Consider the following 55,709-nt stretch of genomic DNA (forward strand, 5'->3'; position numbering starts at 1 on the left):
AGACGATGTCGCGGATATCCAGCGCGCCGGCCGGGTCGCCGCCATCCTGCGCTTCGGCCCATACCAGGGTGGCGGGTGCATCGACCCGCCAGCTGACGTCGCGCACGCCGGCGGAGACGGCGTCATTACCGGGTGGCAAGCCCTCCTCCAGCGGCTTGCGCGCCACCACGTGCAGCGCCTTGCCCGCCAGGTCGCGCACCTCGATCGTGTGGCCGAAGTCGCGCGCCGGCACGATGTAGGAATACGGCCGCACGATGCTGGTCGTCAGCAGGTGCTTGCCATCGGGCGAAGCCGAGACGCGCGAAAACTGGCCGGGCTGCCCCACCAGGCGCTGCTTGCCCGCCACATCGAGCAAAGCCAGCTGCACGGTGGTGTAGTGTTCGAACAGCTGGGCGTCCTGCTCGTTCTTCAGCAGGTCGGGATAGGTGCGCAGCTGCTTGACGGCACCGCCGGGCAGGCTGTCCTGGATGGACGGGCCCGTCGGGATACCGTTCGGCACGGGCGCCGCCCCCAGCTTGGCCGGTTTCAGCTGCACCAGCAGCGTCTTACTGTCCGGCATCCAGGAAAAGCCGCGGCCATACACGGTCGACAGGGGGGAGCTGGCCAGCTTGCGCGCCGCTTTGGTCTGCACGTCGAGCAGCCACAGTTCCACGCCCGATTCCTTCACGCCCTTGGCGGCATCGGCATAGGCGATGTGGCTGAACGCCAGGTAGCGCTGGTCGGGCGACCAGGCCAGGTCGGCGATGCGCGGCGATGCGGGCAAGCCGCTGACCTTGATCTCCTTTTGCGTATCGATATCGAGCAAGCCCAGGCCCGTGTGAAAACTGAAACGGCTGGCCGAATACGTGCGCGGATTGATGCGCAAGCCTGCCAGCTTCAGTTCCGGCTGCGCCACTTCGCTGATGCTGGGCAAGGATGGCGTCGCTAGCACGGCGGCCAGGTTGCGTTTCGGGCTCAGGTTCAGGGTCGGTGCGCGCGGCGCATCGACGATGGCTTGCAGGGGTGCCGGCGGCTGTTGATAAGCGCCATCTTGTGCCATGGCCAGCGAGGACGAGGCCATCAAGCCGACAGTGATGGGCAGCAGGGGAAAACGAGTAGACATGACACTCCAGGGACGTGGATAAGAAACAGTGACTGAGCGCAGCGTGCCGCTCGTGGCGGCACGGCATGACAGGGCATAGTGCTTTCATGCCATGTAAATGTCAATAAGCAACTCTTGCCTGCCGCCCCGCTTCGCCTTCGCCCCCATCTGGCTTACAATCGCTGTTTTCTCCGCCCCGAATGCATACATGGAAACCACCACCCTCGCCCTGCTGCTCCTGGTCCCGCTGCTGGTCTGGCGCATCTATTCGCGCCTGAAGAAACTGGTGGCGCGCCAGAAATCGCAGCTGTGGCGCCATTGGACGGTGGCGATCGCCTTCCCCGCGCTGCTGCTGTTCCTGGCGACGACGACGAAATTCGAGCTCTTGCCCCTGTCCAGCCTGGGCGCGGCGGCGCTGGCCGGCGGCTGGCTCGGCGTGCTGGGCTTGAAGCTGACGCGCTTCGAGCACGTCGGCAAGGACTTCTTCTTCACCCAGCACCGCTATCTGGGCCTGGCCATCACGATGCTGTTCATCGCCCGTCTGCTGTACCGCGGCATGGAAATCTACCTGAACACGCGCCTCGACGTGCCCGTGCCGCCGCCGCCGTTCGGCCAGAGCCCGCTGACCATGGCCGCCTATGGCCTCGTCATCGGCTACTACGCCGTGTACGCGTGGGGCCTGGTGCGCTGGCGCCAGCGCAACAAGCCCTTGCAAGCCGCGGAATGACTCAGTAGTACTGGCACAAGCCGTCACAGCTGGTCACGGCCAGCGCCTGGCGTATCGTCGCCAGCGATGGCGCCAGCGCGGGATCGAGCTCCTGGTCCACCCCGTCCAGGCTGGCCAGCAAGCGCTCGCGCAGCGGCGGCGGCATCAGTCCCACATGCACAGCCGCGTGCTGCGCGGCCGCTTCCAGCATCACTTTCTTTTGCGCCACGCTCCAGAATGGCGCCAGCACGAACTGCACCACGCCCGTGTAAGCGGTGGCCGATCCCTTGCTGAACGCGCGGGCGCGCAGGCGCTCGGTCCCGCTCACCTCCTGCGCCGGCTGGGCGCTGAACTCCTGCGCCATCAAGCCGATCAGGTGCGCATGGCAGTGCACGCCAAAGGCGAACATGGTGCTCATTTCATCGCCATACTCGGCCAGGTTCTGCGTCACCTGGTCCTTGCGCGCCTGCTGCAGCTCAGCGCCGGACAGCGGCAGCGGCCGCTCAAGGCCAAACGCGTAATAGGCCTTGCCCAGGTTGGTTGCCCGCTCGCACAGGGCCACGCTCTGGTTCATGTCCTGCAGCGCGCTAACGGGCGCCTGGAACAGGCGCGGACCGTCGGCGACGTGGGCAAACAGCTGCGCCACGGCAGGGTCGCGCAGGCGCGGCAAGCCGCTTTGCACGGTGGACGCGGCCATCATGGCTTGCAGGCGCGTGCTGGCTTGCTGGAAATCGGTATAACTGTCGGCCCAGGCGGCGGGCGCGGCAAGCAGCGCGCCCAGGAACAGGATACGCAGGCGGCGGTGGAGAACAGTAGTGGGCAAGGTACGGTCTTTCTATTGCATTAACAAGTAATTGGCACGCAGCGCAGGCGCCTCGCCCGTATTCTCGCTGCCATCCTCGACATTGCCGAAGTAGACGTTCAGATCCTGCTGCGGGCGGAAATTGCGCAGCTTGACTTGCAAGGTGGTGGGATTGATCTTGGTGAAGGTGCCGGGGAAGCACAGGCTGATCAGCTCATCCGGCTTGCCCTTGACCAGGTTCAAGGTAAAGTCTTCGATGCCGTTCTTCCAGGTGTTGCCGGTCTTCAAGATGTACGAGACCCACTTGGCATTGACGAAACCGCTCTCGCCCTGCTTTTTCGCCAGCCGGTTCCAGCTCGCGTAAAAGGCCTTGTCGCCGCAATATTTCTGTTCAAATTCCTTGCCTTCCCCCAAGTAGGAGGCACCAGGGCCGGCCGCCACGAAGGGGGCATACTGATGGCGCACGCGCACCGTTTTGCCAGCCGGAAATTTCTGCCGCCATTGGTAGACCACCGTCACGGACCAGGCCGGCACCCATGTTTCGTCTTCGGACAGCTTGGCCAGCAAGCCGTCAGCGATCATGGCCTTTTTCTGCACGGCGTTCAAGGGCGCGACCTTTTTTTCGAACGGGCTGAACGACGGGAAATAAGCGACTTGTGCATCCGACAGGCCCAGCTGCGCCAGGCGCGCCGTCACGTCAAGGCCGTCGAGCTTGGCGACCAGCACGGTCTGGTAATCCTTGCGCCTGCCGTCGACCTCGATCGAGAACTGCCGCGGCTGGCCATAGTACGTGGGCGACTGGTGGTAGCCTGCCTGGTAGGCGGGCAGCGGGAAGATGATGGTCTCTTCCACGTCGCTTTTCGATTCGTTGAGAAACTCGTACTCGACCTTGATCAAGTCCGTGCTGACAGTCAGCACTTCCTTTTTCATGGCCACGGCGTCGGTCTTGCCGACGATAATGCCGCCGGCACTGACCGAGCCGATGCCGTCATTGGCCATGGCTGGCGCCGAGCATGCCAGTGCCAGCGCGGCCGGAAGCAGCCAGCGGCGCATCACGCCGCCTTGCCCGGCACGGGATCGACCCGGCGCTGCAGCACGAAAATCGGCTGCGCCCATTGCGTATCCTTTTTCTTCTTGCTCGTGATCAAAGTGAGCTCCGAAGGATCGTAGACATCCGTGTTGTGCGTCAACGGCGTCGTCATCAGGTATTGCGCTTCCGTGTTTTTCAGGAACTCGCCGACCAGCTGGATGTTGCGGATATCGAGGTGGGCAAACGGTTCGTCGATGAAGACGAAGCCGCCGGAACCATCTTCCGATTTCAGCAGGCCGATCAGCAGCACCAGCGACTTCATCACCTGCTGGCCGCCCGACGCTTCGCCATCGTTCATGCCGATGACGCCCTTGCCGTCGAACTTGAAACGCACGTGCAAGCCCGCCTGCGACAGCTGCACGTCGTCGTTTTCCAGGCGCACGGGGTCGGCATGCACTTCGATGCCGGCCAGTTCGCCCAGCTCCTTGATGTTCTTGCTGTAGGTCTTGATGGTGTAGCGCAAGCGTTCCATGTAGGCGCCACGGGCATTGCCCGTCGCTTCGATGGCGCGGTTGTTCTGGTAGCGGCGCTCGTCCGTTTCCGACTGGCGGCCATGCAGCTGGTCCGACAGGCGGTGGTGCTGGTCGATGACGGTGGCGTCGAGTTCCCAGTCGTCGCGCGCCAGGCTGCTTTGCAGGCTGGCCACGCGCAAGTCGACCTGGTGCGCATTCTGGTGCTCGGCCACGAGGGCCGCGCGGCGCGCGGGCCGGCGCCAGCTTTTCGGCAGGTGGCGCCAGGCGTGGCGCAAGGCCAGCAAGGCGCGCGCATGCTCGGCGCGCTGCTCGATCTGTTTCTTGTAGCCGAGGCGCGAACCGGCTTCCGCTTCCGACAGCGCCAGGCGCGCGTTTTGCCACACGGTATCGGCGCGCGTGCGCGCCACGGTGGCGTTCTTCGTCAGATTGCCCAGCTCGCCCAGGCGTCCGCCCACTTCCAGGCGCTCGTCCTTCAGCGGCTTCGAATTGCGCAGCGCTTCGGCGAACTCTTCCTGGCGCGCGCTGAGCTCCTTGGCCGCATCGACGCCGGCGATGCGCGCTTTCAAGGCGCCCACTTCGGCCGCCAGTTTCGAGATCGCCAGGGTCAGCGTATCTTCCTGGCCTTCCAGGCCTGGCAGCGAGCGCAGCAGTGCTTCCAGGCGGCCGCTGCGGCCAGCCTGGCCGAAGCGGTAGCGCGACGCTTCGACGAACAGCGAGCGCCCGCCGCGGCGTTCGCGGTGATACGCCTCGGGCGTGATCCACTCTTCGTGGCTGCCCAGCTTGAAACCGGCCTCGACGGAATCGACGCGGGAGATGCGCGACAATTGCTCGATCAGCCAGCTTGGCACGGGCGCGGAAAATTTCACCACGGCCAGCAGGCTTTCGTCTTTCGCGACCGGCGCCGTGACCAGGTCGGGCACGATGAAGTGGCGGTAGCGTTCCTTCTCGGCCAGGCGATAGGCGGCCGCCGCATCCTTGGCCTTGTCCAGCAAGACCACGGAGGCGTAGCCGCCCAGCACGCCTTCGACGGCGCCCTGCCAGCGGCTGTCCGTCACTTCGACGATGTCCGACAGCATGGCGTGGGAAATCCCCGCATCGCGCAGCGCGCGGCGCATGCCGCGCACATTGTCCGGCTCCGGCATGGCCGTCTTGCCTTGCAGCGCGGCAATGGTTGCCTGTTCGCCCGCGATGCGCGCCGACAGCGCGTCGCGCTGCTGGCGCTGGCGCAGCAGATCCGCTTCCTTCTGTTCCAGCTGGGCCGCCACTTCGGCGATGTCGCTGCCCGAATCGGCCGCCAGCTTGTGCAAACGCTCCTTCTGTTCCAGCAGGCTGTCCAGCGGTTTCAGCTTCGCGTTGATCAGGGACAAACGGCTCTGCAAGCCGATCGACTCTTGCTCCAGCAAGGTTTCATTCATCTGCGCGTCGGACAGCGCCTTCGCCTGCGCCGCCAGCGCATTGCGTTTATCGGTCAGCTGCTGGTCCGCCTGCGCCATCGGTTTGCGCGCATCGCGCAATTGCCGGCTGGCCGCGGCCGCCTTTTCGCGCGCCTCGTGGTACTGCAGGCTGGGCAGCACTTCCTCGAGCAGGTTGCGGCGTTCCTTGTGCAAGCCTTCCCACTGATGGTAATTGGCCACGCGCAGGCGCAAGCCTTCCAGGTTGGTCTTTGACGCCTCGAGTTCCGTTTCGAAGCGTTTCAGCTCCACTTCCGTGTCGCGCTGGTGGCGCTTGGCTTCATCGTAGGCGTCCAGCACTTCCTTGTCGCCGAACACCTGGAACACGAGGTCGAGCAGCTGGCGCGGCGCGTATTCGCACAGCTTGTCCGTCTCGCCCTGCTCCAGCGCCAGCACCTTCGACATGGCCGGCGACAGGCCCGCATTGGCCAGGCGCTTGCGGTAGTTTTCCACGCCCAGCCAATCGTTGGCGTCCGTGATGTCCTCGATCTGCACATTGCCCGGACGCATCAGATACTGGCGCTTCCAGTCGCCGCCGTTCTTCTGGATCTGGCAAAACAGGGTCACTTCATCGTCGCTGAAGAAGCCGGAACTGCGGAACGGCCGGTTCGACAGCTGCTTTCCCACGTTCTTGTTGTCGACCACGGCGCGCAGCCAGGCCGTCTGCTGGCCCGAGTGGCGCGCATAGTGCTTGTACGTGCGGCCCATCGAACAGTCGAGGCCGAACAGGGTGCGCAAGGCGTCGAGCAAAGTGGTCTTGCCCGAGCCGTTCTGCCCCGCGATGGTGATGATCTTCGCGTCGAGCGGAATATTCTTGATGCGCTGCCAGTAATCCCAGTGCACCAGTTCAAGTGATTTGATATGAAACATGGCCGCTTTCAGTGAGGGAGGTCGGACGACGGCGTATCACCCGCGTCGCTGATGTCGGTGGACACATCGGCATCCACGTCGGCGTCGAGCTCGGCGTCCGCCAGCGCATCGCCGCCCACGACGACCAGGCGCGCCGGCGCCCGCTTGAACACGTCGGCCAGGGCGCCGTTGATGATGCGCTCCTTCAAGACGTCCGTGTCCATCATCAGGTCCAGCAGCGGGCCTTCGAGGATAAAGTCGCCGCGCCGCTCGATGAAGCCCAGCTTGGCCAGCGTGCCCAGGTTCATGTCCATGCGCGTCTTCTTGCCCAGCTTGTCGCCGAAGTCCGACAGCAGCGCCTTGTAGGAAATGCCGATCGACGCGTCTTCCGCGCGCGGCAGCGGCTTTTCCGTGCCGAACATGTCATTCTGGTCGTCATCGGCGTGCTGGTGCGTTTCCTGGCGTTCGCGCTTGGGCAGGATGATCTGCGCCCACAGCACTACCAGCAAGGCCACGCCATCGCGCGCCAGGCCGAAATTATTGTTTTGCCACACGTCGCGCGCGCCGAAGATCTTCGGCTCGATGGTGCGCGTCAGGGCCAGCGTGACATGGTCGGCATACACGTTGTCGAGCAATTTCAGGCCGCAGGCCAGCAGTCGCGCATCGATCTCGGCGCGGAACAGTTCGTCCGACAGCACGCGCTTGACCAGCTTGTCGTCGCGGCGCAGGGTTTGATGCGTGAGCAGGCGCGCAATCAGGATTTGGGAATCGTCATTCATCGGCGGTGCCGCTATCTAAATCAAGTGAAACATTCAGTGAAAGCGAGGCGATCGACATGGCCGCCACGTGGGGGTCGGTCAGTTGGACCATCTCGTCGGTCGGTGTAAAGGTGATCGGCAAACGGGCCAGTTCGGCCGTCGAACCCTGCAGGCTTGCTTCGGAGACATCACCGAGCAGCGGCAGCATGGAGGCGCGGTACGAGGCCACGGCAAAGCTGGCCGGCAGCAGGGAATCCTGCACGGGCACGCTCTTCGGCCCCTCTTCGCCGATGCTGGGGAAATTGCCCAGGCTGGCGAAGTTCGACAGGCGGTCCAGCAAATCGTCGAGTTCAAGCTGCATGGCGGGTCCGTCGCTGATGGTGGTGGGCGCGTCCTCGCCGCTGGGCAGGCCCGTGTTGATGACGCCCGCCGCCCGTTCGGACAGCAGCTCTGTTTCGGCCACGTCGATCATCTCGGCCGGCGTGGCGAACAGGGGCACGACGGGCTGGTCGATGGCGCCCTCGGCCAGGCTGGCCAGGTCCTCATGCAGCAGCAGCCAGCGCTTGATGTCGGTCGTCGACAGGCCCGACTGGCCCAGGTGCACCCGCTGGCGCTCGATCTGGTTCAGCGCGCGCGAAAACATGCCTTGCATGTTCAGCAACTTGCTCTGCGCGCGGCCGATCGCCTGCGCCGCCTTGTGCGTGGCGCTGTCCGCGTTTTCATCGGAAGTAATCGCCACGAGGATTTCCGAGCCTTTTTCCACCCAGTCGCAGGCCATGTTCCACTTCGCCTGCGCCGTGCGCAAACGGAATTCGGAACCGGAGGCGATGGCGTCGGAGAATTCCTCCGTCAAGTCCACCAGGCGTCCCAGCAGATGTTGCAGTTGCTCCACCGACACACCGCCCACGGCTTGCGCGCCCGCCACCTGCGACAGCAAAAAGCCCATCTCGGCTTCGTCTTCCGTCTGGCCCAGGCCCAGCAGGCTGTCGATGGCCGACAGCACGTTGCGCGCCATCGGCGTGACGCGGTACACGCCCTGCTGCGCATCCCAGGCCAGCAGCTGGTTCGAACGCAGGCGCAGCAAGACCGTTTCCAGGCTTTCCGGCAACAGATAGGCGAGCCGGGTATTGATGTCGGCACGCGTGTAGGCGGACGTGGCCGCATCGGCGGCCAGCTCGCGCAACACGAGCAGGCGCACCAGCACGCCATCGAAACCGCCGTGGAACAGGGCCGTAAACACTTGCAGCAAGGGTTGCGCCCGCTTCAAATGGAATACCTGCTCGATCTCGTCAGCCGAAATATTGGGCTGAAAATGCGCCTGCAAGGAATCGTGATGCTCTTGCTCTGTCTGATTTGCATCCGTAGCCACGGCTGCACTTGCCATTATATCAATCATTCTATTCCGGATGAGTGTTCAGCGGGCGGCGCTGCGGGCTAACGCTGCGCTGCGGGGCGGGGGCGTCAGTATATCAGTTCTGACATGCAATTCGACACGTGGCGGGGGGCACTGCGGACAGGGCGCAACACGCAGGCGGCACCAGCGCACGCGGCGCCAGCCAGATGGCGGGGGAGATCCGGCAGATCAGCCCCCGCAACAACAGTGAACGCTTACTTTTTAATGATCTTCTGCAAAGTCTGCTCGACATAATCGCCGTCTTCATCGGCAAATGTCACCTTCACGGGATACCATTCCAGCGACGGCGCCAGCCACAGGTCCACCTGCTGGCCCTGCTTGTTCGACGGCGGCGCCTTGACCAGGTGAATGGCGGCGACTTCGCCCAGGCCCGTGGCCACCTTGTCTTCCTTGACGACCTTGAAAGTCCACGGTTCGGCGTCGCGGCGGCCGGCGACGAAGAACGTCCATTCCGAGCCGGCGACGAATTTCTCGGGCGCGGCGCGCGCCACGCTGGCCAGTTGCCAGACAGTGCTGTTGCGGTCCTGCTCGCCGCCTTTCAGCGGATAACTGTCATCGCCTTCGCTGAAGACGATGGTCTTGCTGTCGCGCTTGAACGTGGTCGTGGCCGCCTCCTTGCGGAAGCGTTTTTCCACGAACTGCGCGGGCGCCAGGCCGTAATCGTCGACCGTGCCTTCGCTGCGCTGCTCGAGGATCTTGCCAAACAGGGCAGCCTTGGTTTCGGCCAGCAGCGAATACTTGCCGTCGCCCGCGCGCCAGTTGCTGACGGACTCGCCGGCCAGCGAAATGCCGCGCTGCCGGGCCTTGATGGAATAGACGAGGTCTGCCGATGGCGCCAGCTTGTACGGGCGCTTGATGACGGGATGCTCCACGGGCTCGTCCACCGCCATGGCGGGAGACAGGGTGGCGGCCAGCAAGCCGGCGGCCAGTACATGTTTCAAGGTGGTCAAAGAATTCATTTATTTTCCTGTGATGTCGGTGCTGCGTTGACGCTGATCTTGGTCACGGTTTGCGTGGTCAGCGCCCCGTTCGCTTCAGTATTGCGTATTTGTACCGGATACCATTGCATGGACGGCGCCAGCCAGATATCGAGTTGCGACGAATAGGTGCCGGGTTTCGGCGGCCGGCGCAGATGCCAGGTCACCAGGCGCCCCATCTTCGTGTCGAGCTCTTCCTCGCCCACCAGCTGGAAGCGGAACACGGTCGCTTCCTTTTCTTCGCCGACGAGAATGTCGATATTGCCCACCAGCTGGTTGACGTCGGCGCGGCCGATGGCGGCCAGCTGGAATGGCACGGTGGCCTTGTCCTGCACGCCCTCCTGCCACGGCGCCGTGACCGTGCTGGCCGAGAACGTGATGGTCTTGGCATCGCGGTTGAAATGCGTGGCCGTCTGCGCGCGGCCCTTGCGTTTTTCCGTGGCCGTGACGGGCACGACGCCGCTGGCATCGATCATGCCTTCGCTCGTCAAGACCAGCAGGTTGATGCGCGTGATCAACATGCTCAAGCCCACTTCCAGCTTCAACTGGTAGCTGTCGCCGTGGTTTTGCCACGCCATGGATGCGACGCCCTGCCATTTGGTGCCATCGGCATCGCGCCGGTCCACGTGCAGGTCGAACTGGGCCGACGCCGGCACATTCGCCTTGTAACGCCGCGCCTGCTCGACCGCAGGCGGCGGCGCGGCGGCCGGCGCCGGTGGCGCCGCTTCGGCTGGCGCGGGCGCCGTGATGGCCGGCGCGCCCGCCGCCGCGGGAGCGGGCGTGGCGGGGCCTTCCGGCACGTCGCTGGGCGGCGCCGTCAGCTGGGGCGTCTCGCTCGACGGCAACTCGGTCGGCGGCGGCGGCGGTGGCGGCCGCGGCTTGGGCACGGGCTTGGGTTTGGGTTTCGGCGGCGGTGGCGTCACCGGCAAGGGCTTGGGCGGCTCGGCAATCAATGCCATGCTGACCACATGCGCCTTGTCTAGCCTCGCAGGCACCGTACCGGCATGCGATGTGAGCCACTCCAGCGCCACGTAATGCAGTGCGCCGATGATCGCGACAAAGACGACGGTGCGGCGACGCGGCGGTGAAAAGAAGGAAGCTGGCATCATAAGCCGTAGTGTAACGCTTTCGCCCCGCCGCTGCCCCTTGCCCGTGCTCAACTCCTGATGTTTTATGTAAGAAAATGTTCGCGACTTTGCGTCAGTTGCAAGCTGATATCTGCTACGCTAGGACTATCCATCCAACAGGAGATTTCGCATGGCAAACCCGCAAATGCCCCAGATTCCGGGCGCAGCAGTTGTGACCGATACGCTCGACTTCGTCAAAAACCTGTGGGGCAGCATGAGCGTGCCTGGCATGGGCGTGCCTGGCATCACGGCACCGACCATGTCGGTGGAAGAACTGGACAAGAAAATCAACGACTTGAAAGCCGTCGAAGCCTGGCTGAACCTGAACACCAGCATGCTGCGCGGCAGTATTCAGGCGCTGGAAGTGCAGCGCGGCACCATCGCCACCCTGAAGTCGATGGGCGCCTCGCTGGCCGCCGCCATCACCCAGCCTGGCGCCAGCGACACCTCGCTGTTCGAATCCGTACCGTACGCGTCCGCATTTTTCCAGCAGCCGACGCCCGCAGCGGCGGCGCCGAAAGCGCCCGCACCGGCCCCCGCTCCAGCGCCTGAGCCGGCACCCGCACCAGCGGCCAGTGCGCCCAGCGAGGCGAATGCCCATGCGGCAGCCCAGCTGGCCAATCCGAGTGCTTGGTGGAATTTGTTACAAGATCAGTTCAAACAGGCGGTATCGACGGCCATGTCGCCCGATACGGCCAGTGCGGCGGCCAGTGCAGGCGGCGCGGCCAAGGCCAGGCCGGCAGCGGGCAAGCCGGCCAAGCCTGCCGAGACCGGCGCGGTAGCCAAGGCCAAGGCGGCGCCACGCAAGGCGCCGGCGAAACGCGCGGCGCCCAAGGCCAAAGCGCCAGGCAAGTCCTAGCGCTTCACGACCTCAAGCAGCGATATGATCAGGCGATACGATGAATGCGGATCGCCTCGATCATATTGTCGGCCTGGCGTTTTACGTCACCGATCGTGATCAGGCCTTCGTCCGCCAGCGCCTTGGCGTGCTCGTACGAAGACTGGAATGTTTCCAGCGTGTCTCCCTTGGCGGCGACCGGGCGTACCCAGGCAATGCTGCCGACTTTCATTTTTTTGTACACTTCATTGACCACATCACGCATAGTTTCTTCCTTATTGTTGTAAAGCAACTCAAGCACGGGCAAGCCCACGCTGGCCCCTAGTTTATCATCCGGCGCGCTCGCGCACGGATTTTCCGGGATTTTCGGCTGCCGGCGGCGCTTTTTCCAGCGCCACGAGTTCCGCTTCCGGCGCGGGCGGCGGCGTCAGCTGCACCAGTTGCTCCATCAATTGCGCGAAACGCTGCTGCCCTGGTGCAATTTTGTCTACATACAACAACACCTCCATGGCCTCGGCCGCCAGCTCCGCCTGGTAGCCGCGCTGCTGCAGGAAAGAGACGATGATTTGCGCCGAATTGAACAGGATGCGCAGATTGTTCGGCAGCTTTTCGCGCGCCGCGCGCATCCAGCTGACCGCTTCGTTGAGCTTGTCCGTCTTCCACAGCAGCACGCCCTTGTTCATCAAGTCCGACGCTTCCTTGCGCGACGCGATGATCATGCTCGTGCCTTCGTCGCCCATCTTCGCCTTGTCGAAGATTTTCTGCACCTCGTCCTGTACCACCTGGTTGTCGTGGTTGTTTTTCACCACGTAGCACAGCAGGCCGGCCGGCGCATCCTTGACGCCGACGGCGAACAGCAGGGTCGCCAGCTCCATGCAGATGCTTTTCTCGGGCCGCGCCGGATCCTCGGCCAGCATGGCTTCGAGCTCGTCGCCGCACTTGCGCGCACGCCGGTAGTCGCCCGTCTCGTGGTGCACCATGCCTTCCGTGATCTTGGCGCGCAAGCCGATCTGCTCGGGCGAAAATTCGCGCTGCGCCAGCAGCAGCCACTGCAGCGCCTCCTTGGCATCCTTTTTGAGGCCGCACACGCGCGCCAGGCCCAGGTAGGCATCCGGCGTCTTCATGACGGAAAACTCGCCGATGGAAATGCACTTGCGGAAGGCCTTTTCCGCCATGCCGACATTGCCGATTTTTAGCGCCGCCATTCCCAGGTTGCGCTGGCGCGGCACGGAATTGGGCGACAGGCGCGCCGCTTTTTCCAGCACGCCGCACGCTTCCTCGTGCTGGCCCATCAGCTGGTAGGCGACGGCCATCTGGTCGTAGGCGTCGATGTAGTACTTGTTTTCGACGATCACGCCCTGGAAGATCTGCCGCGCCGCCTCGTGTTCGCCGTTATTCATGCGGATCTTGCCCAGTCCCGCCCTGGCCCAGCTGTAATCGCGGTCGGCCAGCACTTTTTCATACACGGCGCGGGCTTTTTCCGGTTCGCCGCTTTTCAGCAGCAGGGTGGCCTTCATGCGCAACAGTTCCAGCTCGTGCAGCTTGTTGACCTCGATCTGCGCATCGCACAATTTGGCTGCGCGCAGATAATCCTTTTCCATGCACGCCTGGTCGATTTCGCGGAATACCTGCTTCTTGTGCCAGACGCGGTTCAGGCGCGTCAGCAGCACGCCTTCCGTGATGGGCTTGATCAGGTAGGCGTCGGGCTGGTGTTCGGCCGCGCCCATCACCGATTCCACGCTTTTCTCGGCCGACACCATCAGCCACACGCTCGACGGCGCCGTCAGGTTGCGCACGCGCGTCTCTTCCAGCACCTGCTGGCCGTTCTTGCCTTCACCGAGGTTGTAATCGCACAGCACCACGTCGTAGCGCGTCTTGGCCAGCAGTTTCATGGCTTCGCCGCCGCTGGCCGCCTGGTCGATATGGCGCGCGCCCAGGTTGCGCAGCGATTCGCGCAGCAGGATGCGGATGCCGATGAAGTCGTCGACCAGCAGATAATGCTTGTCGGCCCAGTCGGTGCTGCCCGCTTCGGCGGCGGTGGCGTGGCTGTCTGTCGTCATGGCGTCCTCGTTCAGGGCAGGCGCAGGATGAAACAGCCGCCGCCCAGGGCGCCGCCATTTTCCAGCGCGATGCTGCCGCTGCTGCCCCGGTGCTTGTGCATCTTCGCCACTTCGCTGGAAAAATACAGGCCCAGGCCCGTGCTGTTGGTGGAGAAATTCACGCCGGCCGCCATGCCGTCCATGGCCGCGCTGCCCGCCTCGAGCAGCGCCTGCGAGTAGCCATCGCCATTGTCTTCCACGCGCAATTCCAGCAAATCGCCGTGCTCCCGCACGGACAGGCGGATCGTGTCCCGCGTGTAGCGGATGGCGTTGTTGATCGCATGCGCGAGCACGCCGATGACGAGGTCTTCATCGAGTGTCCAGATCAGCTCCGGCGGGCATTGCGTCTCCAGGCGGATGCCCTTCGACAGCAGCAGGATCTTTTCCTGGTCCACCACCTGGTCGATGACCTGGCTGACCAGCTGCGGCTGCACGTCGAACGGGTAGCCGGGCTTGCCCACTTCCTTGTACAGGGCCAGCAGCTGGATCAGGTTGTCGTTCAGGCGCTTGGTCTGGTACAGCATCTGCGCCATCTGCAGGTAGGCGGGGTCGGCCTGCGGGACCTCTTTCGCCTGCTCGGCCGCCAGCAGCGATTCCAGGGTGCCGCTGACCACGCTGATCGAGTTTTTCATGTCGTGCACGGTCGACGCCAGGAACAGGAAAAGCTCGGGCGAGCTGTGTTGATCTTCCACCGGATATCTCCTTGGGCGCCAGCGGCACCGCGCCGCGGCTCAAATGTTGCCACAAGCAAATTATACCGTTCGTGCCGGGCAGCGCTCCAGCATAGCGCAGAAGTCTGTGATCTGACGCAACAAAGCCGCCCCGCGTGGCGCACGGGGCGGCTTTCAGCCAGCAGCAGGGCTGTCTCAGCGGCGCGCGCCCGCCAGCCGGCGCACCACCGCGATCATGCGGTCGATCTCCTCGTACGTGTTGTAGAACGCGAACGAAGGCCGCACGGTCGCTTCCACGCCGAAGCGGCGCAGGATCGGCTGGGCGCAGTGGTGGCCCGAACGCACGGCGATGCCCTCGTCGTTCAGGGCGCGCCCCACTTCGGCCGGCTCGTAGCCGGCCAGCACGAACGAGGCCACGCTGGCCTTGTCCAGCGCCGTGCCGATCAGGCGCACGCCGGCGATCGCCTGCAAGCGATGCGTCGCGTAGTCGAGCAGCGCGTGCTCGTAGGCGGCGATGTTTTCCAGGCCGATGCGCTGCACGTAATCGATGGCCGCGCCCAGGCCCACGGCGTCGGCGATATTGCCCGTGCCCGCCTCGAAACGGTTCGGCACGCCCTGGTAGACGGTGCGCTCGAACGTGACGTCGGCGATCATGTTGCCGCCGCCCTGCCATGGCGGCAGCTGCTCGAGCAAATCGGCCTTGCCATACACGGCGCCGATGCCCGTCGGACCAAACACCTTGTGCCCCGAAAACACATAGAAATCGGCGCCCAGCGCCTGCACGTCCACGCGCAGGTGCGACACGGCCTGCGCGCCGTCGACCAGCACGCGCACGCCGGCCGCATGCGCCAGCGCGATGATCTGCGCCACGGGCGTCACCGTCCCCAGCGCATTCGACACCTGCGTCACGGACACCAGTTTGGTGCGCCCGTTGAGCAGCTTGCGGAATTCATCGAGGATGATCTGCCCGCTGTCGTCGACGGGAATCACGCGCAATGTCGCGCCCTTCTCGGCCGCCAGCTGCTGCCACGGCACGATGTTGGCGTGGTGCTCGAGCTGCGAAACGATGATCTCGTCGCCACTGCCGATGTACTTGCGGCCAAAGGTATTGGCGACCAGGTTGATGCCTTCCGTGGCACCGCGCACGAAGATGATTTCATTGGCCGAGGCGGCGCCGAGAAAATTCGCCACCTTGGCGCGCGCCGCCTCGTACGCATCGCTGGCGCGCGCCGCCAGCGCGTGCGCGGCGCGGTGGATGTTCGAGTTCTCGTGCGCATAGAAGTACGCGATGCGGTCGATCACCGACTGCGGCTTGTGCGTGGTGGCCGCATTGTCGAACCAGGCCAGCGGCTTGCCGTTGACCCGTTCGGCCAGCACGGGAAAGTCGCGCCGCACGGCATGCACGTCGAACGGCGCCGGCGCCTGGTGTTCACCCGGTGTCGCCCCCGCCGGCTGCGCGGGCAGCACGGTCTGGAAATAGAACTCGGGCTGGCTGTTTGACGACGGGACAGGCAGCTGGCGCGCAGGTGCGCGCTGCGGCGTGGCAAACAGGCCACGCAAGTCGTCCGCATCGTGCTGTCCCCGTCCCTGCCGCGCCAGGCCGTCGAGACCATGGCCCGACGCGGGATAGCCGTGCGCGCCACCGATGAAATAATACGGCGATGGCGCGCCGGGCGCGTTGATCGCCGACAGGCGCGGCGTCGGCACGGAGGCCGGCGCCGGCGCAATCGGCGACTCCAGCGGAGGCGTCACGGGCGGCACCTGCGCCGTCGCCACGCCGGGCGCGATGGCGGCGAACGCAGGACCGGGTTGCGGCGGCGGACGGTTCGCATAGCGGGGCGCCGCATCGAGTACGCTGCCGGAACCGCCGAGACTGGGCGATTTGTCCACTGCAGGCGCGAGCCCCGGCAGGCGCGCGAAAAACTCGCCCGCCAGGCGGTTCAGCGTTGCTTCGTCGGGTAACAGCGATGCAGGCGGCGAAGACGGCGCCAGGGCCGCCGCACCATCACTTGTAGGTGTCTGGGTAGTCATGGTATTTACCGATCTCCACGTCTTCCAGCACGGCCAGCGCATCGTCCGTCAATACGGCCAGCGAGCAATACAGCGAAATCAGGTAGGACGAAATCGCATGGCGGTTGATGCCCATGAAGCGCACGGACAGGCCCGGGCTTTGCTCGCCCGCCAGGCCGGGCTGGAACAGACCGATCACGCCCTGGCGCTGCTCGCCCGCGCGCAGCAAGATAATCTTGGTCTTACCGTCTTCGATCGGCAGTTTGTCGGACGGCACCAGCGGCACGCCGCGCCACGTGAGGAACTGCGAGCCGAACAGGCTGACGGTCGGCGGCGGCACGCCGCGGCGCGTGCATTCGCGGCCGAAGGCGGCAATCGCCAGCGGATGCGCGAGGAAGAAGCCGGGCTCCTTCCACACTTTCGTCAGCAGTTCATCGAGGTCGTCCGGCGTGGGCGCGCCCGTCAGGGTAAAGATGCGCTGGTCATCGTGCACGCTGGCCAGCAGGCCGTAATCGGGATTGTTGATCAATTCGCTTTCCTGGCGCTCCTTGATCGTTTCGATGGTCAGGCGCAGCTGCTCCTTGATCTGGTCGTGCGGGCTGCTGTACAGGTCCGACACGCGCGTGTGCACGTCGAGCACCGTGCTGACGGCATTGAGGAAATACTCGCGCGGCTGGTCATCGTAGTCGACGAAGGTTTGCGGCAGTTCCGACTCGTCGCGCTGCGAACACGCCACGCGCACGTCCTTCGGATTTTTCACGCGGTTCAGGCGGTAGATACCCGCTTCCACGGGCAGCCATTGCAGCAGGTGCACGAGCCAGCGCGGCGTGATGGTGGACAGCTGGGGGACGCTCTTGCTGGCATTGGCCAGCTGGCGCGCGGCGTTGTCGCCCAGCGCAAACTGGCTATCGGGGGTTGCTTCGGCCATCAACTACTCCTAATGAGAAAAGTGAATATGCTTATCTGAAAAACAAATAAAGTATCGGACGCCCCTCTCGTTTACTCAACATGCTATCGCCACCAATGCGGCGCTTAATCGACCCGCCTTAATCGACCAATTCCGGTTCGCAGCGCGCCATCAAGCCCGCCAGGCCGATGCCCAGCGCGCCGGCCAGCTTTTCCACCGTCAGCAGCGACGGCGTGGCCGCGCCCCGTTCGATTTCGCCGATGAAGGAACGGTTCAAGTCGGCCGCTTCGGCCAGCCGCTCCTGCGACCAGCCATGCCCTTCGCGCAACTGGCGCACGGCCAGTCCAAACTGTTTGATCAACATGCTGTCCTCATGGGTGGTGGGCAAAGGCGGAGTGCGGTGCAAGTGCGGCGGCGGGCAGCGATACCTCGCCCGCTTCCTGCTGGTTGTGGGCTTGCGTGACGTTGCTGCCGGGCGCCACGTTACGGGTCAGCCAGACATTGCCGCCGATGACAGAACCCTGGCCGATGGTCACCCGCCCGAGTATCGTGGCGCCGGCGTAAATGACCACGTCGTCCTGCACGATGGGGTGGCGCGCCAGTCCCTTTTTCAGCACGCCGTCGGCGCCGGCGGGAAAGCGCTTGGCGCCCAGGGTGACGGCCTGGTAGATGCGCACGCGTTCGCCGATGATGGCCGTCTCGCCGATCACCACGCCCGTGCCATGGTCGATGAAAAAGCTGCTGCCGATGACGGCGCCCGGATGGATGTCGATGCCCGTCTGCGAATGGGCCACCTCGGCGATGATGCGCGCCACCAGCGGCGCGCCCAGCGCATACAGGGTGTGCGCCAGCCGGTAATGGATGATGGCCAGGATGCCCGGATAGCACAGCAGCACTTCATCGACGCTGTGCGCGGCCGGGTCGCCATGGAAGGCGGCCGCCACGTCCGTGTCGAGCTGGGCGCGGATGCGCGGCAGCGCGCGGGCGAAGCGCTGCACGATGGCCAGCGCCTGCTGTTCGATGGGCACCGTCTGCTGCAAGCCATGCTGGCGCGCGTGGTAACTGAGTTCGCGCCGCACCTGTTCGTGCAAGCCGGTCAGGGTCGTGTCGAGCGTGTGGCCGACAAAGAAATCCTCGCTCTCCTGCTGCAGGTCGAGTGGCCCCAGGCGCATGGGGAACAGCGCCGCGCACAGGGCATCAACGATGTCGCGCAAATGCTGGCGCGACGGGAATTCGCGCGCGCCGCACTCCTGGTGGCGCAACAGCCCTTCGCGCCACTGCTCGCGCACGGCGCGTAATTCATCGACGATCTGGCGCAGCTCCCATTGCGGCTGCGCGGCGAGGGGGACGGGAGGCAAGGCACGCTGGTTCATGGTGGTCCTGAGAGGTGAATTAGTCCTGGATCCAGGGCAGGGAGTGCCAGCGCCAGCCACCACTGTGGCCGCGCTGCAGTTGTCCGTCGAGGTCACCCTCGAAACCTTGCGCGATATTGAACACGTGCGTGAAACCGGCCTTCGCGGCCGCTTCGGCGGCAAGGGCCGAACGCTTGCCGCTGCGGCACAGCAGCAGCACCACGGCGTCCTTGCCGCCCGCCTTCGCTTCCAGTTCGCGCGTGAAGCGGGGGTTGCGGTTCATGGCCGTGCCGGTGGCCCATGCCACGTGCAGCGAGTCGGGCACGTAGCCGACGAAGGTGCGCTCTTCATTCGTGCGCACGTCGACCAGCACGGCCTTGCCGGCCTGCACCAGCTGCCACGCATCCTGCGCGCTGACGATGCCCGCATACGGCAAGCCTTGCGCCTGCGCCTGGGTGCGCGCGAGATTGAGCACTTCGTCGAACGCCGCCTCGCCGTGCGCGGCGCGGGGGTCGAATACCAGTTCTGTCGCTGCCATCTGTCCACCTCTTTATTCCGTCGTCAAAAAACAAGCACGAGTCCACTGTAGCGAACTTATGTTGTTCGGAAAACAAATTAAAAAGAGTTTGGAAAGATGAAAAACGTATATGGGGTCACGTGCATGGGGGCAGCCCCTCACACGCGTTGGCGCCATCTCTTGACGGCGTATCCAAGAGCAGGCACCGGGGTCGCCCCCTGAGGTTCCGCCCCCGGAACTCGCTTCCGGGGGAGCAATCAGGAAGCCCGGCGACGCTCGCGCAGCAGGAAACGGGCGGGATCGAGCGCCTCGGCCAGCTGGCGCTCCAGCGGCAGCGGCTCGCCCTCCAGCTGGCAGGCCAGCAGTTCGGCCGCCAGCGGCGCCCAGATCAGGCCGCGCGAGGCATAGCCGAGCAAGCCAAACAGGTCGGGCCAGCGCGGCACGTCGCGCAGGCGCTCGCAGCGGCCCGGCACGCCGGGGTCGGGCAAGGCGCCCGCCAGCGGCAGGCGGTCCGGCGCCACGCAGCGAAAACCCGTGCGTCCGGCCAGCGGCGCGTCGAACGGAGGGACGCCGAGGATATCGGCGCCCTTGTGGATGTTCTCGTGCTGGCTCGATGCGCGCACGCTGGCGTCGGCATCCGCGTCGTAACTGGCGCCCACGCAGACGATGCCGCCATGCGCCGGCGTCATGTAGGCTTCGCGGCAGACGACGAATGGCGGCACGGGCAAGCTGCCTTCGGCCAGGTGCGTGACCTGGCCGCGCACGGCGTCGAGCGGCAGGCCGGCCGCCTGCTCGAACTGCAGCGCGCCCGTGCCGGCGGCCAGGATGACGGTGGACGCCGCCGCGATCAAGCCACCCTGCGCATCGCGCACCAGCCACTCGCCGTCCTGGCGTTCCAGGCGCAGCACACTGCTGGCAAAGCGCCGCGTCAGCAAAGTGCCACAGGCGTCGAGCATGGCCGCGCAGACGGAGGCTGGGCGCGCCCAGCCTCCTTGCGCGAACCACCAGGCGCCATCGGGCGCGGGGCAACCCAGCATGGCTGTCGCCTCGGGCGCTTCCAGCCAGCGGGCAAAATCGGGCGGATACAGGCCGCTGGCGGCGATCTGCCGCTGCACCTGCGCATGCGCGCCGTCGCGCGCCAGTTGCAGCACGCCGCACTGCGCGCCATCGAAGGCGGCGCCGATGCCGCCCAGGCGCTGCCAATGGCGCAGCGAATACAGATACGCGGCGCGCACCAGGCGCGTGGCGATATTGTCGTCCTTCGACAGTTGCGGCATGAAGATGCCGGCCAGGTTGCCGGATGCCTCGCTGGCCGGCTGCGCGTGGCGTTCGACCAGCGTCACCTTCCAGCCGCGCGCGGCCAGCCGTTCGCAGGCGGCGGCGCCCGCCACGCCCGCGCCGATGACGATGGCGCGCCGTTCCGGCGCCACGCGCGCCTCGCTGTCGCCGCGCCGGGCATAGAACACGGCGCGCAAGCGGCTCTCGTCGAAGACAAAGCCATTTTTTTGCAGCGCCGCGCGCTGCGCCTCGTCGAGGTGCACGGCGTGCAGGCGGGCGCCGTCGACCATCAGGCGCGCCAGCACGGCGGTCGCCGGCGGCACCCACGCCAGATGCACTTCATCGACGCGCGCCGACAGCTGCGCCAGGCAAGCGTCAAGCTCGCCGATCAGCACATCGAGCGTGACCAGGCCATCGCGCGACACCATGCGGTGCAGGCCGGGCACGCAGGGCGGCCATTGCGCGCGCCACTCCTGCGGCAAATGGCTGGCATCGATGGGACGGGGCGCCAGCGCGATGTAGTGCAGGCGGCGTCCGCCATGCCGGGTGCAGGCGGCGCGCAGGCGCGCGCCGTCGAAATCCGTGTCGAGCAGGACCAGCGCGTGGCGCATCAGCGCCCCGCGCGGCAAAAGCAGGCGGGCGCATGGTCGTTGACCATGCCGATGCCCTGCATGTAGGCGTAGATGATGGTCGAGCCGACGAACTTGAAGCCCCGTTTGAGCAAGTCTTTCGACAACCTGTCCGACAGGGCCGTCTTGGCGGGAAACTCGCCCGGCTGCCAGCTGTTGACGATGGGCTGGCCATCGACATACGCCCACAGGAAGCTGTCGAGCGTCTGCCCTTCCGCGCGCAGGCGCAGGTAGGCTTGCGCATTCGTGATGGCGGCCGCCACCTTCAGGCGGTTGCGCACGATGCCGGGGTCCAGCAGCAGCTGCGCCACCTTGTCCGGGCCATACGCGGCGATCTTTTCCGCGTCCCAGTTGTCGAAGGCGGCACGGTAGGTGTCCCGCTTGTTCAGGATGGTTTCCCAGCTCAGGCCCGCCTGCGCCCCTTCCAGGTTCAGCATCTCGAACAGGCGGCGCTCATCGTGGCAGGGCACGCCCCATTCCGTGTCGTGGTACGCGACGTAGCGGGGGTTGGCCGGATTGGCCCAGGAGCAGCGGATGAGATTCATGGTCGTGTTCTTCGTGTGCGGGTAACTGCCAGTATAGATTATCGGCCGCGCAGGATGCGCCCCAGTTCAAGCAGGCCGTGCTGAATTTCGGCCGGCGGAATGGCGGCAAAGCCCAGCAGCAGCCCGGGCGGCACGGCGCAGGCAGGACTGGCGTCAGGGTCCGCATAATGGCCCAGCGGGCGCAGTTCGATGCCCCGCTCGACGCCCGCGCGCGATACGACCTCTTCATCGTGCGCGGGCGCCTGGCGAAAGTAGGCGCACAGTTCCAGGCCGCTGTCGGCCGGGCCGCACGCGAGCTGGTCGTCGAGTTCGCGCGCGATGCCGCGCAACAGCAGGTCGCGCCGCTCGGCATTGCTGTCGCGCGTGCGGCGGATATGCCGGCCGAAATGCCCCTCGGCGATGAAGTCGGCCAGCGCCATCTGCGGCACGATGGCCGTGTGGCGATCCATCACGGCCTTGGCCTGCACCAGCGCCTCGGCCAGCGCCGGCGGCGCCACCATGTAGCCCAGGCGCAGCCCGGGGAACAGCACTTTCGACAGGGTGCCCACGTACACCACGCAGCCGGCCCGGTCCAGGCTTTGCAGCGACGCCAGCGGCGCGCCCGTGTAGCGGTACTCGCTGTCGTAATCGTCCTCCACCAGCCACGCCTTGTGCTGCGCGGCCCAGGCCAGCAAGGCCAGGCGGCGGGGCAAACTCATGCTCACGCCCAGCGGCATCTGGTGCGACGGCGTCACGTACGCCAGCTTCGCCTGCGGACAGTGCGCCACGCCATACGCCACGTCCAGCCCCTGCGCATCGACGGGAACGGGAAACACGCGCGCACCGGCCGCGCGCAGCGGGCCGCTGGCGCCGCGGTAGCCGGGCGACTCCATCCAGGCAGCATCGCCCGGCGCCAGCAGGATGGTCGACAGCAAGAACAGCGCCTGCTGCGAGCCCGAGGTGATGACGATCTGCTGCGGCGTGCAGTGGACGCCGCGCGCCGCCTTCAGGTACACGCACAGCAGCTCGCGCAACGGCAGGAAGCCGGCCGGATCGCTGTAGCCGAACTGGTGGTCGGGACGGCGCCAGCGCCGCGCTTCCAGGCGGTTCCACACGTCGAAGGGAAAGTGGTCGATGCGCGGCATGCCGACGCGAAAGGCGCGCAACGGCCCCCGGTGTATCGCCACCTGGCGCATGGCCGCCACCACGCCCTGGCCGCGCGCGGACAGCGGCCGCAGCAGGCCGGGCGTGCTGGTCGCCGGTACCGGCAGTGGCACGTCGCCGCTGACAAAGGTGCCGCGCCCCACGGCGCCATCGAGGTAGCCTTCGGCCGTCAGCAGCGCGTAAGCATTGAGCACGGTCTGGCGCGACACGGCCAGCAGGCGGCAAAACTCGCGCGTGGGCGGCAGCTGCATGCCGGGACTCATGCCGCCATCGAGGATGGCCGCCTTGATGGCCGCATACAGCTGGCGGAACAGCGGCTCCGGCGCGCCGCGCCGCAGCGGCAAGGCCGCGATGATCTGGTTCAGGTGGGAGGCTGGCATGCTGGGATGGCGGTTGAATTGGTAGCTTCAAGATAGCACTTATTGGCTGTTTTAAATAGCCAAAACTGGCGCTAAGATGACGGCATTCCCTTTCACTCTCGCGGAGCATCCATGCATCAGTTTTTCGCCACCGTGGCCTGGCAGCGCGACGGCCAGGATTTCGCCGGCCAGCGCTACAGCCGTGGCCATGAATGGCAATTCGACGGCGGCCTGACCGTGCCCGCCTCGTCGTCGCCCCTGTCCGTGCCGCTGCCCATGTCGGTGGCGGCGAATGTCGATCCGGAAGAGGCGCTGGTGGCCGCCACGTCGAGCTGCCACATGCTGTTCTTCCTGTCGCTGGCGGCGCAGCGCGGTTTCACCGTCGACGCCTACCGCGACGCCGCCGTCGGCGAGCTGGGCAAGAATGCCGCCGGGAGGCTGGCCATGACGCGCATCGTGCTGCGCCCGCGCATCGCCTTCGCGGGCGCAGCGCCTTCGCCCGAGGCGCTGGCCGCCCTGCACCACGACGCGCACGAGCGCTGCTACATCGCCAATTCCCTGACGGCCGACGTCGTCGTCGAAGGCGGTGCCTAGATGTACACGCCATCCAGCTTTCGCGAAGAGCGCCTCGAGGTGCTGCACGGCCTGATCCAGGCGCATCCGCTGGGCGCGCTGGTGCGCCACGGCGCCGATGGCCTGAGCGCCGACCACCTGCCGTTCGAGATCGCCGCGCCGACGCCTGACGCGCCATTCGGCATCCTGCGCGCCCACGTGGCGCGCGCCAACCCGCTGTGGCGCGCGGCAGGCGGAGACGCTGCATGCATGGCGATCTTCCAGGGGCCGCACGCCTACATCACGCCCGCCTGGTATGCGGAAAAGCAGCGCAGCGGCAAGGAAGTGCCCACCTTCAATTATGCGGTCGTGCATGCGCACGGCCCCCTGCGCGCCATCGACGACGCGGCATGGCTGCTGGGATTGGTGGAGCGGCTGACGGCGCGCCACGAGACAGGTCAAGCCACGCCGTGGCGGGTGAGCGATGCGCCGGCCGCCTACATCGACAAGCTGTTGAAAGCCATCGTCGGCATCGAAATCCCCCTCACGCGCCTGACGGGAAAATGGAAGCTGGGTCAGAACCGCAGCATGCAGGACCAGGCCAGCATGGCGCACGGCCTGGCGGCCGACAGCCAGCCCGGCGCGGCCCGGGCGCTCGGTGCGCTGATCGCCGCCAACGTCACGCCAGCCAGCTGACGGCCGCCGAAAACGTCAGGAACGACAGCGCCGTCGACACCAGGATGATGCGGGCGATGCGCGCCGTGTTTGCGCCGAAACGCTCCGACAGCAGGGTGACGTTGCTGGCGCTGGGCAGGCAGGCCACGAGCACCATGCAGGTCAGCGAAAAAGGATCGAGCGGCGCACCGAGCGCCATGGCCGCGTGGCCGATGCCCCATACCAGCAGCGGATGCAGCAGCAGCTTTTTCAGCGCCACCGGCACGTACTCTTTCATCGGCGCCGGATCGCTGGTGCTCATCTGCGAACGGGCCAGCACGGCGCCGATGGTAAACAGGGCCACGGGCGAGGCGGCGTCGGCCAGCAAGCCCACCGTCTGCATCAATGGCTTGGGCAAGGCCAGTTCCAGCCACGACGACAGGGCCCCCAGCACGATCGCCCACGGCATCGGGTTGCCGGCCATGCCCTTCATGGCATTGACGATGGCCGCGCGGCTGCCGTGCGCGCCGCCGCTGCCGATGCGCGACAGGGCGATGCACAGCGAGCTGGTAATGAGCATGTCGACGACGATGGTGACGATGACGGGGCCCGACGAACGGGGACCCAGCAAGGTCAGCAGCAAGGGCACGCCCATGAAGCCCGTATTCGGGAAGGCCGCCACCAGCGCGCCGAAGGCGGCGTTGTTCCAGTCGATGCGGTGGCTCAGGGTCATGGCCATGGTGACGCCGACCATGATCAGCGCGCACAGCAGGTACACGCCGAACACGCTGCCATCGAGCAGCTGTGCGATGGGCGTGGCGGCGCCGAAGCGGTACAGCATGCACGGCAGCGCGAAGTACAGGACAAAACTGTTCAAGCCGCCGATGGCGGCCAGCGGCAGCAGGGTGCGCCGCACGGCCAGGTAGCCGCACAGCACCAGGGCGAAGAAGGGGAAGGTGATGGCGAGGATGGTCAGCATGGAGAGCCATTGTAACGGCGCCCTCGTCCGCCGTCAGCGCGGCGCAAAAAAAGGGCCGCTCGCGCGGCCCCAAGGAGGTTCTGGGGAGAAACCGGATTGGGTGCAGGCCAGGGCCTTACTTCGGCTTGAGCTGGGCGCGGATCTCGCCGCCCGGGTAGCTGGCGCTGTGCACATTCACATACAGGTTGCCGGCCTGGTAGCTCGCGTACTGGGGCGGCGTCAGCGTGGTATTCGGCGGCACGGCAAACATGCCTTCGGCCGTTTTCACCAGCGGGACGATGACGGGGCCATTCGCGCCCACGGGCGCTTCGTGGATATGCGCCACGGTGGCCACCATGCCCGTATAGCGCACGCCGCCGCTGACGCCGCGGTCGGGGCTCACGCGGATATCGCTACTGCCGCTGGCCGTGCTGGTATTGGCCGGCACTTCCTGCGCGCCCGACAGGGTGACGCCATGGCCGCCAGGGTGGTGCGGTCCATGGGAACAGGCGCCCAACAGGGCCGCCAGCGCCAGCGCCGCGGCAGTGCGGCCGGCGTGTTGATGCAATGTGCTCATCGCAATACTCCTAGAACGGACATCGGATCGCGGATGGCGCCCGCCCCGGATCGCCGGGCGCACGCCGCACTGGTGCTGCACGTATGTCGCGCAAAAAAATCTTGCCGTAGTGCGACAGTAACGCCATGCGGCATTGCCCGTTTTGCTTTTTGCCAAACTTAGGCTGGTTTTCCGTGCCACGGCGACACGTCAGGCCAGATGCCCTTCCGCCACCCAGCCGCGGTTGGCCGCCGGCGCCTTCGGTTTCGGCGCGATGCCGCTGCTTTTTTCCGCGTCGAGGATGATGCTGCGCATGCTGTCGCTGGCGGCCGGCCCTGGCGCGAACGCGTAGTACTCGTCATTGATGGGCAAGCCCGTCATGGCGTCGACCAGCACCGGATCGGCGGCCAGGCCCGTGTCGCGGCTGGCGATCACCAGGCTGGCGCCTTCCGGCGCGAAATTCTCGTTACCCCAGGCAATAAAGGCCAGCAGGACGGGCTTGAACGCGCGTCCCGACTTGGTCAGCACATAGTCATAGCGGGGCGGCTTGGCGCAATACAGGCGGCGCGTCATCAGGCCGCCTTCCACCAGGTCGGCCAGGCGGCGCGTCAGGATGGTGGGGGCGATCTTCAGGCTCTTTTCAAATTCGTCGAAGCGCGTCTTGCCGTAAAACGCTTCGCGCAGGATGAGGATGCTCCACCATTCGCCCACCTTGCCCAGGCTGCGGGCGATCGGGCAAGGCAAATTATTAAAGTTGGTATGTTTCATGACCATCTCCTCACAGAAATTCCAGCACAACAATCGAAAAAAATCACGGTTACGTCAATTTGCACGCTACAGACTTCAGTTACTATCCATGTGATAGCCACTCGCACCCCATGGCGGTGGCTTGAAAATACGCAAAAACTCACTTTTTTCTTGCTCTAGTACAATAATGTCTTGTTCAAACACCCTAAACCCGGTGCGGAAAACGTTGCCAGTCAGGCCAGCACGCGCGACTGCCAACAGGCGTTTTTCACTCGATGCGTACACGATGACTCCTTTGAAGTTTGCAGTCCTGCCAGCCCTGCTCGCCCTTTCCCTCTGCCAGACCACCACCGCCGGTACCGTCTCTTCCGCGTCGCTCCAGGCCAGCTTCGTCATCCGTGAGGCTTGCACCATCCATGCGCACCGCGCGCAGGCGCAGGTGCAATGCAGCCACGACACGCCCTACCTGATGCAGCGCCAGGTCACGCCATCTGGCGCCAGCCTCGTCACCGTCAGCTTCTAAAAGTAAATCGTCGCCGTCACCGTATCCTTGTAGTCGCCGGGACGCGGCGACACCTGCGCCGGTACCCGGCCATACACCGTCACCGGCACGCTCACGCCCGTGCCCGTCCCCGTAAACATGCTGGTGCCCGCCGTGCCATCGCCCCATAGCGGGCCATCGAGGGTCGACGAGAGGCGATAGCTGACCTTGTCCGTCGTCAGCGTATTTTTCATTTGCCGGTTGGCCACATTGGCCGCCACGCTGCCGCCGTTGAAGGCGATCTGGTAAGCATTGTTGTTCACGCAGCGCACCGACAGGGTGCTGGTGCTGCGCAGGTTGCCCGTCAAAATCGACGCGTTGGCGAAAGCCATCGGACTGGCCGTGATCGTGCAATCGTTGACGGCCGTCGCATTCACCGTAAAGCCGAAGCTGCCGCTGTTGACGGTGCAGCCGAACAGGTTGACGAGGCCATACGTGGTGTAGGTGTACGTGCCCTGGCCGGCAAAGCTCGACGTGTAGACGGTATTCGCGTTGGCCACCGTCGGCACGGCCGCCAGGCTGGCGCCGGCCGGTATCTTCGCGTACACGGTAAACGTCGTGGAATACGTGCCGGCCGGGGCCAGCAAGCCGGCCGACAGGAATATCGTGAAGGTCGACGGCGCGCCCGGCACGCCGGCGCCGCCCCAGATCTTCGCCGTCGCGTACGAACTGTCCACGTAGACGTTGTATTCCATCCGTTGCGTGCCATTGCCCAGCTTGCGCGGCAGGGCCGAGGTGGAATTCGTGCCCAGCCCCAGCGAGATGCACGCCTGCGCATTTGGCGTGAGCAACTGCCCCAAGTTCAGCGAGAAAAACTGGCAGCTGAGGGTACCTGTTGCCTGTGCCACATAATCGGTGCCGGAAATCGGGCTGACGTTGCCGAAATCGATATTCGTCATGCTGACCGTGCACGTGTCGGCCGCCTGCGCCGCGCCGCCCCAGGCGCAGCCCAGCAGCAGGATCAGGCATGGCAGCAGGCGGCGCATCAGCGGCCTCCCCCGGCGCCGCAGCGCAGCGGGCCGATCGCGGGCAAGCCGCCGGTTGCCGGGCGCACATAGGCAAAGCGCACCGTGCACAGGCTGTCGCCCTCGCCAATCTGCAATTGATTTTCCTCAAGCAAGTCATCGACGAAGGCGATGCCGTCGAACCCCACCACCGTGCGCTTGCCGCTCTGCACGTGCAATACGGGCAGCCCGGGCGCCAGCGGCTTGCCGTCCGCATCGTGGATGATGATGGTGGCCGCGCTATAGCGTTCGATCGGGAAGGCGGCCAGCACGCCCGCCAGGTGCTGCGGCACCACGTTCAGATTGGTCACGGGCACGCGCGCATCGACGTCGAGTTCATCCGTGGCGATGCTGATCTGGTTATTGCCATAGGGATTCAAATTTGGCACCAGCAAATAGCCGCTGCTGCCCGTCACGCCGATCTGGCGGTTTTCATGCAAGACGGGAATATTCGCCACGCCGGCCGTGGACACCAGCGCGAAGCCGTTGCCCACCTGGCGCGCCGCCGCCACGTGGCCATCCATCAGCACCAGCGCGCCGGTAGCCCCGAGCGAGGCGGCATTGCCCGTGTCGCCGTGCTGCGTGCGCGCGGACACGCGGCCGTAATTGCCCAGGTATTCCAGCTGCGCCTGGCGATAGGCATTGCTGCCGACGGTGCCCGCCTGCACACCCCAGCCGAAGCCGCCGCCAAAGTCGGCCGTGCGCTGCACGCTGAGGCTGCGGCCATTCTCGCCATTCTGCCGGTTGCCGTTCACGCTGACGGCCAGGTTGTTGTCGAACGCCATGCTCAGGCCAAAGTAGAAGCCCCGCTTCGCGCGTTGCCGCAGATCCTGGAACAGGCTGGCGTTGAAGAACAGGCCGTGGAACAGCGTGGCCGAGTAGCCGACGGTGGCCAGCTTCGATGGCGGCGCGCCGGGCGTGCGGTAACTGATATAGCTGGTGCTGACGCTACTGCCTGCCGGCAATGGCAAGCTCACGGTAAGGCGGTCCGCCGCGCGCACCACGGGGCTGCCGTCGCGCGAGGCCAGGTCGCCGAAGCCGGCGCTGGCGCGCACGCTTTGCGCATCGACGCTGAAGCGCGGGCCCAGGTATTGATAGCCGGCGCTCAGCTGCGCGCCGCGGCTGCTGCCCGTGCTGGCCGACAGCGCACCGTTGAGGACGCCAGCCTGGCCCAGCCGCCACAGCACGCCCGCGCCCGCCTGGTACAGGCCGGCGGCCAGCTCCGCATGGCCTTCGACGGTGAGGCTGTCGCTGACGCCATAGCGGCCCGACGCGCTGGCGACGAGCTGCCGCTCATAGCCGAACAGGCGGGTGCCGTAGTCGCGCCGCACGGCGCCGGCCTCGAACGAGTAATCGCTCAGGCCGCCGGCCAGCATGCGCGTGTCGACATACAGGGGCAGGACGGTCGTCACGCTGCGCCCCAGCGCATCGTGCGTGATGATGGTCGCTTGCCCGGCGCCATTGATGCCGGCCACCTGGTTCAATACGAATGGGCCGCTGGGCACGCTGGCCGCATATTGCTGCACGCCATTGACGTACAGGCTCAGCGACGAAGGCACGAGCGCCGTGCCGTCGACGGAGGCGACGGGAAACGTCAGCAGGTCGGGACGCAGCTGGAAATTCTTGCGCCACTGCACGCCACCGACGCGCACGGCGCGGCTCCAGCTCAGCGAGGAGGTAATCAGGTCGCCCACCTGCCAGGTGCGCAGGGTGTCGGGATCGGCGTGGCTCCAGAACGTGTCGAAGCGCATGTACTTGCGCTGGCCCGTTCCCAGGTTCAAGGTGCCCGTATTGCTGAACACGCCGCTGTCATTGAAGTAACGCACATCGTTGAACAGGGCAAGGCGCCGCGTCTGGCCCAGCTCCGCGTACGCTTCGTAATTGAGGACGGCGCCCGGCGTGACGCGCGCCGGCGGCGTCTGCGCCAGCGCGCGCGCGCTGATGCGGTAGGGCGAGCGCAACTCGTCCGCCACCTGCAGCGAAATGCTCTGGCGCGCCGCGTCATAGTCATAGCCGAGTCCGGGAATGGCATCGAGCGCCACCTCGGTCTGGCCGGGCGCACCGAGGCGCGCCGGGTCCAGCCCAAGCTGCTGCAAGTTCGCCACACTGCTGCGCAAGCCTTTACCCACCTGGGTAAAACGCAAGATCAGCCCCGTTGATTCAGCATTCACACTCACCTCCAGATACAGTTCATTCGGCGCCGCCGGGTCGCTGGGCAGGCGGGCCGGGCCGGGATCGGCACCCGACTCGCCGCTTGCCGCCGCGCCATCGGCCCTGGCCAGCGGCACCATGGCCAGCAGCAGCAAGGTCCAGCAGGTCCGCCATGTCAGTGCGCGTTTCATGGTTTAACCCGGTTGCGCCCGCTGCCGTGGCACGCCACCAGCGCGCCCGCCATGACGGCAGTTTTGTTAAGGTGTCGAGTTCTTGGCAACGAGCGCCTTTGCATTCACATTGACCGTTATAGTCAGCGGCCCGTCGAGCTCCGCTTCCCGCGCGACGGGCAATCGCCAGACGCGCATGCGTTGCGCCAGCACATAGCCAAACAATCCCTTGCTGATGACAAATTCCTTGCCGGCCTGGTTGCTCAGTGTCATCGCACCGATCTGGGCGTGGAAGTTGCCGCTGTTCTTGACGCGCAGCATCCATTCCCCCTCCTGGCGGAACACGTGCCAGTCGAGGATTTCCTTGCCTGGCGCGCCGCTGGGCAGCACGAACACGGGCACCGAATAGCGCAGGCGGATATCGACGCCGCTGCGGCCCGCCTCATCCTCGCGGCTGACTTCATCGATGAGCACGCGATACGTCTTTTCCTGCGCCGCCGGACCGGCCTGGGCGCGCACCAGGCGGATGGTCTGCCGGCTGTTCGCAGCCACTTCGACAATCGGCGGACTGGCCACCAGCTCCTGCGTCGGCGCCAGCACTTCCTCGCCATTGCGCTGCTCCCAGGCGAACACCCGCACCTGTCCGTACATGGGCTGGTCGCCGAGGTTTTGCAGGTTGATTCCCGCCGCACTCTGTTCGGCGCGGAAATTGATCGTCACCGGCGAGATCTGCAGGTTGGCGGCCTGCCCGCCCGCGGCGCAGCACAGCGCAGCGAGCAGCGCCAGCAGCGGCCTGAACAAGGAGGCGGAGCGGACCTTCACGCGGGCCCGCCTTAAAAGTACACGGTGGCGGTGATGGTCGACTTGTAGGTATCGGGCGCCGGTGTCGCCTGTGGCGGAATGTTGCCGTACACGGTAATGGGCTGGGAAGAACCCGTGCCCGTGCCGCCCACGGTATCGGTGCCCTGCGTGTCGCCCCACAAGGTGGCCCCCGCCGTCTGGTACAGGTTGAACTGCACCTTGCCGAGGTTGCCGCCGGTGCCGCTCATGTAGCGCGTGGTGCCGGTCGACCCCGTGCCGGAACCGGCGGTCAGGCCCACGTTGTAGGGCGTGGTATTGGTGCAGGTGACATTCACGGTCGTATTGACGTTAACGGCAGTAGCCAGTACGCCCTGACTTTGGCCAAAGTCGAGATTGGCCGCCGAAATGGTGCAATTGGCGATGATTTTCAGGGTGACGTCAAAGGTCGTGTTATTGCTGCCGTTCAAATACACGGCCGCATCCGCCGAGCCAGGCAGAAATGCCGTACCGGCGATGGCGACGCTGGCGACAGCGATCAAGCGGGGGAAAGTAGCTCGCAACATAATACCTCCTGATGATGGAACATCATTAATGAGCCCTCCAATATGAAGGGCATCGAGGATAGTCACGGTATTGCCGGCGTTTTCTTGGGCACGCAAACCAGGACAACAAATTACAGGGCTGAGAGCCAGGAACGTGGGGGCATCAGCTTTTTTTGCCGCATTTGCAAAACAGATTTTTTAACAAGCGACATTGCTTAAAATCAATGCCTGAGTGAATTATTAGCGATCTGGGAAATCGCCGCTTCTGCTGGCGGCGAAACATCTTTTGAAACACGAGAAAAGCAGAAAAAAAAGAAAAAGCGAGGCATAATAAGCCACAACTTGCTTTTTGGTTAAGTCATCCATGCCATGCCATTGACCAGCGAAACCATCAAAAAAAACATCTTGATCGTGGACGATTCCGCGTTCGAGCAGCGCATGCTGATGGAGCTGCTCAGCGAGCAACCGTACCGTTTCAGCATTGCCTTCAACGGCTACCAGGGCTACCAGCTGGCGCTGGCCACGCGTCCCGACCTGATCCTGCTCGACGTGCGCATGCCGGAAATGGATGGCTACACGGCATGCCGTTTGCTCAAGGCCAATCCCGATACCGAGCAGATCCCCGTGATCTTTCTCAGCGGCGCAGATGCCGCGAAAGAACGCATCATGGGCTTGCAAGTGGGGGGCGTCGATTACATTTCGAAGCCATTTACGCCGGAAGAGCTGGCCGCGCGCATCCATATCCACCTGGGATTGATGCGTAAAAGCAACAGTACGCCGCCCGCCGTCACGCCGATCGGCGAGCGCCAGCAGCATCCGGACCTGGTGTTCGTCAATGCCGTCAAACAATTAATACTCGATAACCTGGGCAGCCTGCCCAACCTGTCCGAGATCGCCCGCAGCGTGGGCACCTACCGCGAAAAGCTGACCCTGATGTTCCGCGAGCAGACGGGCATGACGGTATTTGCCTTCATCCGCGAAGCGCGCATCGCGCGCGGCGTGGAATTGCTGCAGCAGACCGACATCGACGTGCAGGATATCGCCCTGCTGATCGGCTTTCACAATGCGGGCAACTTCGCCACGGCCTTTCGCGAACGCATGGGCGTCACGCCCAGCGCCTACCGCCAGCGCCTGCAGGAGCAGACGGGCCAGCGGCAGGTGTCGAACGGACACTAAGGCTGCCGCCAACTCAGAACTTGTAGTTCAGCTTGAGGGACGCGAAGCGGCCGCGCGGGTCGGCCTGGGTATAGTCGAAGCCCGACGCCGAGTAATCCCACGGCGCGCGCTTGTTGGCCAGGTTTTGCACGATGAAGGTGACGTTTGCCGCCGGCGTGACTTGCCAGCTGGTGGTCACGTCGAACGTGCTGAAGGCGGCCACCGATTCATCGAGATGCGTGTTTTGCGCATAGCTGCCCACATAGTTCCACGTCAGGGTCGACGACCATTTGCCCTGCTCCCAGGTGGCCGAGGTGACGCCGCGCCATTTCGGGATCGAGCCGAAATAATTGGTGCCGGCGCCATCCGTCAGCGGCGCGCCATCGGACAGCGGCTCGGCAAAGCGCAGCACGCGGCTCAGCTGGCCGGCCAGGGTCAGCTTGCCCCAGTCCTTGTCGACGAAGCGCTGGCGCAGGTCCAGGTCGATGCCGGACACTTCGCGCTGGCCCTGGTTGCGGTACTGACGGTACAGCGTGGTGATGCGGCCGTCGGCGTCGCGCGTGATTTTTTGCGGCGCCGTCGCCTCGTTGGCGATGGTGGTGGTGGCGCTTTCCGTGCCGATCACGCCATCCTGCTTGATGCGGTAGTAATCGAGGCCGATGCTCGAGCTGCTGGTGGGCGAGACCACCACGCCCAGGTTCAGATTGTTCGAACGCTCGGGCCGCAGCGCCGTATTGGCGATGGTGATGGCCGTCACGCCGCGCGTCTGCGTCGGCGTGATCGGGTCGCGCGGATCGAGCACGCTGACATAGCTGACGGCCGTGCTTTGCGTGATTTCCGGCAGCGACGGCGCGCGGAAACCGCGCGACACGGTGCCGCGCAGCAGCAGCCACGGCGCCGCCTGGTAGCGCGCGCTGGCCTTCGGCGAGAACGCATTGCCAAAGTCGCTGTAATGGTCGGCGCGGCCGGCCAGGTTGACGGAGACGTCTTTCACGACGGGGACGTTAAATTCGGCAAACAGGGCCGACACATTGCGCGAGCCATTGATGATGTTGATGGCCGGCCGCAACTCCGTGCCCGACAGCACGGCCGTCGAGGTTTGCGAATCCATCTTTTCGCGGCGCCACTGGGCGCCGGCGGCAAAGCCCAGCGGACCGGCCGGCAATTGCCACAGGTCTTTCGCGGCCGAAAAGTCGAGCGTGTCGAGCGTCGATTCGGCCGGACGCAGGGTCGACAGGCGCAGGCGGTTGCGCACGGCTTCGCTGTTTTGCGACTGGTCGAAGAAATTGTAGCTGCCGTCGGCCAGCACCTTCTGGAATTCATAGCGGTTGACGAAGTTCTGCACCGTCTCTTCCAGCTTGCTGCTCGAGTGGGCCACGGCCGCATCCCAGTCCCAGCCCGCCAGGGTGCCCTTGACGCCGGCCAGCGCGCGGTAGAACGTGACCTTGTCCTGCTTCAGGCGCGGCCCCAGGTCGAACAGGGTGGCCGTGAACGGCAACGGCGTCGCGCCCGGATTGTTCGGATGGCCCACGGGCAGCACGACGGGAATCGTGTCGAGCGCCTGCGTGGCGTTGTTCCACACGCGCGTGGCATTGTTGACGGTCAGCGGCGCGCTGAAGGTCTGGTCGGCGCGCGAGTAGCTGTGCAGCAAGTCCACATATGCTTCCGTGTCCGCGTTCAGCTTGACGGTGGCGCGCGCGGCCGTATGCACGCGCTGGATGCCGGGAATCAGGGTCTTGTACGGCGACGGGTTGTAGGCCAGCACCTGGCCCGTCTTGCCGGGCGTGATGTCGCCATAATTGACCAGTTGCAGCGGTCCGCGCACGCCGCCCAGTGTCCGCGTCGGATCCGTGCCCGCGTAATTGGTGATGGCCCAGCCCAGGCTGCCCCGCTGCTGCTGGCGGAAATCCGCATCGCGCATCCACGCCACGTCGCTTTGCTGCAGCTTGTCGCGTTGCTGCGCATCGATCGAGAAGACCAGGCTGTAGCCATCTTCCTCGAGCTTGCCAAAGCCCGTCTGCAGCGCCGCGCTCTTTTCGTGCTGGCCCGTGCCTTCGGTCGAGCCACCCCACTGCGCCGTGATGTCGGTGCCCGTGAATTCCTTGTACAGGATGATGTTGACCACGCCGGCCACCGCGTCGGAGCCGTAGACGGACGAGGCGCCATCCTTGAGTACCTCGATGCGCTGCACGGCCGCCATCGGCAGGCTGTTCAGGTCGACAAAGGTTTCCTGCAGGTTTTGCGCCGTCGCATAGCTGGCCACGCGCTTGCCATTGACGAGGATCAGGGTGTTTTTCTGGCCGATGCCGCGCAGCGACAGGCCCGAGGTGCCGGCCGAAAAACTGCCCGTGTACTGCTCGTTGTAGCTGTTGCCGCTGTTGGCGGAGATCGCACGCAGCACGTCCGAGACGCTGGTCTTGCCGCTGGCTTTCAATTCCTTGGCGGTGATGACCTGCACGGCGCTGGCGCCCTCCTTTTCGCTGACGCGGATATTCGACCCGGTGACGTTGACGCGCACCATCTCCTCCTCGGCGTGGGCGAAGGCGGGAAAGGCGGCGGCGATGGCAAGACTGATGGCGAGTGGTTTGAACATGGTTTCCTCTTATTGGGATTGCAGCCTCTTTCAGATAAAAAAGGCCGAGCGGGGGCACGCGGACCGGGTAGGCCAGCGGACAACAACAAACGGGGGCAGGAACGAATTACGGGATGCGTGGACGCGCACGCATCGGCATCCACTGCGCCATGCATTGCATGGTCAGCTGGTGCCGGGTGGCGGAAAAAATGGCAGAAAAAGTAAAGCGCAACATAAAAGACACCGGTAAGCGGGGAAATGCCACTATATCGCGGTGCCTTTATGGCGTGAACGAATTAAAAATTGAATGTATATACGATTTGGATCTAAGGACTTGGTTTTTGGCAACGTCAGGCGTCGGCCAGCGCTGCCGGTGCGGCCGCCGCGCGGCGGGCCTGCACGCCCCACCAGTACCAGGAAATCAGCGCATTGACCCAGTAGGCGGCGTACAGCACGGCCGTCAGGTGCAGGCCGCGGCTGTAATAGAGCGGCACGGCCACGGTGTTGACGAGCAGCCAGAAGGCCCAGGTTTCGATGCGCCGGCTCATCAGCAGGAATTGCGCGATGATGCTGAACACCAGCACGGCCGAATCGATGAAGGGCGCGTACGCATTCGTGAAGCGGTGCAGCAGCAGGCCGTAGATCGCCACGGAGGCAATGCCGGCCGGCACGATCCAGGCCAGGCTGCGCCAGCCCGTGCGCGTGATCGGCAACGGCTTGCCGCCCGCGCCGCGCCGCCATTGCAGCCAGCCGATGACGCAGGTGACGATGAAAAACAGTTGCAGCATCACGTCGGCGTACAGGTTGACCTGGTAAAACAGCACGGTAAACAGGACGCAGCCGACGATGCCGATCCACCAGGAATGAATGTTGTTGCGTCCGGCCAGGATGATGGAGACGGTCATCAGCGCGTTGGCGGCGATCTCGAGCGGGGGAGTCAAGCGGTGGTCCTTTGCGGGGCAGTGGGTGGGTGCACCGCGCCACTATAGCCGATTTGCTCCCCCGCATCACGCCAGCGGTATCAGCCTGCCCGACGGCGCCGCACGATGCCGCACAGGGCCAGGCCGGCAAGCAGCATCGCATACGTGGATGGTTCCGGTACGGCCGAGAGCGGGGCATAAGTGAGCGTCAATACGGGATTGAGAACGCGCAGCTTGGTAGTCGATGGCGTCGTCCAGGAATAGTAGCCTTCATCGCCCTGTCCGGGGAACCAGTCTCCGCCACCCGGCGTCAGCCCAAGCCAGGCGGAGACGTTCAGGTCAATCTGAAACGCCTGCGGCAGCAGCAGCGTGCTGTTTTGCAGGGAAAACGGCACAGTTTCATTCAGGTTGTTGAAAGTTAATACTTTTTGCACATAATTAGCCGGATGGGCGTCTGGGTCATAGGCGCTAAAGGTGGCCTGCGAACTGTTTGTCGCGGTGCCGCCCCAATACGAATTGGGCCACTTATCGGGATAATCAGGTGCCGGTATCAATTCGCCGCTGATCACGCCGCTATACTCGATGCTGGTCACACGATAGCCATCGCGCGCGCTGACACTAAAAAAATCAAATTTCATGTCGCCACCGTTCCATTCATACCTCTCCGTTACCGAATAGTCGATAGTGGCAATATTCGTCAGGTCGAACTTGGCCACATTGTTGCTGTCGGAGAGCAACTTGAGGCTGACGCCCCAACGATCGTCAATCGTAAAACCTTGCGTTTCTATCGTAGTGCCGGCAAGTGCACTGGACGAGAGGCAAAAAGCCAGGACGGCAGCCAGGGCGGACAATGAATGTGCCATATATATTCCTCGAAGTGGTAGCCGCCAAAATTAGCAACTAAACAATTAAACCACTGTTTTTTAATATTATCAAATATATATTTTTCAAGAAAATACCGTCGTGAGCGGTCGATGCCTGCTGCGCAGGCCCATGGCTGGCTTGGCTACCATGAGCCACGGCATGGGGAAAAGTGGATGCCGTGCTTGACTTCCGTGGCCATTCTGGCAAATTGAATATCAAGTTGAAACTCTATGGAAGCACCCGTATGCGCCTGCGCCATTTCCTGTTTGCGGCAGCGCTTGGCATCTCCGCCCTGCCCGCCCTGGCTTGCCGCATGACGATGGCGCTGGAGCAGTGGCCGCCATATGTGTATCGCGATGCGCAGGGCCGCTATACGGGCCTGGACCTGGAATTGCTGCAGGCCATCTTCAGGGAAGCGCGCTGCACGCTCGTCACCTTGCCGGAACTGCCGACGGCGCGGCGCCAGCTGCTGTTCCAGCAAGGCGGGCTGGACCTGATGCTGGCCGCGTCGGAAACGCCGGAGCGCCAGTCGTATGCGCGCTTTTCCATTTCCTACCGCGACGAAACGGTGGGCATCTTCAGCAAGCCAGGCAACCAGCATCCGATCGACAGCTTCGCGCAGCTCGCGCGCGGCAAGTCGACCCTGCTGGCGCCGAAAGTGGGCTGGTATGGCCCGCAGTACGCGGCGGCCAGGCCGGTGCTGGAAAAAGAGGGCCGCCTGAATGCATTCGGCAGCTTCCAGCAAGGCATACGCATGCTCGACGCGGGCCGCGCCGAGCTGCTGATGGGCGACGTGCTGGCCGTGCGCCACGAGGCGCGCCTGCAGGGCGTCGCCCTGAACGCCCTGCCCTTCCTCGCCCTGCGCGCGCCCGTACACCTGATGCTCAATACGCACAGCACCAGCAGCGCCGACCTGGCGCGCCTGAACGCCGCCATCACGCGCCTGGAACAGCGCGGCACGCTGGCGGCGATACGCGCCCGCTACGAGGCGCCGTAATCATGCATCAGCCCTGGCTTGCCGCTTCCAGTATCTCCAGCTTCGTCTCGCGGCCATTCTTTTGCACGCCCTGCGCCTTGTCGTAGCTTTCGATCAGCGCGCGGTATGGCGGCACGATATGGTCGGTCATGATGGCGGCGAACTCCATCGCATCGGCGCGGTTCCAGGTGCTCATCACTTCTGCCAGCACGGCATACGTGTCGATCGGCACGGCGCCGGCCTGCGTCACGCGCGCCATGGTGATGTCGGTGGCCATTTTCGACCAGTTGCCCGAGGCGTCGATGATGGCAAACACCTTGTAGCCGGCCGCCAGCGCGCTGATGGTGGGGAAGGCCATGCACACGCTGGTGAGCGTGCCGGCGATGAGCAGGGTCTTGCGGCCCGTCTTTTCGATGGCGTCGACCCAGGCCGGATTGTCCCAGGCATTGATCTGGCCCGTGCGCGGGATGTAGACGGCTTCCGGGTTGAAATGGTGGATTTCCGGGATCAGCGGGCCATTCGGGCCATCGGGCACGGAAGCCGTGGTGAAGGTCGGCATGTTGGCCAGGCGCGACAGCTTGGCCAGCGCCGTGACGTGACCGCGCAGCACGTGCTGCTCGATGTCGCGCACCAGCTGGAACAGGCCGCTCTGGTGGTCGATCAGCAGCATGACGGCGTCGTCGGGATCGATCATCGGTGGCAAACCTTGGAAGTTGGCGGGGGTGCTCATGGTAGTCTCCTTGAGGTGGCGCCGCCTGGCGGCGCCGCGTGAATTCCCATGCCGCGGGATGCGACATGGGTTACTGCACAAAACGGCTTACTGCCCGATGCGGGCAAAGCGGCCGCTGTTGAAATCCTCGAACGCCTGCACGATTTCCGCCTCGGTATTCATCACGAACGGGCCATGGCCGACGATGGGTTCGTCGATGGGCTCGCCGCTCAGCAGCAGTACCACGGCGTCGTTGTTCGCCTCGATGGCGATGCTGTCGCCATCGCGCTCGAACAGCGCCATCTGCGCTTCGCGCAGCACGCTCTCGCCGTTGACCAGCACCGTGCCGTGCAGGACGATCAGCGCCGTGCTCCAGCCTGGCGTGACGGGCAGTTCCGTCAGCTTGCCCTGGGCCAGGCGCATGTCCCACACCTGCATCGGCGAGAACGTGCGGGCCGGGCCATGCTGGCCGTCGAACTCGCCGGCGATCACGCGCACCGAGCCTGCACCATCGGGCAGCGCCACCGTCGGAATCGTGTCGCTGGTGATGGCCTGGTAGCCGGGCGCCGTCATCTTGTTGCTGGCCGGCAGGTTCACCCACAGCTGCACCATTTCCAGGGTGCCGCCCGACTGCGTGAAGGCGGGCGAGTGAAACTCTTCATGCAGGATGCCGGCGCCGGCCGTCATCCATTGCACGTCGCCGGGACCGATCACGCCGCCCTGGCCCGTCGAATCGCGGTGCGCCACTTCGCCCTTGTAGACGATGGTGACCGTTTCAAAGCCGCGGTGCGGATGCGAGCCGACGCCGGGCGGACGGGTGCCGGGGGCAAATTCGGCGGGACCGGCATAGTCGAGCAGCAGGAAGGGGCTCAGCTGCTTGCCATGGCCGCTGTACGAAAACATCGAGCGCACGGGAAAACCGTCGCCGACCCAGTGCTGGCGGGGTGCGCTGTAGATACCTGTGATTTTGTTCATCTCGATCTCCTGTTGGGGTTTGCATTACGATGGAGACAGAATACGCTTGCAACGATGAGGGCGGTAGACGGTAAAATCCGCCATCAGCGTTCCAAAAATAGAACGATCAAGGAGGCGGCATGCAGGATCTGAATGACTTGTATTACTTTGTGCAGGTGGTCGACCATGGCGGCTTCGCCCCGGCCGGGCGCGCGCTGGGCATGCCGAAATCCAGACTGAGCCGGCGCATCGCGCTGCTGGAAGAGCGCCTTGGCGTGCGCCTGCTGCAGCGCACGACGCGGCATTTTTCCGTCACCGACGTGGGCCAGTCGTTTTACGAGCATTGCAAGGCGATGCTGGTGGAAGCGGAAGCGGCGCAGGAGGCGATCGAACTGACGCGGGCCGCGCCGCGCGGCACGGTGCGCCTGTCCTGCCCCATCGCCCTGCTGCATACCCTCGTGGGCCCGATGCTGGCCAGCTTCATGCGCGACCATCCGCAAGTGACCTTGCTGCTCGAAGCGAGCAACCGCCGCGTCGACCTGGTGGCCGAAGGCATCGACGTGGCCATCCGCGTGCGCCCGCCGCCGCTGCCCGACAGCGACCTGGTGCTGCGCGTGCTGGCCGAGCGCAGCCAGTGCATGGTCGGCAGCCCGCTGCTGTTCGCCGGCGCCCCCATGCCGACGGCGCCGGCCGACCTGGCCGACTGGCCCAGCCTGGCCATGGGCACGCCGCAGCAGCATTACCAGTGGGACCTGCATGGACCGCATGGCGCGCGCGCCCAGCTGCGCCACACGCCGCGCTTCGTCACGGGCGACATGCTGACCCTGCGCGACGCGGCCGTGGCCGGCGTCGGCGTGGTGCAGCTGCCGACCATGATGATAGGCGAACAGATCGCCAATGGCAGCCTGCTGCCGCTGATGGAGCAGTGGCGGCCACAGCGCGAAATCATCCATGCGGTTTTTCCGTCGCGGCGCGGCCTGCTGCCGGCCGTGCGCACGCTGATCGACTACCTGGCGCACAGCTTCGCCGCCCTCGGGGAAGAGTGACGCATTTCGGGTAGGATGGGGGCCTCTGCAACGGCCTGAAAACAGCATGCGTTTATTGATACTGTCGGACCTGCATCACGAATTGTGGCGCGACGAAGCGCCACAGCCAGACCTTGCGCTCAGCCGCCCCGACGTCGTGATCCTGGCCGGCGATATCGACACGGGCAGCCGCGCCATCGCCTGGGCGGCCACCACGTTTGCCGGCCTGCCCGTGCTGTACGTGCATGGCAACCATGAAGGCTATGGCCACCACCTCGACAAGGTGCGCCAGGAACTGCGCGCGGCCGCTGCCGCCACCGGCAATGTGCACTTCCTCGACTGCGGCATGCACGTCGTCGAAGACCAGGCCGGCAACAAGGTGCGCTTCCTCGGAGCGACACTGTGGACGGATTTCCGCCTGCTGGGCGACGACACGCGCCAGGCCGCCATGCGCGACGCGGAAGCGGCCATGAACGACTACCGGCGCATCCGCCTGGCGAACATGGGCTTTCGCAAGCTGCGCGCGGCCGACACGGCCATGTTCCACGCGCAGCAAAAGGCGTGGCTGACGCGCGAGCTGGCGCAGCCGTTCGATGGCCGCACGGTCGTCATCAGCCACATGGCGCCGTCGCTGCTCTCGGTCGATGACGCGTACGGCAGCGAAGCATGCTCGCCCGCATATGCGTCGCGCCTGGACGCGCTGGCCGCGCAGGCCGACCTGTGGGTGCATGGCCATATCCACGTCTCGCGCGACTACCGTATCGGCAACTGCCGCGTCGTCTGCAACCCGTGCGGCTACAAGACGCGCAGCGGCACGCCGCAAAATCCCCGCTTCGACGCGAATTTCATCGTCGAGCTGGCCGCACGCTAATCGTCGGGTTTCAAACGTCCTGCCAGCAATTGCTGCAGGCGGTGCTTGCCGGCCCGGCGCGCCGCGCGCGGCGCGGCTTCCGACTGGTGCGCGCCGGCGCCGCCGCGCAATCTAGCGGCGGCCACCAGCGGATTGCGCGGCTTGGGCGTGGCTTTCACTTTAATTTTCATGGTTGCTCCGTTCAAGCGCTGATGCAGACAAGCTGCGATGCATGGTCATCAGCGTCATTCCTGTCGTTATGCCGGGGTCGCCTGAAACAAAAAAAACCCCGACGAGTTTCCTCACCGGGGTTTTAAAGGACACCGGCTCGGGATCGGCGCTATGCCGATGGCCCCGAGCGCCATGCGCGGGGCTAGTGGTCGTACAACTTGCTGCCAGCCTGCTCGAACATGGGTTTCCTTTCTATGTCATGGTTAATCTGCACTGCGGACGCTGATTCTGCACCGGACGCTGCAGTGCGTCAACCGCTTTGCATGGCGAACGCGCCAACGTTGTTATTTGGGCGCGGACTCGCTGGCCTTTGCTTTTTCCTTTGCGATGCGCGCATCGAGCTTGGCCTCGTTGCTGGCCGCGTACTTGCTGCACGCTTGCGTATCGATGAAGGGGTTCGGCGTGACGCCTACCAGCAAGCGCCTGAGTTTTTCATCGGCGCCGGAGTGGTCGGGATGGGCCGAAATCAGGATGTCGCACGGCAGTTTGGCGAAGTCCTGCATGACGCGGCGAAAGGCCGGCGTCAGGTCCGCATGGCGCGCGTCAGCCAGATAGTGAAAATCGTCAGCGGCCACCGGCGTGAGGCTGGCGCCGAACACCACGCTCAGGCATTCCTCGCGCTCCGCATCCTCGCAGGAAACCCACGTCCAGCTGGTGCTGCCCGGCGTATGGCCAGGCGTGTAGCGCGCCATCACGCTGACTTCACCGAGCTGCAAAATCTCGCCGTCGGCGATTTCACGCACGTTCTCCACGGCCGGCATGGGGTCGATTTCTCCCGCCTGCGGATCGCTGTCTATCACCTTCCCCGCGCGCAGCGCCTGTGCACCGAGCGGACTGGCGACGACTTGCGCGCCGCTGTCGCGGGCCAGCGCGGCGATGCCGCCCGAATGGTCGAAATGCGCCTCCGTATTCAGGATGAATTTGATGTCCTCCACGCGGAATCCCAGCTCGAGGATATGTTCCTTGATGGCCTCCACCGACTGCGGCAGCGCGCCATCGATCAGGATCAGGCCCTCTTGCGTATGGATCAGCACCACGCTCAAGCCGCCCACGCCCACGTAATAGGTGTCGCCATGGATGCGCGCCGGCTGCTGCGGGCGGTTCCACTGCTCCGCATACGGCGAGGCGATGGGCTGCGTCAGAGGATCGAGGGCGGGCGTGGCGGCCTGCGCGGCCGGCAGCAGCGCCAGGCTTGCCAGCGCGATGCCGAGTAAGGTAGTGGGAAGGGAAAAAGGCTGCATGCTGCTCCAGGAGTGAGGGTGCGGTAGTCGATGCCACAGGGTACCGTCGTCGCCCATGCGCGGTCAAGCAGGCAAGCATGGCGACTTGCGCTACGATAGAGGCCCAGCCACTTTCATGCGCCTTGCCGCGCCTCCTGCCATGCGTTTGCTGATCCTGTCCGACCTGCACCTGGAAGTATGGCGCGACGACGCGCCCGCCATCGACCTCGCCGCCAGCCGTCCCGACGCGGTGATCCTGGCCGGCGACATCGACACGGGCAGCAATGCCATCGCCTGGGCCGCGCGCACCTTCGGCGCCCTGCCCGTGCTGTACGTGCATGGCAACCACGAAGGGTATGGCCACCAGCTCGAACACATGCAGGACGCCGTGCGCGACGCCTGCGCCAGCGCCAACGCGCATGGCGCGCATATTCGCCTGCTCGACGGCGATTCCGTGGTGCTCGACGGCGTGCGCTTCCTCGGCATCACCCTGTGGACGGATTTCCTGCTGTTCGGCGCGCAGCGCCAGGCAGAGGCCCTGAGCGCGGCGCAAAACTACATGCCCGACTACAAGCGCATCAGCACGGGAGGCGATGCGCCGCGCCTGCTGTGCGCAGCCGACACGGCGCAGCTGCACGCGCAGCACAAGGCCTGGCTGGCGCAGCAACTGGCGCAGCCGTTCGCCGGAAAAACCGTCGTCATCACGCACATGGCGCCGTCGATGCTGTCGGTGGAAGAGCAGTACGCCAGCAACCTGGGCTCGCCCGCCTTCGCCTCGCACCTCGATGAACTGGTGGCGCAGGCCGACCTGTGGGTGCACGGCCACATGCACGCCTCGCTCGACTATCGCATCCAGGATTGCCGCGTCGTGTGCAACCCGTGCGGCTACAAGCGGCCCGACGGCACGCCGGAAAATGAACGCTTCGATCCCGGCTTCATCGTCGAACTGGAAAGCCCGGCTTAACGCTTTCCATAGCGCAGCTGCACCACGCCGCTGGGCAACTGGTGCGTGCTTTCCAGCCGCCAGTCGCTGCGCGGCAGCGCCTCGTCGAACAGCCGCACGCCGCTCCCCAGCACCACCGGCAGCACGGACAAGGCCAGGTTGTCGATGACGCCTTCGCGCAAGCCGGCGCGGATGACGGCGCCGCCGTCGAGATACACGTGGCGGCAGCCCTCCTCGGCCAGGCCTGCCAGCACTTCCCGCACGCTGCCTTCGCGGCGCTGCTCGCCATGGCGCGGCGCGAAGTCGCGGTGGCTCAATACCACCACGCGCTTGCCCGCATACGGCCACGGCTCGAACCCCAGCACGGCGTCATACGTGCTGCGCCCGATCAGCAAGGTATCGACTTGCGTCATCAATACCGTGTAGCCGGTGGCGTCGGGCGAATCGGGCGCCAGCTCTTCCAGCCAGGACAGGTCGCCGTTTTCTCCCGCGATGCAGCCGTCGATGCTGATGCCGAGAAAGACGCTGACGAAAGGTTTTTGCATGATGTGCTCTCCAATTAATTCTACAGTGTAGAATTATGCCCATGAAAACAAAAAAACTTCAAGCCATCGAACCTCCCGTGCGCCGCGCCGGGCGACCGCGCCGCGCCGCGCCCGCGCTGGACAGCGCCGCCATCCTGCAGGCGGCCCTGCCCCTGCTGGAAGAAAAAGGCGAAGCCTTCTCGATGCGCGCGCTGGCGCAGAGCCTGGGCGTCGATGCCATGGCCCTGTATCACTATTACGCGGGAAAACAGGAATTGCTGCTGGCCCTGATGGCGCAGCGCTTCGCCGCGCTCGACCCGCGGCAGCCGCCCTTCACACGGCGCCAGGCGCCGCAGCGGCGCTTGCTGGCGCTGTGCGCGCTGTACCTGGAGCTGGTCGGCGCCACGCCCTATTTCGTGCGCCTGATGGCGCGCGGCCTGGTGGCGCAGAGCGATGTCGCCGAGCGCTTTACGGCGCTGTTCGAGCTGGCCCTCGATGGCCTGGATCTGCCGCAAAAACTCCGCTTGCGCGGCCGCGATGCCGTCGTCGATCTTTTACACGGCTATGCGCTGGCGGGACGGCCAGCGGGCGAGACGCAGTGGCACGCATCGGTCGCCCTGATCCTGGCGGGGATGCGGGCGCACGGTTGAAGCCTGCCCTCAGGGCGCCTGCAGCACGCGCAGCCGTTCGCTGGCATGGCTGTTGCCGGCGTTAAGCGCCAGCGACTTGCGATAGTTGGCGATCGCACCTTGCCTGTCGCCCGCCTGCTCGAGGATTTCCGCCAGGCTGTCGTAGGCATTCCAGCTGGCCGGATGCAGGCTGGCGTTCAGGCGCAGGATGGCCAGGGCCTGCGGCAGCTGCTGCTGGCTGCTCAATTTGTAGCCCCAGACATTCAACGCCTCCTCGCCCGGCAGTGCTTGCGCATCGCGCGCGCACAGTTCGGCCCACGCCTGCGGCGCCTGCCCGAAACCGCGTTGCAACAGCAGCTTGCGCAAGGGCAGGACCGACGGCGGCAGGCCGAACCCCGTCGACGGATGCATGGCGGGCACATAGAAGCCGGCGATTTCATCGATGAACAGTTCCGGATTGACGCCCTGCAAATTGGTCAACACCACCACCGACAGGTCGTCTTCCGGATACACGAAGAAGGCCGAACGCATGCCGCCGATGGGGCCGGCAGCGCGGTGTTCGCCGCGCACCGTCACGGGCCAGCCCAGCGCCGAACCGTTGAGCAGGTCGTTCGGCCCCTGCGTCGTGCCGTTGTTCAGCAGATACGGGCTCCACATGGCTTGCAGGCTGGCCTTGTCCTTCAGCAGTTTGCCGCCCTGCAAGGCCAGCAGCCACTGCGCGATATCGCCGGAGGTCGACAGGATGCCGGCGGCCGGGCGGAAATAGGCGGGGAAGGTGACGTAGGCGATCGCCAGCCGCGTGCCCGTCAGCCACTTGCCGCCCTCGTTGCGCGAATAGGTATAGGCGCCGGCGGAGTGCGGGACCACGTCGCTGGAGTCGCCAAAACGCGTGTGCATCAGGCCCGCCGGCTTGAACTGGTGGTTTTCCACGAAGCGCACGAAGGACTCGCCGCTGAGCTTTTCGATGATCTTGCCGATGAGAACATAGCCAGTCTGGTTGTAGCTGTAGCGCTCGCCCGGCGCGAACTCGAACGGCAGGGCCTTGACCTTGCTCCAGGACAGCGCTTCATCCCCGCCGCCCAGCAGCCTCTCCTGCTCGTCGATGATGTTGGGCAAGCCGGACGTATGCGTCATCAGCTGGCGTATGGTCAGCGCGCGCCAGGATGGCGGCAGGTCGTCCAGGTACAGCGAGATGGGGTCGGTAAGCTTGAGCTTGCCCGCCTCGACCAGCTGCATGACGGCCACGCCCGTAAACGCCTTGGTGCAGGAATTGATCGAGAAAACGCTCTCGTCGGTGGCCGCCACGCCGTTTTCCACGTTGGCCGTTCCCAGCGCGGCCAGTTCGACGACCTTGCCGCCCTGGATGACGGCCACTTGCAGCGCAGGAATCTGCTGCTGCGCCATCTGTTGCCGCAGGAAGGCCATGACCTCGGCCGACGTCCCTGGCGCAGCGTGCACCCAGACGGGCAAGGCCAGGCACAGACCGCTGATCAGCGCTACCAGTTTCATGTTGTATCCGTTCACGTGGGGGGCGCCGGCCACGCAAGGGGGAGCGTGGAGCGCCTCGGCAGCCACATTAGCGGATTATGCAACTTTGCGAAACAGAAATATCCGTATCAATCTGACCCCCAGGCAAAAACAGGCGCCCCGCGGGACGCCTGTTGCACCAGGCAGGACAAGGCTCAGGCGAATTGCTTGAAATCCGGCTTGCGCTTCTGGAAGAAGGCCGTAAACGCTTCCTTCGCTTCCGCGCCGCCCAGCATGGCGCTGAACAGCTTGTTTTCTTCCGCGATGGCGGCCTTCATCGGTTCCATGCGGTTTTGCTTCATCAGGCGCTTGGTGGCGCGGATCGAGGCCGCCGGCAGGGCCACCAGCTTGGCGGCCTGGCCTTGCGCGAACGTCATCAGGTCGTACAGCGGAACGACTTTCGACACGAGGCCCATTTCCAGCGCTTCCTGTGCGGGGAAGGACTCGCCCAGCATCAGTTTTTCCGCCGCGCGCGGATAGCCGGCCAGCTGCGTGAGCAGCAGGCTGGAGCCGAATTCCGGGCACAGGCCCAGCTGCGTGAACGGCATCGAGAAGCTGGCATTGTCGGCCGCGTAGACCAGGTCGCAGTGCATCAACAGCGTCGTGCCGATGCCGATGGCAGGGCCGGAGACGGCCGCCACCACGGGCTTGCTGCTGCCGTACAGGGCGCGCATGAACTGGAACACGGGACGGTCAAGGTCGAGCGAACCGTCGGCGGGGCGCGCCGTCTTCATGAAGTCATCGAGGTCGTTGCCGGCCGTGAAAATCTCGCGCTTGCCGCAGATCAGGATGGCGCGTACGGCATCGTCGGTTTCCGCCGCCACCAGCGCGTCGGCCAGGGTCTGGTACATGGCGCCCGTGATCGCATTCTTGCGCTCCAGGCGGTTGAATTCCAGTGTGAGGATGCCCTCGCTCTTGCTGCACAAAATATCCATGTCGTCTCCAAAAAGATAAAGGGCGCCGAGGTCATCCCGCAGCGCCCTGTTTTATTGCTTTACCCGGCCAGACTTATACGCGTTCAAAAATTCCGGCCGCGCCCATGCCGGCGCCCACGCACATCGTCACCATGCCGTACTTCTGCTTGGTGCGCTGCAGTGCATGGATCACGGTGGCCGCGCGGATGGCACCCGTCGCGCCCAGCGGGTGGCCCAGGGCGATCGCGCCGCCCATCGGGTTCACTTTCGCCGGGTCCAGGCCCAGGTCGCCGATGACGGCCAGCGCCTGTGCGGCAAACGCTTCGTTCAGCTCGATCCAGTCCAGCTGGTCCTGCGTGATGCCGGCGGCGGCACACGCTGCCGGTATGGCGAACTTCGGACCGATGCCCATGATTTCCGGCGGCACGCCGCGCACGGCGAACGACGAGAATTTCGCCAGCGGGGTCAGGTTATGCTCGCGCAGGATTTTTTCGCTGACGATCAACAGCGCGCCGGCGCCGTCGGACATCTGCGAGCTGTTGGCGGCCGTGACGCTGCCCTTGGCGGCGAAGACGGGCTTCAGCTTGGCCAGCGACTCCATCGACGAATCGGCGCGCGCGCCTTCGTCGGTGTCGACCGTGCGGCGCGTTACATCGACCTGGCCGGTGGCCAGGTTCGGCGTGCGCGTGATGATTTCCACAGGCGTCGTTTCAGCCTTGAAGAAACCGGCTTGCTGGGCGGCGATGGCGCGGCGGTGCGATTCGACGGAGAACGCGTCCTGCTGTTCGCGCGACACTTTCCATTGCTGCGCCACTTTCTCGGCCGTCAGGCCCATGCCGTAGGCCATGCCGATGTTCTCGTCGCTGAACATGTCCAGGTTCATCGAAGGGTGATGGCCCATCATCGGCACCATCGACATCGATTCGATGCCGCCGGCGATCATGACGTCGGCTTCGCCCACGCGGATGCGGTCGGCCGCCATGGCGATGGCCGTGATGCCCGACGCGCAGTAACGGTTGACGGTGACGCCGCCCACGGTCTTCGGCAAGCCGGCCAGCAGCACCGAGTTACGCGCGATATTGAAGCCCTGCTCCGCTTCCGGGAACGAGCAGCCGATGATGGCGTCGGTGATCAGCGCCGGATCGAGGCCAGGCGCTTGCGCCAGTGCCGATTGCAGCACGCGCACCAGCAGGTCGTCCGGGCGGGTGTTCTTGAACATGCCGCGCGGCGCCTTGCCGATCGGGGTGCGGGTTGCAGAGACGATGTAGGCGTCTTGAAGTTGTTTGCTCATTTTATTCTTTCAAAGATGTTGAACGAGGTTCGTGTTCTGTCGAATATCCGGGGTACTGGCTTATCGCTTCTGCGACAAATACCAGTCCACCGTCACCTGTGCCGCCAGCGTGCCTTCGGAGTCGAAGATATCGACTTCCACGGGAAACGCCACCTTGCCATCCTGCGCCAGCTGCGCCTTCAAGGCAGCCAGGTCGCCCGGTACCCGGCCTTCGGCGCGCGTCGCGCCCCGGGCCACCTTCTGGTACCGAATGCGCGACTCCTTGGCCACCGGGCGCAAGCCCAGTATCAGTTCGGCGAAGCCGCCCGCCATGGCCGCGCCGGAAGCCGTTTCAGCCAGGGTAAACAAGGCGCCCGCATGCTGCGTGCCCAGGTGGTTATGCAGTTTGGGATCGTCCGGCATCGACACCCTGGAGGTGCCGACGCCGATGTCGTCGATGCTGATCCCCAGCAGCCGCACGAAGGGCAAGGTGTCCATCATCTGTTGTTTGATACGGTCATACACCATGCTTGGCCTCACGCGCAGCAATACTTTAAATACGAGGGACAGGATCGACATCGACGCTGTGCTTAGTTGCGTACCGGCTTACCGGTCTGCATCATGCCCATGATCCGTTCCTGGGTTTTCGGATGGTTCAACAGCTCCAGGAATGCCTTGCGTTCCATATCCAGCAGCCACTGTTCGCTGACGAAACTGCCCTGGTCCACATCGCCGCCCGATACGATCTCGGCGATCATCTCGCCCAGCTTGAAATCGTGCGCCGAGATGAAGCCGCCGTCGCGCATGTTGACCAGCTGCGCCTTGATGGTGCCCCAACCGTAGCGGCCCGTGACCTGGATCAGCGAAGGCAGTTGCGGACGGAAGCCGGCGTCGAACATGGCGCGCGCCTCGACCTTGGCCACGTGCAGCAGCTCGTAGGCGTTGAACACGATCACGTCGTCTTCCTTCAGGTAGCCCATCTTCTTCGCTTCCAGCGCCGATTTCGACACGTTGGCGGTGGCCGCATTGGTGAAGCCCGTTTTCAGGAATTGCAGGATGTCGTTGCCCTTGGCTTCCTTGTAGGCGCGCTGCGCCGCTTCCTTCAGGCCGCCGCCGGCAGGAATCAGGCCCACGCCCACTTCCACCAGGCCGATGTACGACTCGATCGAGGCCACGCGCTTCGATGCGTGCAGCGCCAGTTCGCAACCGCCGCCCAGTGCCAGGCCAGCGACCGCGGCGATCACCGGCACGTTCGCGTATTTCAGCGACATGAAGGTGTTCTGCAGTTCGGCGATGATCGGATCGACGGCTTTCACGCCGCCTTGCATGAACGCCGGCAGGGCCGATTGCAGGTCGGCGCCGGCCGAGAAGGCGCCGCCTTCGGCTGCGTCGGCGTGCCAGATCACCAGGCCCTTGAAGTTTTTCTCGGCTTCGGCCAAGGCCAGTTTCAGGCCATTGATCACGCCTTCGCCGATCACGTGCATCTTGGTCTTGAACGAGATGATCAGTACATCGTCGCCCGTATGCCAGACGCGCACGGATTCGTCTTCGAAAACGGTGGTGCCGGCGGTCTTGCCGTCGATGGCGCCGCTGCCCAGGACCGGCGCGCGGAATGGCTGGCGGTCATACACGGACAGGGTCGAACGCGGCACGAAGCTGTTCGACACGGCGGAGTACGAGCCTTCCGGCGTGTGCACGCCGCCTTTTTCAGCGACCGGACCTTCGAAGACCCAGGCTGGCAGCGGTGCGTTGCACAGCGCGTGGCCGGCGTCGATGTCTTCCTTGACCCAGTTGGCCACTTGCAGCCAGTTCGATGCCTGCCACGTTTCAAACGGGCCGACGTTCCAGCCGAAGCCCCAGCGCATGGCGAAGTCGATGTCGCGCGCATTGTCGGCCACGGTGTCCAGGTGGATGGCGATGTAGTGGAATGCGTCGCGGAAGATCGCCCACAGGAACTGGCCTTGCGGGTTCGTCGATTCGCGCAGCGCCTTCATCTTCTTGACCGGATCCTTTTCCTTCAGGATGCGGGCGATGATGTCGGCAGCCTTGGCGCCGCCGGCCACGTATTCACCGGTGGCGAAGTCCAGGCGTTGAATCTCCTTGCCGACCTTCTTGTAGAAGCCCGCGCCGCTCTTCTGGCCCAGCGCGCCTTTTTCCACCAGCGATGCCAGCACTGCCGGCGTCTTGTAGACGGCGGCGAACGGGTCGTTCGGCAGGTAGTCCTGCATGGTCTTGATCACATGACCCATGGTGTCCAGGCCGACCACGTCCGCCGTGCGGAAGGTGCCCGACTTGGCGCGGCCCAGCTTGGAGCCGGTCAGGTCATCGACGACGTCCACGGACAGGCCGAATTTTTCCGCTTCGTGCACGATGGCCAGGATGCCGAACACGCCAACGCGGTTGGCGATGAAGTTCGGCGTGTCCTTGGCGCGTACCACGCCCTTGCCCAGGGTGGTGGTCAGGAAGCCTTCCAGCTGGTCGGAAATTTCAGGCTTGGTGAACGCGGTCGGGATGATCTCGACCAGGTGCATATAGCGCGGCGGGTTGAAGAAGTGCACGCCGCAGTAGCGCGATTTCAGGTCGGCGTCGAAACCGTCGGCCAGCTTGGTGATCGACAGGCCCGAGGTGTTCGAGGCGAAGATCGCGTTCGGGCCGATGTGCGGAGCCACCTTCTGGTACAGGTCGTGTTTCCAGTCCATGCGCTCGGCGATGGCTTCGATGATCAGGTCGCAACCGGCCAGCAGGTCCAGGTTGTCTTCGTAGTTGGCGACCTGGATCAGTGCGGCGTCATCCTTGTTGCCCAGCGGCGCAGGCGACAGTTTTTTCAGGTTCTCGATGGCGCGCAGCACGATGCCATTCTTCGGACCTTCTTTGGCAGGCAAGTCGAACAGCACGACCGGCACTTTCGCGTTGATGCAATGGGCGGCGATCTGCGCGCCCATCACGCCGGCGCCGAGGACGGCTACTTTTTTAACGATGAAATTGGTCATATTTTCCTCAAGTCTTAGAACAGGTCTGCGTCGAGTGCCATCAGGTTGGCCGAACCGGAGCGCGCCTGACGAATCAGGGTTGCCGTTTCAGGCTGCAAGCGGGCGAAGTAGAAACGTGCGGTAGCCAGTTTGGCGGTGTAGAACTTGTCGCCGCTGGATTCTTTTTCGAGGGCGATCTTGGCCATCTGCGCGAACAGGTAGCTGTAGATCATATGGCCGACGACACGCAGGTAAGGCACGCATGCCGCACCCACTTCGTCCGGATTCTGGAATGCCTTCATGCCGATTTCCATGGTCAGCTTGGTGACTTTGTCGCCCAGGTCGCCCAATGGCGTCACGAATTCGCTCATCGCTTCATCGGTGCCGTTGTCTTCGACGAAGGCCTTGATCTTTTCGCCGAACTTGCGCAGCTTGGCGCCGTTGTCGCCGAGGACCTTGCGACCCAGCAGGTCCAGCGACTGGATCGTGTTCGTGCCTTCGTAGATCATGTTGATGCGCGCGTCGCGCACATACTGTTCCATGCCCCATTCCGAGATGTAGCCGTGGCCGCCGAACACTTGCATCGCGTCCGAGGTGGCGATCCAGGCGTTGTCGGTGATGAAGGCCTTGATGACGGGCGTCAGCAGCGCCACTTCGTCGGCAGCTTCCTTGCGCACGTCGGCGTCAGGGTGGTGCAGTTCGCGGTCGATCTGCAGCGCCACGTAGGAAGTGAAGGCGCGCGCGCCTTCCGCGTAGGCCTTGCCGGTCAGCAGCATGCGGCGCACGTCAGGGTGCACGATGATGCGGTCGGCCGGCAGTTCCGGGTTCTTGATGCCGGACAGCGAACGCATTTGCGTGCGGTCCTTGGCGTAGATCAGCGCGTTCTGGTAGGCGATTTCCGTCAGGCCCAGCGACTGCATGCCCACGCCCAAACGGGCCGCGTTCATGAAGACGAACATGGCGTTCAGGCCCTTGTTCGGCTGGCCGATGATCCAGCCCTTGGCACCGTCCAGGTTCATCTGGCAGGTCGAGTTGCCGTGGATGCCCATCTTTTCTTCGATAGCGCCACAGGTGATCGGGTTGCGCTCGCCGACGGAACCGTCGGCATTCGGCAGGAATTTCGGCACCAGGAACAGCGAGATGCCTTTCGAGCCTTCCGGCGCGTCCGGCACGCGGGCCAGCACCAGGTGCAGGATGTTTTCCGACATGTCGTGCTCGCCGGCGGAGATGAAGATCTTGTTGCCGGTGATGGTCCAGGAACCGTCCGCCTCGGGCAGCGCTTTCGAGCGCAGCAGGCCCAGGTCGGTGCCGCAGTGCGGTTCGGTCAGGCACATGGTGCCCGTCCATTCGCCCGACACCAGCTTCGGCAGATAGACTTCCTTCTGGTGCTCGGTGCCGTGTTCCTTCAGGCACTCGTAGGCGCCGTGCGACAGGCCAGGGTACATGGACCAGGCCTGGTTCGACGAATTGAGCATTTCATAGAACGAGTTGTTCAATACCACTGGCAAGCCCTGGCCGCCGTATTCCGGATCGCAAGCCAATGCCGCCCAGCCGCCTTCGACATACTGCTTGTAAGCTTCTTTGAAACCTTTCGGCGTCGTCACGTTTTTCGTGACGGGGTCGTGGTGGCAGCCTTCGCGGTCGCCGGAGTGGTTCAGCGGGAACAGGACTTCGGAGGTGAATTTGCCGCCCTCTTCCAGCACCTGGTTGATGATGTCGGCGTCGACTTCCGCATAGTGCGGCATTTGCTTCAATTCTTCTTCCACTTGCAGGAATTCATGCAGGACGAATTGCATATCCCGGATTGGCGCGACGTATTGACCCATAATTTTCTCCTGAAGGCGTTTAGCTAAAGTGTGTACTGGTGAATTGCGTGTTCGTTGCTGCGAAAACTACTGATTCCTGACGGCTTGTTCCTGACTGGCTGCAGCGGGATTCTGGTACGACGCCAGCAGGCGGACAAAGCCCGCCTGCGCCCGTTCGATGCTGCCCGGCACGCGCAGGAAGCGCGCATCGTGATGCAGGGCCAGGATCAGGCCATACATCTCGTACACGAGCTGCTGGGCGTCCGTGTCCGCTTTCAGGTCGCCCGTGGCGATCGATTGCTCGACACAGCGCAGCAGCGCGCCCTGCCAGGCCCGTACCATGGCCACCAGGGCTTCGCGGATCGGGCCCGGACGGTCGTCATACTCGACGGCGCCGCTGATATAGATGCAGCCGGAAGCGATTTCCACGCTGACCCGCTTGACCCAGCGCGCAAACATCGATTGCAGGCGCTGGATGCCGCGTGGTTCTTTCATGCTGGGGAAAAAGACTTCTTGCTCGAAACGGTAGTGGTAGAGCTTCAGCACTTCCATCTGCAAGTCTTCGCGCGAGCCAAAGTGGGCAAACACGCCCGACTTGCTCATGTTCATTTTGTCCGCAAGCAGCCCAATGGTCAGGCCCTCCAGGCCGTCGCGGCTGGACAGGTCCAGCGCCACGTCGAGGATGGCTGCACGGGTCAGTTCGCCCTTGCGCATGAATTTGACTGAAGTATTCAAGAGGTCCGTTCTCAAAGTGATGTTGCCGATTTGGCGGACTGAAGCGCGGGTAAAAAAAAGCACGCTCCGAAAAAATCCGAACGCTCGTACTATTATCCACTACCACGTAAAAGTCAAACGGGAACTTTAGAGCCGGTGTTCTATTGGTGCAGCGCAGCATTCTCTGGCCGCGTTGTTGATAGTACTTTCAGGGCGGCAAAGGCGGGTTTTGCCGGGGCTCGCCCCCGGTTTTCCCCGCCCGCGCCGCTGGCGGCGTGCCTCAGTCGACGCCGCCTGCCTTGCTCAGTTGACGGCGGTCGCGCTTGGTCGGCCGCCCTTTGATGGTGCTGCCCGGTTCGCGGAACAGCTTGCGTTCTTCCGCCAGCAGTTCGCGGCGGGCGATGCTGGCCGGCGTTTCCCCATACAGCAAGCGCGCCACGGGCGCCGCGCCGCGCTTGTCGGACAGGCCCAGCACGGCCACTTCCCACGTTTCCGCGCCATTGTCGATGGCCAGCTCATCGCCCACGCGCACGCTGCGCGCCGGTTTCACGCGCTCGCCGTCCACTTTCACCTTGCCCGTATCGACGGCCTCGCTGGCCAGCGAGCGCGTCTTGAAGAAGCGCGCCGCCCACAGCCATTTGTCCAGCCTTACCGTTGTCATTTCACTCATGCGTACTTGCCCACTGAAAAAATGCGCATCACCAGCCGGTACACGAGGAACGCGGCTTCGTAGCCGATACGCCGGAAACGGCCGATGTGCTTGAAATCATCCTGGTGGATGACGATGCCGTCGGCCACGCCCTGCTCGATATGCTGGCGCAGGCTTTGCGCAAACGCCACGTCCTTGATGACCACGTTCGCTTCCTGGTTCAGGAACAGGCTCAGCGCGTCAATATTGCTCGAGCCCACCGTTGCCCAGTCATCGTCGACGACGGCCACCTTGGCGTGCAGCTGCGTCTTGCGGTATTCGACGATTTTCACGCCGGCGGCCAGCAGCTTCGGATAGAACGAGTGCGCCACGGCATCCTGCATGCGGAATTCGCCCACGCCGATCAGCAGGACCACGTCGACGCCGCGCTGGGCCGCCTGCGCCAGCGCGCGACGCAGCTTGTGCCCGGGGGCGAAATACGGGTTGGCCAGCATCACGCTTTTACGCGCCTGGCCCAGTGCCTGCAGGTAGGCGCGC

At 64.7% G+C, this 55,709-nt stretch carries 55 protein-coding genes (2 of these 55 cut by a window edge); 11 read left to right on the forward strand and 44 right to left on the reverse strand.

Going from position 1 to position 55,709, the window contains the following annotated elements:
- A protein-coding gene (locus O0880_RS16130) for a prolyl oligopeptidase family serine peptidase (RefSeq protein ID WP_289887436.1) crosses the window boundary here: on the reverse strand, positions 1–1,102 show its start. It extends 1,403 nt beyond the left edge of the window; only the first 1,102 of its 2,505 coding nucleotides appear in the window; it begins with the start codon at positions 1,100–1,102; the stop codon falls past the left edge of the window.
- Positions 1,103–1,289: 187 nt separating this feature from the next.
- Here O0880_RS16130 and O0880_RS16135 point away from each other — a divergent pair, with 187 nt between their 5' ends.
- Positions 1,290–1,808, forward strand: a complete 519-nt coding sequence (locus O0880_RS16135; protein ID WP_071325546.1) for a hypothetical protein — start codon at positions 1,290–1,292, stop codon at positions 1,806–1,808.
- 1 nt (position 1,809) lies between these two features.
- Here the strand turns inward: O0880_RS16135 and O0880_RS16140 are convergent, their stop codons facing one another.
- From O0880_RS16140 to O0880_RS16170, 7 genes are all read right to left on the reverse strand, one after another.
- Positions 1,810–2,610, reverse strand: a complete 801-nt coding sequence (locus O0880_RS16140; RefSeq protein ID WP_289887437.1) for a hypothetical protein — start codon at positions 2,608–2,610, stop codon at positions 1,810–1,812.
- 12 nt (positions 2,611–2,622) lie between these two features.
- Positions 2,623–3,642 (reverse strand): DUF4424 family protein, encoded by a 1,020-nt coding sequence (locus O0880_RS16145; RefSeq protein ID WP_289887438.1) that lies wholly within the window; start codon positions 3,640–3,642, stop codon positions 2,623–2,625.
- On the reverse strand, positions 3,642–6,473 hold the full coding sequence (locus tag O0880_RS16150; protein ID WP_289887439.1) for an ATP-binding protein: 2,832 nt from the start codon (positions 6,471–6,473) through the stop codon (positions 3,642–3,644). The genes O0880_RS16145 and O0880_RS16150 overlap by 1 nt, the downstream gene beginning before the upstream one ends.
- A gap of 8 nt (positions 6,474–6,481) precedes the next feature.
- The gene (locus tag O0880_RS16155) at positions 6,482–7,231 is read right to left on the reverse strand and encodes a hypothetical protein (protein WP_289887440.1); all 750 of its coding nucleotides are present in this window, start codon (positions 7,229–7,231) and stop codon (positions 6,482–6,484) included.
- A complete protein-coding gene (locus tag O0880_RS16160; protein WP_156894969.1) occupies positions 7,224–8,594 on the reverse strand; it encodes a hypothetical protein in 1,371 nt (456 codons plus the stop codon). The genes O0880_RS16155 and O0880_RS16160 overlap by 8 nt, the downstream gene beginning before the upstream one ends.
- A gap of 224 nt (positions 8,595–8,818) precedes the next feature.
- Positions 8,819–9,583, reverse strand: a complete 765-nt coding sequence (locus O0880_RS16165; protein WP_289887441.1) for a DUF3108 domain-containing protein — start codon at positions 9,581–9,583, stop codon at positions 8,819–8,821.
- On the reverse strand, positions 9,580–10,710 hold the full coding sequence (locus tag O0880_RS16170; protein WP_289887442.1) for a DUF3108 domain-containing protein: 1,131 nt from the start codon (positions 10,708–10,710) through the stop codon (positions 9,580–9,582). Before O0880_RS16170 ends, O0880_RS16165 begins: the two co-directional genes overlap by 4 nt.
- A 148-nt stretch (positions 10,711–10,858) precedes the next feature.
- Between O0880_RS16170 and O0880_RS16175 the strand changes: the two genes are divergently transcribed.
- A complete protein-coding gene (locus O0880_RS16175) occupies positions 10,859–11,587 on the forward strand; it encodes a PhaM family polyhydroxyalkanoate granule multifunctional regulatory protein (RefSeq protein WP_289887443.1) in 729 nt (242 codons plus the stop codon).
- Between the two features lie 28 nt (positions 11,588–11,615).
- On the opposite strand, the gene O0880_RS16180 is transcribed toward O0880_RS16175, so the two are convergent.
- From O0880_RS16180 to O0880_RS16230, 11 genes are all read right to left on the reverse strand, one after another.
- The gene (locus O0880_RS16180) at positions 11,616–11,831 is read right to left on the reverse strand and encodes a hypothetical protein (protein WP_010394693.1); all 216 of its coding nucleotides are present in this window, start codon (positions 11,829–11,831) and stop codon (positions 11,616–11,618) included.
- A gap of 64 nt (positions 11,832–11,895) precedes the next feature.
- The gene (locus O0880_RS16185; protein WP_289887444.1) at positions 11,896–13,626 is read right to left on the reverse strand and encodes a tetratricopeptide repeat-containing response regulator; all 1,731 of its coding nucleotides are present in this window, start codon (positions 13,624–13,626) and stop codon (positions 11,896–11,898) included.
- An 11-nt stretch (positions 13,627–13,637) separates the two neighbouring features.
- A complete protein-coding gene (locus tag O0880_RS16190; protein WP_289887445.1) occupies positions 13,638–14,357 on the reverse strand; it encodes a HAMP domain-containing sensor histidine kinase in 720 nt (239 codons plus the stop codon).
- Positions 14,358–14,531: 174 nt separating this feature from the next.
- Entirely contained in the window at positions 14,532–16,367 is a 1,836-nt protein-coding gene (locus O0880_RS16195) for a family 2A encapsulin nanocompartment cargo protein cysteine desulfurase (RefSeq protein ID WP_289887446.1), read from the reverse strand.
- The gene (locus O0880_RS16200) at positions 16,342–17,274 is read right to left on the reverse strand and encodes a family 2A encapsulin nanocompartment shell protein (protein WP_071325557.1); all 933 of its coding nucleotides are present in this window, start codon (positions 17,272–17,274) and stop codon (positions 16,342–16,344) included. The genes O0880_RS16195 and O0880_RS16200 overlap by 26 nt, the downstream gene beginning before the upstream one ends.
- A gap of 118 nt (positions 17,275–17,392) precedes the next feature.
- Positions 17,393–17,617, reverse strand: coding sequence for a helix-turn-helix transcriptional regulator (locus O0880_RS16205; RefSeq protein WP_034784364.1), 225 nt, complete (start codon positions 17,615–17,617; stop codon positions 17,393–17,395).
- Between the two features lie 7 nt (positions 17,618–17,624).
- On the reverse strand, positions 17,625–18,626 hold the full coding sequence (epsC, locus tag O0880_RS16210; RefSeq protein ID WP_071325558.1) for a serine O-acetyltransferase EpsC: 1,002 nt from the start codon (positions 18,624–18,626) through the stop codon (positions 17,625–17,627).
- A gap of 19 nt (positions 18,627–18,645) precedes the next feature.
- Positions 18,646–19,143, reverse strand: coding sequence for a rhodanese-like domain-containing protein (locus O0880_RS16215; RefSeq protein ID WP_289887447.1), 498 nt, complete (start codon positions 19,141–19,143; stop codon positions 18,646–18,648).
- A 236-nt stretch (positions 19,144–19,379) separates the two neighbouring features.
- Positions 19,380–21,011: an FAD-dependent 5-carboxymethylaminomethyl-2-thiouridine(34) oxidoreductase MnmC gene (gene mnmC, locus O0880_RS16220; RefSeq protein WP_289887448.1), complete on the reverse strand. Its 1,632-nt coding sequence runs from the start codon at positions 21,009–21,011 to the stop codon at positions 19,380–19,382.
- Positions 21,011–21,574 carry a DNA-3-methyladenine glycosylase I gene (locus O0880_RS16225; RefSeq protein ID WP_289887449.1) on the reverse strand — a complete coding sequence of 188 codons (564 nt, stop codon included), beginning with the start codon at positions 21,572–21,574 and terminating at the stop codon, positions 21,011–21,013. The genes mnmC and O0880_RS16225 overlap by 1 nt, the downstream gene beginning before the upstream one ends.
- 38 nt (positions 21,575–21,612) lie before the next feature.
- Positions 21,613–23,097: a PLP-dependent aminotransferase family protein gene (locus O0880_RS16230; protein WP_289887450.1), complete on the reverse strand. Its 1,485-nt coding sequence runs from the start codon at positions 23,095–23,097 to the stop codon at positions 21,613–21,615.
- Between the two features lie 111 nt (positions 23,098–23,208).
- On the opposite strand from O0880_RS16230, the gene O0880_RS16235 reads away from it, so the two are divergent.
- Complete coding sequence (locus O0880_RS16235) at positions 23,209–23,670, forward strand: OsmC family protein (RefSeq protein ID WP_071325561.1); 462 nt, start codon at positions 23,209–23,211, stop codon at positions 23,668–23,670.
- Positions 23,671–24,324: an FMN-binding negative transcriptional regulator gene (locus O0880_RS16240; protein ID WP_289887451.1), complete on the forward strand. Its 654-nt coding sequence runs from the start codon at positions 23,671–23,673 to the stop codon at positions 24,322–24,324.
- Here O0880_RS16240 and O0880_RS16245 read toward each other — a convergent pair.
- The 4 genes from O0880_RS16245 to O0880_RS16260 form a co-directional block, all read right to left on the reverse strand.
- Positions 24,308–25,261, reverse strand: coding sequence for an AEC family transporter (locus O0880_RS16245; RefSeq protein ID WP_289887453.1), 954 nt, complete (start codon positions 25,259–25,261; stop codon positions 24,308–24,310). The two genes, O0880_RS16240 and O0880_RS16245, sit on opposite strands and share 17 nt — an antisense overlap.
- A gap of 115 nt (positions 25,262–25,376) precedes the next feature.
- On the reverse strand, positions 25,377–25,817 hold the full coding sequence (locus tag O0880_RS16250; protein WP_289887454.1) for a CHRD domain-containing protein: 441 nt from the start codon (positions 25,815–25,817) through the stop codon (positions 25,377–25,379).
- 189 nt (positions 25,818–26,006) lie between these two features.
- A complete protein-coding gene (locus O0880_RS16255) occupies positions 26,007–26,564 on the reverse strand; it encodes a helix-turn-helix domain-containing protein (RefSeq protein WP_071326735.1) in 558 nt (185 codons plus the stop codon).
- Between the two features lie 75 nt (positions 26,565–26,639).
- On the reverse strand, positions 26,640–26,828 hold the full coding sequence (locus O0880_RS16260) for a hypothetical protein (protein WP_289887455.1): 189 nt from the start codon (positions 26,826–26,828) through the stop codon (positions 26,640–26,642).
- A gap of 10 nt (positions 26,829–26,838) precedes the next feature.
- Between O0880_RS16260 and O0880_RS16265 the strand changes: the two genes are divergently transcribed.
- Positions 26,839–27,066 (forward strand): hypothetical protein, encoded by a 228-nt coding sequence (locus O0880_RS16265; RefSeq protein ID WP_156894971.1) that lies wholly within the window; start codon positions 26,839–26,841, stop codon positions 27,064–27,066.
- On the opposite strand, the gene O0880_RS16270 is transcribed toward O0880_RS16265, so the two are convergent.
- The 4 genes from O0880_RS16270 to O0880_RS16285 all read right to left on the reverse strand — a co-directional run bounded on the left by O0880_RS16270 (position 27,063) and on the right by O0880_RS16285 (position 31,773).
- Complete coding sequence (locus O0880_RS16270) at positions 27,063–28,070, reverse strand: spore coat U domain-containing protein (protein WP_071325566.1); 1,008 nt, start codon at positions 28,068–28,070, stop codon at positions 27,063–27,065. The genes O0880_RS16265 and O0880_RS16270 overlap by 4 nt on opposite strands.
- The gene (locus O0880_RS16275) at positions 28,070–30,430 is read right to left on the reverse strand and encodes a fimbria/pilus outer membrane usher protein (RefSeq protein WP_289887456.1); all 2,361 of its coding nucleotides are present in this window, start codon (positions 30,428–30,430) and stop codon (positions 28,070–28,072) included. The genes O0880_RS16270 and O0880_RS16275 overlap by 1 nt, the downstream gene beginning before the upstream one ends.
- Positions 30,431–30,496: 66 nt before the next feature.
- On the reverse strand, positions 30,497–31,231 hold the full coding sequence (locus O0880_RS16280) for a fimbria/pilus periplasmic chaperone (RefSeq protein ID WP_232250986.1): 735 nt from the start codon (positions 31,229–31,231) through the stop codon (positions 30,497–30,499).
- Between the two features lie 11 nt (positions 31,232–31,242).
- Positions 31,243–31,773 carry a spore coat U domain-containing protein gene (locus O0880_RS16285; RefSeq protein WP_071325568.1) on the reverse strand — a complete coding sequence of 177 codons (531 nt, stop codon included), beginning with the start codon at positions 31,771–31,773 and terminating at the stop codon, positions 31,243–31,245.
- A 348-nt stretch (positions 31,774–32,121) separates the two neighbouring features.
- Here O0880_RS16285 and O0880_RS16290 point away from each other — a divergent pair, with 348 nt between their 5' ends.
- Positions 32,122–32,928 carry a response regulator gene (locus O0880_RS16290; RefSeq protein WP_071325569.1) on the forward strand — a complete coding sequence of 269 codons (807 nt, stop codon included), beginning with the start codon at positions 32,122–32,124 and terminating at the stop codon, positions 32,926–32,928.
- A gap of 13 nt (positions 32,929–32,941) precedes the next feature.
- Here the strand turns inward: O0880_RS16290 and O0880_RS16295 are convergent, their stop codons facing one another.
- The 3 genes from O0880_RS16295 to O0880_RS16305 form a co-directional block, all read right to left on the reverse strand.
- On the reverse strand, positions 32,942–35,500 hold the full coding sequence (locus O0880_RS16295; RefSeq protein ID WP_289887459.1) for a TonB-dependent receptor: 2,559 nt from the start codon (positions 35,498–35,500) through the stop codon (positions 32,942–32,944).
- A gap of 329 nt (positions 35,501–35,829) precedes the next feature.
- On the reverse strand, positions 35,830–36,420 hold the full coding sequence (gene pnuC / locus O0880_RS16300; protein ID WP_289887460.1) for a nicotinamide riboside transporter PnuC: 591 nt from the start codon (positions 36,418–36,420) through the stop codon (positions 35,830–35,832).
- An 80-nt stretch (positions 36,421–36,500) separates the two neighbouring features.
- Positions 36,501–37,262: a PEP-CTERM sorting domain-containing protein gene (locus O0880_RS16305; RefSeq protein ID WP_289887461.1), complete on the reverse strand. Its 762-nt coding sequence runs from the start codon at positions 37,260–37,262 to the stop codon at positions 36,501–36,503.
- 245 nt (positions 37,263–37,507) lie between these two features.
- On the opposite strand from O0880_RS16305, the gene O0880_RS16310 reads away from it, so the two are divergent.
- Positions 37,508–38,260 (forward strand): transporter substrate-binding domain-containing protein, encoded by a 753-nt coding sequence (locus tag O0880_RS16310; RefSeq protein WP_289887463.1) that lies wholly within the window; start codon positions 37,508–37,510, stop codon positions 38,258–38,260.
- A gap of 7 nt (positions 38,261–38,267) precedes the next feature.
- On the opposite strand, the gene O0880_RS16315 is transcribed toward O0880_RS16310, so the two are convergent.
- Positions 38,268–38,969 carry an isochorismatase family protein gene (locus tag O0880_RS16315; RefSeq protein WP_289887464.1) on the reverse strand — a complete coding sequence of 234 codons (702 nt, stop codon included), beginning with the start codon at positions 38,967–38,969 and terminating at the stop codon, positions 38,268–38,270.
- A gap of 87 nt (positions 38,970–39,056) precedes the next feature.
- Positions 39,057–39,923, reverse strand: a complete 867-nt coding sequence (locus O0880_RS16320; protein ID WP_289887466.1) for a pirin family protein — start codon at positions 39,921–39,923, stop codon at positions 39,057–39,059.
- A gap of 119 nt (positions 39,924–40,042) precedes the next feature.
- On the opposite strand from O0880_RS16320, the gene O0880_RS16325 reads away from it, so the two are divergent.
- Positions 40,043–40,948, forward strand: coding sequence for a LysR family transcriptional regulator (locus O0880_RS16325; protein WP_289887467.1), 906 nt, complete (start codon positions 40,043–40,045; stop codon positions 40,946–40,948).
- 46 nt (positions 40,949–40,994) lie between these two features.
- The gene (locus tag O0880_RS16330) at positions 40,995–41,798 is read left to right on the forward strand and encodes a metallophosphoesterase (RefSeq protein ID WP_289887469.1); all 804 of its coding nucleotides are present in this window, start codon (positions 40,995–40,997) and stop codon (positions 41,796–41,798) included.
- Here the strand turns inward: O0880_RS16330 and O0880_RS16335 are convergent.
- Both O0880_RS16335 and bla read right to left on the reverse strand, forming a co-directional pair.
- Positions 41,795–41,968: a hypothetical protein gene (locus O0880_RS16335; RefSeq protein ID WP_198043811.1), complete on the reverse strand. Its 174-nt coding sequence runs from the start codon at positions 41,966–41,968 to the stop codon at positions 41,795–41,797. The genes O0880_RS16330 and O0880_RS16335 overlap by 4 nt on opposite strands.
- A 324-nt stretch (positions 41,969–42,292) precedes the next feature.
- Positions 42,293–43,249, reverse strand: a complete 957-nt coding sequence (bla, locus tag O0880_RS16340; protein WP_289887471.1) for a subclass B3 metallo-beta-lactamase — start codon at positions 43,247–43,249, stop codon at positions 42,293–42,295.
- A 139-nt stretch (positions 43,250–43,388) separates the two neighbouring features.
- On the opposite strand from bla, the gene O0880_RS16345 reads away from it, so the two are divergent.
- Positions 43,389–44,192, forward strand: a complete 804-nt coding sequence (locus tag O0880_RS16345; protein WP_289887472.1) for a metallophosphoesterase family protein — start codon at positions 43,389–43,391, stop codon at positions 44,190–44,192.
- On the opposite strand, the gene O0880_RS16350 is transcribed toward O0880_RS16345, so the two are convergent.
- Complete coding sequence (locus tag O0880_RS16350; protein ID WP_289887474.1) at positions 44,189–44,716, reverse strand: dihydrofolate reductase family protein; 528 nt, start codon at positions 44,714–44,716, stop codon at positions 44,189–44,191. The two genes, O0880_RS16345 and O0880_RS16350, sit on opposite strands and share 4 nt — an antisense overlap.
- Before the next feature lie 41 nt (positions 44,717–44,757).
- On the opposite strand from O0880_RS16350, the gene O0880_RS16355 reads away from it, so the two are divergent.
- On the forward strand, positions 44,758–45,345 hold the full coding sequence (locus O0880_RS16355; RefSeq protein WP_289887476.1) for a TetR/AcrR family transcriptional regulator: 588 nt from the start codon (positions 44,758–44,760) through the stop codon (positions 45,343–45,345).
- A 9-nt stretch (positions 45,346–45,354) separates the two neighbouring features.
- Here the strand turns inward: O0880_RS16355 and O0880_RS16360 are convergent, their stop codons facing one another.
- The 9 genes from O0880_RS16360 to clsB all read right to left on the reverse strand — a co-directional run.
- Complete coding sequence (locus O0880_RS16360; protein WP_289887478.1) at positions 45,355–46,833, reverse strand: serine hydrolase; 1,479 nt, start codon at positions 46,831–46,833, stop codon at positions 45,355–45,357.
- 173 nt (positions 46,834–47,006) lie between these two features.
- Positions 47,007–47,786 carry an enoyl-CoA hydratase gene (locus tag O0880_RS16365; RefSeq protein ID WP_289887481.1) on the reverse strand — a complete coding sequence of 260 codons (780 nt, stop codon included), beginning with the start codon at positions 47,784–47,786 and terminating at the stop codon, positions 47,007–47,009.
- A gap of 73 nt (positions 47,787–47,859) precedes the next feature.
- Positions 47,860–49,056 carry an acetyl-CoA C-acyltransferase gene (locus O0880_RS16370; protein ID WP_046682137.1) on the reverse strand — a complete coding sequence of 399 codons (1,197 nt, stop codon included), beginning with the start codon at positions 49,054–49,056 and terminating at the stop codon, positions 47,860–47,862.
- A gap of 60 nt (positions 49,057–49,116) precedes the next feature.
- Positions 49,117–49,614: a YiiD C-terminal domain-containing protein gene (locus O0880_RS16375; RefSeq protein WP_289887487.1), complete on the reverse strand. Its 498-nt coding sequence runs from the start codon at positions 49,612–49,614 to the stop codon at positions 49,117–49,119.
- 11 nt (positions 49,615–49,625) lie between these two features.
- Positions 49,626–52,025, reverse strand: a complete 2,400-nt coding sequence (locus tag O0880_RS16380; RefSeq protein WP_071325582.1) for a 3-hydroxyacyl-CoA dehydrogenase/enoyl-CoA hydratase family protein — start codon at positions 52,023–52,025, stop codon at positions 49,626–49,628.
- 14 nt (positions 52,026–52,039) lie between these two features.
- Entirely contained in the window at positions 52,040–53,830 is a 1,791-nt protein-coding gene (locus tag O0880_RS16385) for an acyl-CoA dehydrogenase C-terminal domain-containing protein (protein ID WP_289887489.1), read from the reverse strand.
- A 66-nt stretch (positions 53,831–53,896) separates the two neighbouring features.
- Positions 53,897–54,523, reverse strand: a complete 627-nt coding sequence (locus tag O0880_RS16390; RefSeq protein WP_071325584.1) for a TetR/AcrR family transcriptional regulator — start codon at positions 54,521–54,523, stop codon at positions 53,897–53,899.
- A 280-nt stretch (positions 54,524–54,803) separates the two neighbouring features.
- A complete protein-coding gene (locus tag O0880_RS16395) occupies positions 54,804–55,193 on the reverse strand; it encodes an RNA-binding S4 domain-containing protein (RefSeq protein ID WP_289887490.1) in 390 nt (129 codons plus the stop codon).
- Positions 55,190–55,709: the final stretch of a cardiolipin synthase ClsB gene (clsB, locus tag O0880_RS16400; protein WP_071325586.1), read on the reverse strand. Its footprint extends 644 nt past the window's final position; only the last 520 of its 1,164 coding nucleotides appear in the window; its start codon lies off the right edge, out of view; its stop codon occupies positions 55,190–55,192. The genes O0880_RS16395 and clsB overlap by 4 nt, the downstream gene beginning before the upstream one ends.

Source organism: Janthinobacterium sp. SUN118 (assembly GCF_030397695.1).
GTDB lineage: Bacteria > Pseudomonadota > Gammaproteobacteria > Burkholderiales > Burkholderiaceae_D > Janthinobacterium.

Excerpts from the sequence above, each read along its gene's own strand:
- O0880_RS16135 (WP_071325546.1), top strand. The coding sequence starts at position 1,290 with ATGGAAACCACCACCCTCGCCCTGCTGCTCCTGGTCCCGCTGCTGGTC.
- O0880_RS16145 (WP_289887438.1), bottom strand. The coding sequence starts at position 3,642 with ATGCGCCGCTGGCTGCTTCCGGCCGCGCTGGCACTGGCATGCTCGGCG.
- O0880_RS16150 (WP_289887439.1), bottom strand. The coding sequence starts at position 6,473 with ATGTTTCATATCAAATCACTTGAACTGGTGCACTGGGATTACTGGCAG.
- O0880_RS16155 (WP_289887440.1), bottom strand. The coding sequence starts at position 7,231 with ATGAATGACGATTCCCAAATCCTGATTGCGCGCCTGCTCACGCATCAA.
- O0880_RS16160 (WP_156894969.1), bottom strand. The coding sequence starts at position 8,594 with ATGGCAAGTGCAGCCGTGGCTACGGATGCAAATCAGACAGAGCAAGAG.
- O0880_RS16165 (WP_289887441.1), bottom strand. The coding sequence starts at position 9,583 with ATGAATTCTTTGACCACCTTGAAACATGTACTGGCCGCCGGCTTGCTG.
- O0880_RS16170 (WP_289887442.1), bottom strand. The coding sequence starts at position 10,710 with ATGATGCCAGCTTCCTTCTTTTCACCGCCGCGTCGCCGCACCGTCGTC.
- O0880_RS16175 (WP_289887443.1), top strand. The coding sequence starts at position 10,859 with ATGGCAAACCCGCAAATGCCCCAGATTCCGGGCGCAGCAGTTGTGACC.
- O0880_RS16180 (WP_010394693.1), bottom strand. The coding sequence starts at position 11,831 with ATGCGTGATGTGGTCAATGAAGTGTACAAAAAAATGAAAGTCGGCAGC.
- O0880_RS16185 (WP_289887444.1), bottom strand. The coding sequence starts at position 13,626 with ATGACGACAGACAGCCACGCCACCGCCGCCGAAGCGGGCAGCACCGAC.
- O0880_RS16195 (WP_289887446.1), bottom strand. The coding sequence starts at position 16,367 with ATGACTACCCAGACACCTACAAGTGATGGTGCGGCGGCCCTGGCGCCG.
- O0880_RS16200 (WP_071325557.1), bottom strand. The coding sequence starts at position 17,274 with ATGGCCGAAGCAACCCCCGATAGCCAGTTTGCGCTGGGCGACAACGCC.
- O0880_RS16205 (WP_034784364.1), bottom strand. The coding sequence starts at position 17,617 with ATGTTGATCAAACAGTTTGGACTGGCCGTGCGCCAGTTGCGCGAAGGG.
- epsC (WP_071325558.1), bottom strand. The coding sequence starts at position 18,626 with ATGAACCAGCGTGCCTTGCCTCCCGTCCCCCTCGCCGCGCAGCCGCAA.
- O0880_RS16215 (WP_289887447.1), bottom strand. The coding sequence starts at position 19,143 with ATGGCAGCGACAGAACTGGTATTCGACCCCCGCGCCGCGCACGGCGAG.
- mnmC (WP_289887448.1), bottom strand. The coding sequence starts at position 21,011 with ATGCGCCACGCGCTGGTCCTGCTCGACACGGATTTCGACGGCGCGCGC.
- O0880_RS16225 (WP_289887449.1), bottom strand. The coding sequence starts at position 21,574 with ATGAATCTCATCCGCTGCTCCTGGGCCAATCCGGCCAACCCCCGCTAC.
- O0880_RS16230 (WP_289887450.1), bottom strand. The coding sequence starts at position 23,097 with ATGCCAGCCTCCCACCTGAACCAGATCATCGCGGCCTTGCCGCTGCGG.
- O0880_RS16235 (WP_071325561.1), top strand. The coding sequence starts at position 23,209 with ATGCATCAGTTTTTCGCCACCGTGGCCTGGCAGCGCGACGGCCAGGAT.
- O0880_RS16240 (WP_289887451.1), top strand. The coding sequence starts at position 23,671 with ATGTACACGCCATCCAGCTTTCGCGAAGAGCGCCTCGAGGTGCTGCAC.
- O0880_RS16245 (WP_289887453.1), bottom strand. The coding sequence starts at position 25,261 with ATGCTGACCATCCTCGCCATCACCTTCCCCTTCTTCGCCCTGGTGCTG.
- O0880_RS16250 (WP_289887454.1), bottom strand. The coding sequence starts at position 25,817 with ATGAGCACATTGCATCAACACGCCGGCCGCACTGCCGCGGCGCTGGCG.
- O0880_RS16255 (WP_071326735.1), bottom strand. The coding sequence starts at position 26,564 with ATGAAACATACCAACTTTAATAATTTGCCTTGCCCGATCGCCCGCAGC.
- O0880_RS16270 (WP_071325566.1), bottom strand. The coding sequence starts at position 28,070 with ATGCGCCGCCTGCTGCCATGCCTGATCCTGCTGCTGGGCTGCGCCTGG.
- O0880_RS16275 (WP_289887456.1), bottom strand. The coding sequence starts at position 30,430 with ATGAAACGCGCACTGACATGGCGGACCTGCTGGACCTTGCTGCTGCTG.
- O0880_RS16285 (WP_071325568.1), bottom strand. The coding sequence starts at position 31,773 with ATGTTGCGAGCTACTTTCCCCCGCTTGATCGCTGTCGCCAGCGTCGCC.
- O0880_RS16290 (WP_071325569.1), top strand. The coding sequence starts at position 32,122 with ATGCCATTGACCAGCGAAACCATCAAAAAAAACATCTTGATCGTGGAC.
- O0880_RS16295 (WP_289887459.1), bottom strand. The coding sequence starts at position 35,500 with ATGTTCAAACCACTCGCCATCAGTCTTGCCATCGCCGCCGCCTTTCCC.
- O0880_RS16305 (WP_289887461.1), bottom strand. The coding sequence starts at position 37,262 with ATGGCACATTCATTGTCCGCCCTGGCTGCCGTCCTGGCTTTTTGCCTC.
- O0880_RS16310 (WP_289887463.1), top strand. The coding sequence starts at position 37,508 with ATGCGCCTGCGCCATTTCCTGTTTGCGGCAGCGCTTGGCATCTCCGCC.
- O0880_RS16315 (WP_289887464.1), bottom strand. The coding sequence starts at position 38,969 with ATGAGCACCCCCGCCAACTTCCAAGGTTTGCCACCGATGATCGATCCC.
- O0880_RS16320 (WP_289887466.1), bottom strand. The coding sequence starts at position 39,923 with ATGAACAAAATCACAGGTATCTACAGCGCACCCCGCCAGCACTGGGTC.
- O0880_RS16325 (WP_289887467.1), top strand. The coding sequence starts at position 40,043 with ATGCAGGATCTGAATGACTTGTATTACTTTGTGCAGGTGGTCGACCAT.
- O0880_RS16330 (WP_289887469.1), top strand. The coding sequence starts at position 40,995 with ATGCGTTTATTGATACTGTCGGACCTGCATCACGAATTGTGGCGCGAC.
- O0880_RS16335 (WP_198043811.1), bottom strand. The coding sequence starts at position 41,968 with ATGAAAATTAAAGTGAAAGCCACGCCCAAGCCGCGCAATCCGCTGGTG.
- bla (WP_289887471.1), bottom strand. The coding sequence starts at position 43,249 with ATGCAGCCTTTTTCCCTTCCCACTACCTTACTCGGCATCGCGCTGGCA.
- O0880_RS16345 (WP_289887472.1), top strand. The coding sequence starts at position 43,389 with ATGCGTTTGCTGATCCTGTCCGACCTGCACCTGGAAGTATGGCGCGAC.
- O0880_RS16350 (WP_289887474.1), bottom strand. The coding sequence starts at position 44,716 with ATGCAAAAACCTTTCGTCAGCGTCTTTCTCGGCATCAGCATCGACGGC.
- O0880_RS16355 (WP_289887476.1), top strand. The coding sequence starts at position 44,758 with ATGAAAACAAAAAAACTTCAAGCCATCGAACCTCCCGTGCGCCGCGCC.
- O0880_RS16360 (WP_289887478.1), bottom strand. The coding sequence starts at position 46,833 with ATGAAACTGGTAGCGCTGATCAGCGGTCTGTGCCTGGCCTTGCCCGTC.
- O0880_RS16365 (WP_289887481.1), bottom strand. The coding sequence starts at position 47,786 with ATGGATATTTTGTGCAGCAAGAGCGAGGGCATCCTCACACTGGAATTC.
- O0880_RS16370 (WP_046682137.1), bottom strand. The coding sequence starts at position 49,056 with ATGAGCAAACAACTTCAAGACGCCTACATCGTCTCTGCAACCCGCACC.
- O0880_RS16375 (WP_289887487.1), bottom strand. The coding sequence starts at position 49,614 with ATGTCGATCCTGTCCCTCGTATTTAAAGTATTGCTGCGCGTGAGGCCA.
- O0880_RS16380 (WP_071325582.1), bottom strand. The coding sequence starts at position 52,025 with ATGACCAATTTCATCGTTAAAAAAGTAGCCGTCCTCGGCGCCGGCGTG.
- O0880_RS16385 (WP_289887489.1), bottom strand. The coding sequence starts at position 53,830 with ATGGGTCAATACGTCGCGCCAATCCGGGATATGCAATTCGTCCTGCAT.
- O0880_RS16390 (WP_071325584.1), bottom strand. The coding sequence starts at position 54,523 with ATGCGCAAGGGCGAACTGACCCGTGCAGCCATCCTCGACGTGGCGCTG.
- O0880_RS16395 (WP_289887490.1), bottom strand. The coding sequence starts at position 55,193 with ATGAGTGAAATGACAACGGTAAGGCTGGACAAATGGCTGTGGGCGGCG.